This window comes from Corynebacterium mastitidis DSM 44356 (genome assembly GCF_000375365.1).
In the GTDB taxonomy this organism is placed as follows: Bacteria; Actinomycetota; Actinomycetes; order Mycobacteriales; family Mycobacteriaceae; genus Corynebacterium; species Corynebacterium mastitidis.
In genome coordinates this window covers 226,655-269,032 of sequence record NZ_AQXB01000003.1, presented here as the reverse complement: position 1 = coordinate 269,032, position 42,378 = coordinate 226,655, and the positions used below count along the sequence as shown (strand labels likewise).

At 68.7% G+C, this 42,378-nt stretch carries 42 protein-coding genes, 1 tRNA gene and 1 pseudogene (1 of these 44 running past the window's edge); 18 read left to right on the top strand and 26 right to left on the bottom strand.

Features of this window, described 5'->3' with window-relative positions:
- The 3 genes from B140_RS0105320 to topA all read right to left on the bottom strand — a co-directional run.
- A partial coding sequence (locus B140_RS0105320; RefSeq protein WP_244874394.1) for a VaFE repeat-containing surface-anchored protein occupies positions 1 to 2,768 on the bottom strand: 2,768 nt, incomplete at its 3' end.
- 141 nt (positions 2,769 to 2,909) lie between these two features.
- Positions 2,910 to 3,479: a hypothetical protein gene (locus B140_RS0105315; protein ID WP_244874389.1), complete on the bottom strand. Its 570-nt coding sequence runs from the start codon at positions 3,477 to 3,479 to the stop codon at positions 2,910 to 2,912.
- Between the two features lie 224 nt (positions 3,480 to 3,703).
- Positions 3,704 to 6,607, bottom strand: a complete 2,904-nt coding sequence (gene topA / locus B140_RS0105310; protein WP_018118313.1) for a type I DNA topoisomerase — start codon at positions 6,605 to 6,607, stop codon at positions 3,704 to 3,706.
- Between the two features lie 398 nt (positions 6,608 to 7,005).
- On the opposite strand from topA, the gene B140_RS0105305 reads away from it, so the two are divergent.
- Positions 7,006 to 7,632, top strand: a complete 627-nt coding sequence (locus B140_RS0105305) for a DedA family protein (protein ID WP_018118312.1) — start codon at positions 7,006 to 7,008, stop codon at positions 7,630 to 7,632.
- 138 nt (positions 7,633 to 7,770) lie between these two features.
- Here B140_RS0105305 and B140_RS0105300 read toward each other — a convergent pair whose 3' ends face one another.
- The 3 genes from B140_RS0105300 to cspE form a co-directional block, all read right to left on the bottom strand.
- The gene (locus tag B140_RS0105300) at positions 7,771 to 8,376 is read right to left on the bottom strand and encodes a zinc metalloprotease (protein WP_244874388.1); all 606 of its coding nucleotides are present in this window, start codon (positions 8,374 to 8,376) and stop codon (positions 7,771 to 7,773) included.
- A 186-nt stretch (positions 8,377 to 8,562) separates the two neighbouring features.
- On the bottom strand, positions 8,563 to 9,183 hold the full coding sequence (locus tag B140_RS0105295) for a zinc metalloprotease (protein ID WP_244874387.1): 621 nt from the start codon (positions 9,181 to 9,183) through the stop codon (positions 8,563 to 8,565).
- 207 nt (positions 9,184 to 9,390) lie between these two features.
- Positions 9,391 to 9,594 (bottom strand): transcription antiterminator/RNA stability regulator CspE, encoded by a 204-nt coding sequence (gene cspE / locus B140_RS0105290; RefSeq protein WP_018118309.1) that lies wholly within the window; start codon positions 9,592 to 9,594, stop codon positions 9,391 to 9,393.
- 269 nt (positions 9,595 to 9,863) lie between these two features.
- Between cspE and B140_RS0105285 the strand changes: the two genes are divergently transcribed.
- On the top strand, positions 9,864 to 12,251 hold the full coding sequence (locus tag B140_RS0105285; RefSeq protein WP_018118308.1) for a DEAD/DEAH box helicase: 2,388 nt from the start codon (positions 9,864 to 9,866) through the stop codon (positions 12,249 to 12,251).
- A 45-nt stretch (positions 12,252 to 12,296) separates the two neighbouring features.
- On the opposite strand, the gene B140_RS0105280 is transcribed toward B140_RS0105285, so the two are convergent.
- The 3 genes from B140_RS0105280 to B140_RS0105270 are packed head-to-tail and all read right to left on the bottom strand — an operon-like array spanning position 12,297 to position 13,166.
- Positions 12,297 to 12,635 carry an Rv3654c family TadE-like protein gene (locus B140_RS0105280; RefSeq protein WP_051069248.1) on the bottom strand — a complete coding sequence of 113 codons (339 nt, stop codon included), beginning with the start codon at positions 12,633 to 12,635 and terminating at the stop codon, positions 12,297 to 12,299.
- 14 nt (positions 12,636 to 12,649) lie between these two features.
- A complete protein-coding gene (locus B140_RS0105275; protein WP_051069247.1) occupies positions 12,650 to 12,997 on the bottom strand; it encodes a hypothetical protein in 348 nt (115 codons plus the stop codon).
- Complete coding sequence (locus tag B140_RS0105270) at positions 12,972 to 13,166, bottom strand: DUF4244 domain-containing protein (protein WP_026166021.1); 195 nt, start codon at positions 13,164 to 13,166, stop codon at positions 12,972 to 12,974. The genes B140_RS0105275 and B140_RS0105270 overlap by 26 nt, the downstream gene beginning before the upstream one ends.
- Positions 13,167 to 13,284: 118 nt before the next feature.
- Here B140_RS0105270 and B140_RS14320 point away from each other — a divergent pair.
- From B140_RS14320 to B140_RS13300, 4 genes and pseudogenes are all read left to right on the top strand, one after another.
- Positions 13,285 to 13,467 (top strand): annotated as a pseudogene (locus B140_RS14320) (transposase); the annotation flags it as partial.
- A 39-nt stretch (positions 13,468 to 13,506) separates the two neighbouring features.
- Positions 13,507 to 14,205, top strand: coding sequence for an IS1595 family transposase (locus B140_RS13310; RefSeq protein ID WP_244874393.1), 699 nt, complete (start codon positions 13,507 to 13,509; stop codon positions 14,203 to 14,205).
- A 168-nt stretch (positions 14,206 to 14,373) separates the two neighbouring features.
- Positions 14,374 to 15,369 carry a Bpu10I family restriction endonuclease gene (locus B140_RS13305; RefSeq protein ID WP_083912241.1) on the top strand — a complete coding sequence of 332 codons (996 nt, stop codon included), beginning with the start codon at positions 14,374 to 14,376 and terminating at the stop codon, positions 15,367 to 15,369.
- Positions 15,370 to 15,404: 35 nt separating this feature from the next.
- Complete coding sequence (locus tag B140_RS13300) at positions 15,405 to 16,571, top strand: DNA methyltransferase (RefSeq protein WP_169332521.1); 1,167 nt, start codon at positions 15,405 to 15,407, stop codon at positions 16,569 to 16,571.
- 476 nt (positions 16,572 to 17,047) lie between these two features.
- On the opposite strand, the gene B140_RS0105260 is transcribed toward B140_RS13300, so the two are convergent.
- From B140_RS0105260 to B140_RS14535, 5 genes are all read right to left on the bottom strand, one after another.
- Positions 17,048 to 17,683 carry a type II secretion system F family protein gene (locus B140_RS0105260; RefSeq protein ID WP_026166019.1) on the bottom strand — a complete coding sequence of 212 codons (636 nt, stop codon included), beginning with the start codon at positions 17,681 to 17,683 and terminating at the stop codon, positions 17,048 to 17,050.
- Entirely contained in the window at positions 17,680 to 18,456 is a 777-nt protein-coding gene (locus B140_RS0105255) for a hypothetical protein (RefSeq protein ID WP_018118302.1), read from the bottom strand. The genes B140_RS0105260 and B140_RS0105255 overlap by 4 nt, the downstream gene beginning before the upstream one ends.
- Positions 18,450 to 19,598, bottom strand: a complete 1,149-nt coding sequence (locus B140_RS0105250) for a TadA family conjugal transfer-associated ATPase (RefSeq protein WP_018118301.1) — start codon at positions 19,596 to 19,598, stop codon at positions 18,450 to 18,452. Before B140_RS0105250 ends, B140_RS0105255 begins: the two co-directional genes overlap by 7 nt.
- Positions 19,595 to 20,650: a septum site-determining protein Ssd gene (gene ssd, locus B140_RS0105245; protein WP_018118300.1), complete on the bottom strand. Its 1,056-nt coding sequence runs from the start codon at positions 20,648 to 20,650 to the stop codon at positions 19,595 to 19,597. Before ssd ends, B140_RS0105250 begins: the two co-directional genes overlap by 4 nt.
- Positions 20,651 to 20,973: 323 nt before the next feature.
- Entirely contained in the window at positions 20,974 to 21,660 is a 687-nt protein-coding gene (locus B140_RS14535; RefSeq protein WP_018118299.1) for a hypothetical protein, read from the bottom strand.
- Between the two features lie 100 nt (positions 21,661 to 21,760).
- Here B140_RS14535 and B140_RS0105235 point away from each other — a divergent pair, with 100 nt between their 5' ends.
- Positions 21,761 to 22,264 carry a phage holin family protein gene (locus B140_RS0105235; protein ID WP_018118298.1) on the top strand — a complete coding sequence of 168 codons (504 nt, stop codon included), beginning with the start codon at positions 21,761 to 21,763 and terminating at the stop codon, positions 22,262 to 22,264.
- Between the two features lie 108 nt (positions 22,265 to 22,372).
- On the top strand, positions 22,373 to 23,308 hold the full coding sequence (locus tag B140_RS0105230; RefSeq protein ID WP_018118297.1) for an alpha/beta fold hydrolase: 936 nt from the start codon (positions 22,373 to 22,375) through the stop codon (positions 23,306 to 23,308).
- Positions 23,309 to 23,323: 15 nt separating this feature from the next.
- Here B140_RS0105230 and B140_RS0105225 read toward each other — a convergent pair whose 3' ends face one another.
- Genes B140_RS0105225 through nth form a run of 4 tightly spaced genes read right to left on the bottom strand, consistent with a single transcriptional unit; the run spans position 23,324 to position 26,421 of the window.
- Positions 23,324 to 24,502, bottom strand: a complete 1,179-nt coding sequence (locus tag B140_RS0105225; protein WP_018118296.1) for a MarP family serine protease — start codon at positions 24,500 to 24,502, stop codon at positions 23,324 to 23,326.
- A gap of 31 nt (positions 24,503 to 24,533) precedes the next feature.
- Positions 24,534 to 25,199 carry an NUDIX hydrolase gene (locus tag B140_RS0105220; RefSeq protein WP_018118295.1) on the bottom strand — a complete coding sequence of 222 codons (666 nt, stop codon included), beginning with the start codon at positions 25,197 to 25,199 and terminating at the stop codon, positions 24,534 to 24,536.
- A complete protein-coding gene (locus B140_RS0105215; RefSeq protein WP_026166016.1) occupies positions 25,196 to 25,771 on the bottom strand; it encodes a TlpA disulfide reductase family protein in 576 nt (191 codons plus the stop codon). The genes B140_RS0105220 and B140_RS0105215 overlap by 4 nt, the downstream gene beginning before the upstream one ends.
- Positions 25,768 to 26,421, bottom strand: coding sequence for an endonuclease III (gene nth / locus B140_RS12030; protein ID WP_018118293.1), 654 nt, complete (start codon positions 26,419 to 26,421; stop codon positions 25,768 to 25,770). Before nth ends, B140_RS0105215 begins: the two co-directional genes overlap by 4 nt.
- Positions 26,422 to 26,799: 378 nt before the next feature.
- Here nth and glxR point away from each other — a divergent pair, with 378 nt between their 5' ends.
- On the top strand, positions 26,800 to 27,483 hold the full coding sequence (gene glxR, locus B140_RS0105205; RefSeq protein ID WP_026166015.1) for a CRP-like cAMP-activated global transcriptional regulator GlxR: 684 nt from the start codon (positions 26,800 to 26,802) through the stop codon (positions 27,481 to 27,483).
- A gap of 535 nt (positions 27,484 to 28,018) precedes the next feature.
- Here glxR and B140_RS0105200 read toward each other — a convergent pair.
- From B140_RS0105200 to B140_RS12025, 4 genes are read right to left on the bottom strand one after another with little or no spacing between them, the layout of a single operon-like run.
- Positions 28,019 to 28,831, bottom strand: a complete 813-nt coding sequence (locus B140_RS0105200; protein ID WP_026166014.1) for an MBL fold metallo-hydrolase — start codon at positions 28,829 to 28,831, stop codon at positions 28,019 to 28,021.
- 47 nt (positions 28,832 to 28,878) lie between these two features.
- Positions 28,879 to 29,337: a RidA family protein gene (locus tag B140_RS0105195; protein WP_018118290.1), complete on the bottom strand. Its 459-nt coding sequence runs from the start codon at positions 29,335 to 29,337 to the stop codon at positions 28,879 to 28,881.
- Positions 29,338 to 29,493 carry a Sp36 family protein gene (sp36, locus tag B140_RS13720; RefSeq protein ID WP_169332520.1) on the bottom strand — a complete coding sequence of 52 codons (156 nt, stop codon included), beginning with the start codon at positions 29,491 to 29,493 and terminating at the stop codon, positions 29,338 to 29,340.
- A 25-nt stretch (positions 29,494 to 29,518) separates the two neighbouring features.
- Entirely contained in the window at positions 29,519 to 29,842 is a 324-nt protein-coding gene (locus B140_RS12025; RefSeq protein WP_018118288.1) for a WhiB family transcriptional regulator, read from the bottom strand.
- Between the two features lie 117 nt (positions 29,843 to 29,959).
- On the opposite strand from B140_RS12025, the gene B140_RS0105180 reads away from it, so the two are divergent.
- Entirely contained in the window at positions 29,960 to 32,380 is a 2,421-nt protein-coding gene (locus tag B140_RS0105180) for a transglycosylase domain-containing protein (protein ID WP_051069246.1), read from the top strand.
- On the opposite strand, the gene B140_RS0105175 is transcribed toward B140_RS0105180, so the two are convergent.
- Entirely contained in the window at positions 32,343 to 32,813 is a 471-nt protein-coding gene (locus B140_RS0105175) for a GatB/YqeY domain-containing protein (protein ID WP_026166013.1), read from the bottom strand. The genes B140_RS0105180 and B140_RS0105175 overlap by 38 nt on opposite strands.
- An 81-nt stretch (positions 32,814 to 32,894) precedes the next feature.
- Between B140_RS0105175 and B140_RS0105170 the strand changes: the two genes are divergently transcribed.
- Together B140_RS0105170 and B140_RS0105165 are read left to right on the top strand one after the other, a co-directional pair.
- Positions 32,895 to 33,782: a metallophosphoesterase gene (locus B140_RS0105170; protein ID WP_018118285.1), complete on the top strand. Its 888-nt coding sequence runs from the start codon at positions 32,895 to 32,897 to the stop codon at positions 33,780 to 33,782.
- A 100-nt stretch (positions 33,783 to 33,882) separates the two neighbouring features.
- Positions 33,883 to 33,959 (top strand) — tRNA-Pro (locus B140_RS0105165).
- A gap of 161 nt (positions 33,960 to 34,120) precedes the next feature.
- Here B140_RS0105165 and B140_RS12020 read toward each other — a convergent pair.
- Positions 34,121 to 35,533, bottom strand: coding sequence for a hypothetical protein (locus B140_RS12020; protein ID WP_018118284.1), 1,413 nt, complete (start codon positions 35,531 to 35,533; stop codon positions 34,121 to 34,123).
- 109 nt (positions 35,534 to 35,642) lie between these two features.
- On the opposite strand from B140_RS12020, the gene B140_RS0105155 reads away from it, so the two are divergent.
- Genes B140_RS0105155 through B140_RS0105130 form a run of 6 tightly spaced genes read left to right on the top strand, consistent with a single transcriptional unit; the run spans position 35,643 to position 41,532 of the window.
- Positions 35,643 to 38,612 carry a DUF4040 family protein gene (locus tag B140_RS0105155; RefSeq protein WP_083912244.1) on the top strand — a complete coding sequence of 990 codons (2,970 nt, stop codon included), beginning with the start codon at positions 35,643 to 35,645 and terminating at the stop codon, positions 38,610 to 38,612.
- A complete protein-coding gene (locus B140_RS0105150; RefSeq protein ID WP_018118282.1) occupies positions 38,609 to 39,064 on the top strand; it encodes a cation:proton antiporter subunit C in 456 nt (151 codons plus the stop codon). The genes B140_RS0105155 and B140_RS0105150 overlap by 4 nt, the downstream gene beginning before the upstream one ends.
- A complete protein-coding gene (locus B140_RS0105145) occupies positions 39,064 to 40,563 on the top strand; it encodes a monovalent cation/H+ antiporter subunit D family protein (protein ID WP_018118281.1) in 1,500 nt (499 codons plus the stop codon). The genes B140_RS0105150 and B140_RS0105145 overlap by 1 nt, the downstream gene beginning before the upstream one ends.
- Positions 40,560 to 40,931 carry a monovalent cation/H+ antiporter subunit E gene (locus tag B140_RS0105140; protein ID WP_018118280.1) on the top strand — a complete coding sequence of 124 codons (372 nt, stop codon included), beginning with the start codon at positions 40,560 to 40,562 and terminating at the stop codon, positions 40,929 to 40,931. Before B140_RS0105145 ends, B140_RS0105140 begins: the two co-directional genes overlap by 4 nt.
- On the top strand, positions 40,932 to 41,198 hold the full coding sequence (locus tag B140_RS0105135; RefSeq protein WP_018118279.1) for a hypothetical protein: 267 nt from the start codon (positions 40,932 to 40,934) through the stop codon (positions 41,196 to 41,198).
- Positions 41,199 to 41,202: 4 nt separating this feature from the next.
- Positions 41,203 to 41,532, top strand: a complete 330-nt coding sequence (locus B140_RS0105130) for a Na+/H+ antiporter subunit G (protein ID WP_018118278.1) — start codon at positions 41,203 to 41,205, stop codon at positions 41,530 to 41,532.
- A gap of 26 nt (positions 41,533 to 41,558) precedes the next feature.
- Here B140_RS0105130 and B140_RS0105125 read toward each other — a convergent pair whose 3' ends face one another.
- Both B140_RS0105125 and B140_RS0105120 read right to left on the bottom strand, forming a co-directional pair.
- Complete coding sequence (locus B140_RS0105125) at positions 41,559 to 41,984, bottom strand: Ohr family peroxiredoxin (RefSeq protein WP_018118277.1); 426 nt, start codon at positions 41,982 to 41,984, stop codon at positions 41,559 to 41,561.
- Positions 41,985 to 42,151: 167 nt separating this feature from the next.
- Positions 42,152 to 42,378, bottom strand: the end of a protein-coding gene (locus tag B140_RS0105120; RefSeq protein ID WP_018118276.1) for a catalase. It continues 1,330 nt past the right edge of the window; 227 of the gene's 1,557 nt are visible here — the last part of the coding sequence; its start codon lies beyond the right edge, outside the window; it ends in the stop codon at positions 42,152 to 42,154.

Genomic DNA, 42,378 nt, shown 5'->3' with positions numbered 1-42,378 from the left:
AACTCACCGGACTCACCCACCTTCAACCGATCAATCTGCTTCGGCTGGATATTAACAACATCGCCAACACCCGCCACCGTCTCATCAGACAGCGTCACGTTGAACAGATCAACCTCACCGGTGTTCTTGACCACGAACTTCACCGTGGCCTTCTCACCCGGCTTCAACACCTCAGCCTCATCAGCAGTCTGAGCGTCGTTGTCGTTGATGAACTTCTTCAACTCCAACTTCGGCTCACCCGGCTTCGGCGTCTTGGCATGCGCGGGATCCTCGTTGGACTCCACCGGGGTACCCGGTTCGCGCTCCTTGCCGTCGCCGTCAGTGTACGGGGTCTCGTTGCCCTCGTCATCCACCGGAGTACCGTCGGCCTTGGCCTTATCGCCGTGAATCTTCCCGGCGGCGGGCGCCTTCAGCGTGGCGGTGAAGTACTTGGTCTCACCCTTGGCAATATCCTGCTTCTCCGGGGAGATAGCAGACAGCTCGGAGGACTCAAAGCCCTCGCCGGTAATCAGCTGATCGGAGACCTTGACGTTCTTCAGGTTCAGGTCCCCGGTATTGGTCACCGCAAAGGTCACCGTGAGATCCTGATCCTTCTTCGCCTCATAGGCAGAATCCGGATCCTGCGCGTCGATCACGCCAGCGGAACCGGCGCCGCCGGACTGCGGCTTCTCGGAACCGGTGAACTCCTGGTCACCGATGTACTTCTTCAGCTCGATCTTCGCGGACTTCAACTCCTCCGAGGTCACCGTCTGGGCCTCGTCGTTAATGTCCTTGTGCTCGGCGATCAGATCATCGGCGGACCCCTCGGGAAGGCCCTCCGCCTTGTTGTCCTGAGCCTCGGTGTCATCGGAACGCAGGGTCTCGAAGGCCACCGCGGCGGCAACCGAGCCCTCAAGGTCGTCGTTCACCAGAATCGGGACAATCACCTCGCCGGAACCGGACTCGTCGGCCGTAAAGGACTTCGAGCCCGTACCCAGCACGCGGGACGCGTCGGCCTTGTCCACCAACTGGGCGTCCAGGGTGTACTGCTTGCCCGGCACCAGGTCCTTATAAGACACCGTGTCGTTCACCGTGGCACCGGCCTTCACCCGCTGCACGCCCTCGGCAAAGTCCGCCTGCGTGGCGATCTCCGGCTTGCGCGGCTCACGGGTCTTGGCATGCGCGGGGTCCTCGTTGGACTCCACCGAGGTACCCGGCTCGCGCTCGTTGCCGTCGCCGTCGGTGTAGGGGGTCTTGCGCCCCTGCTTATCCACGGGGACGCCGTCGGCCTTGGCTTTATCGCCGTGGATCTTACCCGCGGCGGGTGCCTTCAGCGTCGCGGTGAAGAACTTCGTCTCGCCCTTGGCGATGTTCTGCTTCGCCGGGGAGATAGCCGATAAATCGGACGAGGCAAAGCCCTCGCCCGTTATCAACTGATCGGAAACCTTCACATCCTTCAGGTCCAGGTCCCCGGTGTTGGTCACCGCAAAGGTCACCGTGAGATCCTGGCCCTGCTTCGCCTCGTAGGCGGCGTCAACGTCCTGCGCGTCGATCACACCGGGGGAGCCAAAACCGCTGGTCTGCTGCTTCTCGGAACCGGAGAACTCCTGGTCACCGATGTACTTCTTCAGCTCGATCTTCGCGGACTTCAACTCCTCCGAGGTCACCGTCTGGGCCTTATCGTTGATGTCCTTGTGATCCGCGATCACGTCACCGGAGGGCTTCGAACCGTCCGTCAGCCTCTCCGCGCGATTGTCCTGAGCCTCCCTATCCGAGGACTTCAGGGTCTCAAACGCCACCGCGGACGCGACCGGGCTGCGCACGTCGTCGTTCACCCGAATGGGCACCACGACCTTGCCGGAGCCGGAGGCGTCGGCGGTAAAGGACTTCGAGCCGGAGCCCAGCACCCGGGACGCGTTGGTCTTGTCCACCAACTGCGCCTCAAGGGTGTACTGCTTGCCCGGCACCAGATCCGTGTACGTCACCGTATCGTTGACGGTAGCCCCGGCCTTCACAAACGCGGCCTCGTCCGCCAGCTCCGCCTTGGTCTCGATGACCGGCTTGCGCGGGGTCGGGCGTTCCTCGGTCACCGAGGGCCTCGGCTCCGGGGGCGGCGTAGGCTTCGAGGAGCTCGGCTTGGGCGGATCCTCCAGGCCGGGCTGATCGATCGGCACAACGCGCTGGGCCGGGTTCTTCGCACCCTTGGTGATGTCGTACTTATCCGGCACCACCACAGTAATGTACTCCGAGGCCCCGGCCTTGGGGATCTGCGCGTCCTTGATCTCGCGGAGGATTCGCCGCCCGGCGAGATCGGCGGTCAGCTCGTAACCGCCGTAGTCGCGGAGCGCCTTCCTAATCCCCTCCAGGCGATGGTTGCCCAGATCGTAAAGGCCAAGATCGGCCCGCGCCATGGAGCTGGTCAGCACCAACTGCAGCGCTCCATTAAGCTCGTAAACGCGGTTGGTATCGCCCGCGTCATAGGCCTTCTTAAGTTGCTTAAGAATGTTAATAGCGGCGTCCCGCTGGCGCCCCGCGAAGGGGACCTCCTGGGCCGCGCCGTAGGTTTCTTGTATCTTTGCGACGTGCGTGAGCTTGTACGCCGTCGTGATGTTCTTGTACAGGGCGGGGCGCTTCCACGGGTCGGGGAAACCCAGGTCAATACACCATCCGTATCCCAGAGTGTCATTGATCTTGAGGACGCCGCGTTCTCCAGAACTCTGGACCGGCTTGATCCTCACGGCCTGCCCGGTTCCCGGGGAGGCCACCGCAGGGCTGCTGACGCCAAGCATCAATGCCACTGCGGCAAGAAAAGCGATCAAGACACCCAAGGGCCCCCTACTCGCTCTACTTAAAGCTTTCATATTTATCCCAACGTAAAGAAAATAAATTACGCTAAAGGCAACCAAAAGAGGTCACGCACGCCGCGGGCGCTAGAAGCGACCCTGGCGTACCGCAGCGACATCCACCGCCGTCGGCGTCAACGAGGAGTAACCCGCGCTACCGGAAGCCCGCATGAGCGTGCCGGAGCACCCGTGCGCCAGCCCCATCGCGTGCCCCAGCTCGTGGGCCATGATGAACGTTTGGTTCTGCAGGCTCATGCGCTGGAACTTGCCCGGATCCACGATCAGGTGGGGCCGGGGAGACCAGATCATCTCCCCGAAGTGCCCCGAGCTCTGCTCCCGAATCTCTACCGCGCGCGCCGTGGGGGCTTTTACCTTGACGATCTTGATCGCCCCACCGGATGCCTCGGACCACGCGCGGATGGCCTCGTCTACCGCAGCGGAAAATCGCTTGGTGTTCACATAGACCTTTAGGGTGTCGCCCACCATCGCGTTATTGCGGATGCGCAACACCCCGGGATCGGGAATGGCCCGACCCGCTTGAGCAGCGGCAAACGCCGCCTTGCACTGTGCCGGACGGATCTTCGTCCAACGATCCGCGTGCGCCACGCCGGGCACCGCCATCGTCACCGCCAACACAGCCGCCAACGTCTTTACCAAGAACCCCTTCATCCAGTACCTTTCTCGTGATTGAAGCTCAAGGCATAGCGCCCCAATAGGGACACGTCTACCACTGCTTTGGTACATCATAGTGGACATCGGACGTATGACAAAGGAACGAAGGTTCCCCCTACGTCAAAAGTGGTGCACACAATAATGACTCAGAGAAGGGACATAGATAAAAAGGTCCCGTGACCATAGGACTTGGTCACGGGACATAAGGGTTAGCGCGTGGCGGCTTTTTTCCTCGTCCGCTTGGCGGTCTTCTTGGTCGCGCGGGCGCCGCCGTTGGCGGCCTCCTTGGCGCGGCGCTCGGAGAGCAGCTCGTTCGCGCGGGCGTCGGTCATGGCCTCGGGGGTGTCGCCCCGGCGCAGGGAGGCGTTCGTCTGTCCGTCGGTCACATACGGACCAAAGCGCCCGTCCTTGACGGTCATGGGCCGCCCAGAGACGTCGTTATCGCCCAACTGCTTCAGCGGCGGCTTCGCGGCGGCGCGGCCCCGCCGCTTCGGCTCCGCGTAGATGCGGCGCGCCTCGTCGAGGGTGATGGAGAAGATCTGCTCCTCGCTGGCCAGGGAGCGCGAGTCCGATCCCTTCTTCAGGTACGGGCCGTAGCGGCCGTTCTGGGCGGTGATGACCTCCCCGTCGGCGGGGTCCACGCCCACCTCGCGCGGCAGGGAGAGCAGGGAGAGGGCCTCCTCCAGGGTGACCGTGGCCGGTTCCATGGAGGAAAACAGCGACGCCGTGGCCGGCTTCAGCGTCTCCTCCACGAGCGCCGCGATGCGCTTCTCCTTCTGCTTCTCGGCGGTCTTGGTGCCCCAGTTCTTGGCCCGCTTGCCCTCCTCGGCGCGCTGGCGGTCCTCCTCGGCGCGCTCCGCGGCCACCACCTTCTCCGCCTCGGCCTCGGCGCGCTCCTGCTCGTCGTCTCCGAGCAGCTCCGTGACGTAGGGGCCAAAGCGCCCCTCCTTGGCCACGATCGTGCGTCCGTTGGCGGGGTTCACGCCCAGCTCGCGCCCCCCCTGCGGGGTGGCAAAGAGCTTCTCCGCGACCTCGAGGGTCAGCTCCTCCGGGGTGGTATCCACGGAGAGGTTGGCCCGCTGGTACTCAGGCTCCCCCTCGCCGCTCACGCCCACCTGGCGCTCGATGTAGGGGCCGTAGCGCCCCACCCGCACGTAGATCGGGCGCCCCTCGGCGTCGTCGCACAGGCGCAGGGAGTTGACCTCGCGGGCGTCGATGTGCTCCAGGTTGTCTCCCACCAGCGTCTTGAGGCCGCCCCGGCGCGCGATGGCGTCCGCGATGTCCTCGTCGGCCTCCAGGTCACCGAAGTAAAAGCCCGTGAGCCAGTCCACCCCGTGGGCGCTGCCCGCCGCGATGTCGTCGAGCTTGTCCTCCATGGAGGAGGTGAAGTCGTAGTCCACCAGGGCGGAGAAGTTGTTCTCCAGCAGCCCCACCACGGCGAAGGCCACCCAGTTGGGCACCAGCGCGTTGCCGCGCACCATCACGTATCCGCGATCCTGGATCGTCTTGATGATGGAGGCGTAGGTGGAGGGGCGGCCGATGCCCAGGTCCTCCATCTTCTTGACCAGGCTGGCCTCCGTGTAGCGGGCCGGGGGATTCGTGGAATGCCCGTCCGCGCTGAGCTCCCGGGCCGTGAGGTCATCGCCCTTGGCCATGCGCGGGAGGCGTCGCTCCGCGTTGTCCGCCACGTCGCGGCCGTCGTCGAGGCGGCTGGTCTCCACGTAGGCGCGCAGGAAGCCGGGGAAGGTGATGGTGCGGCCGGTGGCGGTGAACTCCGCCCCCTCCCCCGCGGGCGTGGCGGTGGCCAGGGTGACCTTGAGGGACACCCCCTTGGCGTCCGCCATCTGCGAGGCCACGGTGCGCTGCCAGATCAGCTCGTAGAGCTTGTACTCCTCGGCGTCCAGCCTGCTGCGGAGCTGGCCGGGGGTGACAAAGCTCTCCCCGGCGGGGCGGATCGCCTCGTGCGCCTCCTGGGAGTTTTTCACCTTGCGCTCGTAGCGGCGCGGCGTGGCGGAGACGAAGCTCTCCCCGTACAGCTCCCGGGCCTGCGCGCGGGCGGCCTTGATGCCCTGGGAGGACAGCGAGGTGGAGTCCGTACGCATGTAGGTGATAAAGCCGTTCTCGTACAGGCGCTGCGCGATGCGCATGGTGCGCTCCGAGGTGTAGTGAAGCTTGCGCCCGGCCTCCTGCTGCAGGGTGGAGGTCATAAAGGGGGCGTACGGGCGGCGAGTGTAGGGCTTTTCCTCCACGTCGCTCACGCGCACGGCGGCGCCCTCGAGGTCCTTGGCCAGGGCCTCCGCCCGCCCCCGATCCACCACCACGAGGTCGGCCTTGCCGGAGGCCTTAAGCTCCCCGGCGTCGTTAAAGTCCCGCCCCTGGGCCACCTTCTTGCCGCCGAGCTGCGTGAGGCGGGCGCTGAACTCGCGCGGGTTATCCGGGTCCTCCTGGGCCACGCCGGTGTCCATGCGGGCCGTGACGTCCCAGTACTCGGCGGAGACAAAGGCCATGCGCTCGCGCTCGCGCTCCACGATGACGCGGGTGGCCACGGACTGCACGCGCCCGGCGGAGAGCCGGGGCATGACCTTCTTCCACAGCACCGGGGAGACCTCGTAGCCGTACAGGCGATCCAGGATTCGGCGCGTCTCCTGGGCGTCCACCAGGTTGTCGTTGAGGTCACGGGTGTTCTCCGCGGCCTCCAGGATCGCGGGCTTGGTGATCTCGTTGAACACCATGCGCTTGACCGGCACCTTGGGCTTGAGCACCTCCAGGAGGTGCCAGGCGATGGCCTCGCCCTCGCGGTCGGGGTCCGTGGCCAGCAGCAGCTCGTCCACGAGCTTCAGCTTGGCCTTCAGGTCCGCGACCTTCTTCTTCTTATCGGTGCTCACCACGTACAGGGGGGTAAAGCCGTGCTCCGTGTCCACGCCCAGGCGCGCCCACGGCTCCTTCTTGTACTTGGCAGGCACATCGGCGGCCCCGCGCGGCAGGTCACGAATGTGCCCCACGGACGCCTCCACGATGTAATCATCGCCCAGGTAAGGCTGGATCTTCTTCGCCTTAGTTGCCGACTCCACGATGACCAGGCGCTTGACGCCCGGCTTCTTAGTACCTGCCACGGGAGTACGTCCCTTCCCTCACGCAACGAATAACTGCTACCTGTACACCGTACACAGTATTTAATGGCTCCCTCACGCACCCCTCGCGGTTTCCGGTCGTTGCCCGCGCGGCCCACCCCCGGGCGGCCCCACCCGCCGCGCGTTCGACGCCGCCGGCGTGCGGGCCTCGCCCGGCGCTGTGGTACTGCGGTGCTGTGGTGCTGTGGCGGCGCGGCGTTGCGTCGGCATGCCCTCGCCCACGCCCCCTGGGTGGGCCCGGCGGCGTCGCCAACCCCGGCGACCCCAGCGCCCCGACGCCCCCGGTTCCCCCGACCATTAGAATGTCCGTGTACTTTCACGTTCCTCACGTTCCCTCCGCCCCGTCGAGGGAAAACCGACACACGCAAGGGTGGTGCGCGATGACACATCAGATCGAGGCCTGGATAGAACTCTTCATGTCCTCCGGCTGGTTTTATCCCCTCACCGCCGCCTTCGTGTTCCTCGACTGCCTCATCCCCTTCTTCCCCAGCGAGTCCATCCTCACCATGGCCGGGGCGTGGTCGGGCAGCACCGGGAGCCCCAACCTCTGGGGCATCATCGCCGTGGGCATCGCCTTCGCCGTGCTGGGCGATAACGTGTGCTACCTCCTGGGCACGCGATTCGTGCAGTTCATCCGGTCCGCTCCCCCCAAGAGCAAGCTCGCCACGTCCATGCGCTGGGTATCGGCCAACATGCGCCGCCGCGCGGGCTTCACCATCATCATCGCCCGCTTCATCCCCTGGGGCCGCCTGGTGCTCACCCTCTCCCTGGGCTCCATCCGCTACCCCTGGCGCAAGTTCTTCTTCTACGACACCCTCGGCGTGATCATCTGGGCCGTGCAGGCCGGGCTGGTGGGCTACGCGGGCGGCTACCTGGTGCAGGACTACCCGCTGCTGGGCCTGGCGCTGGGGCTGGCCCTCGGCGCGCTGGTGGGCGTGGGGATCGACAAGCTCCAGGCCCGCTTCAGCGACTACTCCGAGGTGCGATCCGGCACCTCGCGGGCCTAGCCGCTGCGGTCCCACGGGGTGCGCGCAAAGGCCCGGGCGGGGTCTCGCCGCAGCCTCGTGTGACTGCTTCTCGACGCCCCCTCCCGGGCCCTGTGGTGTGGGTGCCGCGCCGCTGGTCCAGCGGGCGGTGTGAGGCCGCTAGCCCCGCTGCGCGCGCTGGAGCACCAGCGCGGCGTCGTACTTGTTCGGCAGCTTGTCCCCGTAACCGGACATCCCATCGCCCTTGCAGGTGTGCCCGATACCCATGGCGTGGCCCATCTCGTGCGCGATGGTCATGACGCGGGTGAACGCGTACTCGTCCATGCGCGGGCCGGTGTTGCCACTGGAGGGCAGATTCAGCAGGATGCGGGGCGGGTCCCACCGATTGACGCCCAGATCGGTCCCCACGACCAGGAGGTGCTTGGTCGCGGGGGTGACGTCGTCGATCGGCACGGCCCCTGGAGTGCCCTCCGGGACGATCTCGATCTTGATCTTGCCGTCGCTGACCTCGGCCCACTTCTGGATCGCCTGCCGCAACTCCTTCTGGTACTTGGTATTCGCCACCACGCGCAGGGTGGTGCCATCAAGGTTGGTGCGGCGCTTGGCAAAGACGTTGAAGTTGGGCACAGACTCGCCGCGATCGACGGCCCTGTGCATGACCGAGCACTGCTGCGCGGTGGGGCGCTCAGCAGCGGTGGCCGCCGGGGCCAGGGCCGCGGGCACCATCGCCGCGGCGGAAAGGCACGCAAGAATCTTTTTCTTCATGTAAAACAACGTAACAGCAGGCTCTCTACGTTCCAAGGATTGCCGCGCGGAGAATAAGGATCGTCACAGGATGTTTCGAAAGTTAATTATCCCGGCGGGGTATCCCTTCACGCAAAAAGAAGCGCACAAAACGCAAAACGGGGCCCACGGACTGACCCGTGGGCCCCGGCGGCGCGTTACGCGTTATTAACCCCGCTGCGCGCGCTGCAGCACCAACGCGGCGTCGTACTTGTTCGGCATCTTGTACCCGCCGGAGGCCGCACCATCCGACATCGCATCCCCCTTGCAGGTGTGGTTAATGCCCATGGCGTGCCCCATCTCGTGCGCGATGGTCATGATCCGGGTGCCCTCAAACTCATCCTTGCCCGGACCGTGGGCCTCGCCCGTCTTCAGGTTCAGGATGATGCGGGACGGGTTCCACAGGTTAACCCCCATGATGTTGGGGCCGCTCATAAAGTGGTGCTTGGTCGCGGGGCTGATGTCCTCGATCGGCACGGCTCCAGGAGTTCCCTCCGGGACGATCTCGATCTTGATCTTGCCGTCGCTGGCCTTATCCCATGCCTGGATGGCGTCGCGGAGCTCGTCCTTGTACTTGGTCTTTGCCACCACGCGCAGGGTGGTGCCGTTCAGGTTCGTCCTCGGCAGGGCAAACGCATCCATGTTGGGCACGCTCTCGCCGCGATCAACGGCCTTGTGCATGATCGAGCACTGCTGCACGCTGGGGCGCGGAGCGGCGGTGGCCGCGGGGGCCAGGGCCGCGGGCACCATCGCAGCGGCGGAAAGGCACGCAATAATCTTTTTGTTCATACAAAGCAATGTAACAGCCCGCTCCCTTTTCCCCAAGGGTCACGGCCCTAAAATTAAGGCTCGTCACAGGATATCTCTGGAGTTAGGTATCGCGACAGAAACCCAGCCCAGGATAATGGGCGTCGCCTCCGCACAACACACAAGGACCGCGGGGCCGGGCTATGAAACCCTACCCCGCGGCCCTTTCACCGCGCTGGCGTTCCCTCTTTAGAGAGCGCGCACCTGCTGAGCCTGGGGGCCCTTGGCGCCCTCGCCCACCTCGAACTCCACGCGCTGGTTCTCCTCCAGGGTGCGGAAGCCGTTGCCCTGGATCTCGGAGTAGTGAACAAAGACGTCGGCGGAGCCGTCCTCGGGGGCGATGAAGCCAAAGCCCTTCTCCGCGTTAAACCACTTAACAGTTCCCTGTGCCATGTTGTGCAACCTTCTCTTAAAAATTGATGCGATGCCGGAACGCTACCGAACCGGCAGGAAAGGGTCTCATCAAACCACCCAGCACCAGAGGCGTTCCTGGGCGCCCGCATGTTCATCTCCTGCGAGCGCCTACACACTGCGCACAGAAACTGCGACCACCTACGAGTGTGTCATGTTTTACGCTCCCGCGATAGTATCGGAGGGCTAGAACGGGAAAGTCCCAGGCCACGCCGCTACCGATTAACCTCAAAAGGGGGTAACCCATACCCATGGCGCCACCGTCACCCCTGGGGGCGGAACTCCTCGACGCGCTCCGCGCCGCCTTCCCGGATTCCCGCTGCACGCACTCCTCCACCATCCCGGCGCGCCCCGCCCGCTACGGCCCGTGGCCCTCGTGGGTGCTGCCCGAGCTGCGGGAGCACCTCGAGGGGGACGGGGTGCGCGCGCTCTACGCCCACCAGGTGGAGGCCGCCGAGGCCGCGCGGGCGGGCCACCACGTGGTCATGTCCACCGGCACCTCCTCCGGGAAGTCCCTGGGGTATCTGCTGCCCGTGCTCACCACCCTGGGCGAGGACCCCGCCGCCTGCGCCCTCTACCTCACCCCCACCAAGGCGCTCGGCTCCGATCAGCTCCACACCCTGCGCCGCCTCTGCGGCTCCATCGACGCCCTGCGCGGCGTCCACCCCTCCCCCTACGACGGCGACACCCCCGCCGAGGCGCGCTCCGGCATCCGCGACTCCTCCCGCCTGATCGTGAGCAACCCGGACATGCTGCACTCCTCCATGCTCGCCCACCACCCGCGCTGGGCCCGGCTGTGGCGGCGGCTGCGCTACGTGATCGTGGACGAATGCCACACCTACCGGGGCGTCTTTGGCGCCCACGTCGCGCTGGTGCTGCGCCGCCTGCGCCGCATCGCCGCCCACTACGGCTCGCGGCCCACCGTCATCCTGGCCTCCGCCACCTCGGCCGATCCCGCCCAACACGCACGGCGGCTCACCGGCCTGCCCGTGCGCGCCGTCACCCACGACGCCTCCCCCAGCGGGGCGCGCACCGTGGTGCTCTGGGAGCCCAGCTTCCTGCCCCGAGACGAGGCCGCCGGGGAAAACCACGCCCCCGTGCGCCGCGCCGCGACCTCCGAGGCTGCGGGGCTCATGGCCGCCCTCGTGGCCCAGGGCGCGCGCACCCTCACCTTCGTGCGCTCCCGCCGCGCCGCCGAGTCCGTGGCGATGCGCGCCGCCGAGGAGCTGGTGCTCATGGGCAAACCCCTGGCCGCGCGGCGGGTGCGCCCCTACCGCGCGGGCTACCTCGCGGAGGACCGCCGCGCGGTGGAGCGCCAGCTGGACTCCGGGAAGCTGCTGGGGGTGGCCACCACCAACGCCCTGGAGCTGGGCATCGACGTCGGCGGGCTCGACGCCGTGGTCACCGCGGGATTCCCCGGCACCGTGGCCTCCCTGTGGCAGCAGGCCGGGCGCGCCGGGAGGCGCGGCCAGGAGTCCACCGTGGTGCTCGTGGCCCGCGACGATCCGATGGACACCTACCTGGTGCACCACCCCGAGGCCCTGCTGGGCCGCCCCCTGGAGCGGTCCGTGTTCAACCCCCACAACCCGCACGTCCTGCGCGATCACCTCTACTGCGCCGCCGTGGAGCTGCCGCTGACCGACCGCGACGTCGAGGACTTCGAGGCGCAGGAGGTGGCCACGGAGCTGGAGCGCGAGGGCCTGCTGCGCCACCGCCCCCGCGGGTGGTTCGCCGTGGGCGATGACGCCGCCACGGCCCACGGCGCGCTGGGGCTGCGCGGGGAGCCCGGCGGGGACGTGCTCATCGCGGACGCCAGCGACGGCCGCCTCCTGGGCACCATCGACGCCCTGCGCGCCCCCGCCCAGGTGCACCCCGGCGCGATCTACCTGCATCAGGGCGAGACCTACATGGTCGAGGACCTGCTTCTCGACGACGCCGTGGCGCTGGTGCGCCCCACCGACGCCGACTACACCACCTTCGCCCGCACCACGACCACCGTGCGCGTCCTCGGGGACCCCGTGGCCCGCCACGACCTGGGAATGCTCCCGGACCCCTCAGCCGCCCCCGACTCCACCGCGCCCGGGGTGAGCCTGAGCGCGCTGGACGTGGAGGTGACCAGCCAGGTGGTGGGGTATGTGGTGCGCCGCCCCGACGGCACCCTGCTCGATACCGTGCCGCTGAGCATGCCCGCGCACTCCCTGACCACCCGCGCCGTGGCATACACCCTGGACCCGGCCCTGCTGGAGGGCATCGGGATACCTCCCGCCGAGCAGCCCGGCGCGCTGCACGCGGCGGAGCACGCCGCCATCGGCATGCTGCCCCTGCTGGCCACCTGCGACCGCTGGGACATCGGCGGCCTGTCCACCACCGAGCACCCCGATACCGGGCTGCCCACGGTGTTCGTCTACGACGGGCACCCCGGCGGCGCGGGGTTTGCCGACTGCGGCTTTGAGAACTTCGCCTCCTGGATCGCCGCGACCTTCGACGCCGTGCGCTCCTGCCCCTGCGAGGACGGGTGCCCCTCCTGCGTGCAGTCGCCCAAGTGCGGTAACGGCAACCAACCCTTAAGCAAGCGGGGCGCCGTTCGCCTCCTGGGCGCCCTGGTGCGCCTGACCGTGCGGCGGACGGAGGCCGACTAGCCGCCCCGCCCGGCTGCGCCGCGCCCGGGCGCCCGGCCCGGTTGCTCACAGCGGCCCGGCGCGCGCCATGGCCCGCCGCCCCCGCAGGGCGACCGTGACCACCACGTCCGCCGCCTCCCGGCGGCACTCCACCACCTCCGCCTCGTTATCGCGCGCGGCGCCCTCCGCGACGGCGCAGGCGTCCCCGCCCGCCCACGCGCGGTGCGCACCCGCCACGGCGGCCATGTCCGCGGCCACCTGGGCCCGGTGGTGCGCCAGGGTGTTCCCGGCGGCAAACATCGCCGTGGCCGCGATGCCCACCACACCGGCGCTGAGCACCGCCGCGACCACCGTGGCGTACCCCTCCTCTCCCGTTCGCCCCTCCCGGCGAGGGCCTCGCCCCATGCGTTCACCTCCCCCTACTGCGGCGTTCCCCCGGCCTCCACGGGGTAGACCGCCTGCGCGCGGCGCACACCGAAGGGGGCCGGTATCTCGGCCCGGGCGGTCACCTTACCGCCGGACTCGGTCACCTCCACCCGGCCCCGCGACGGGGACGCGGTGGCTCCGCCTATGGCGTGCTCCCGGGCGGCCGCCCCGGCGGTGTCCACCGCCGAGACCTGCGCGGCGACCGTGAGCACGCCCGCGATCACCAGCGCGAACACCCCGACGAGCGCCCCGATCCCCACGGCGGCCTCCACCGTCACCGAACCCCGATCACCGAGGCGCCGGCGCGCGATCTGCCTAGCGCGGCGCGTTGTTGAGGGCATCGGTGATGATCCCCTGGATCGCGTCGGAGACCGCCGAGCTGTTGACCACCGCGTACAGCACGGCAGCCAGCGCGGCGGCGGCCAGGGTGCCCATCGCGTACTCGATGGTGCTCAGTCCCTCCTCGCTGCGACCAATCCGTGCGCCCTCGCGCCCGATCCTTACCGCCATGTTCCGTAGAAAAAGCACGATGAAATGCATTGCGAGTATCCTTTCCTTTTTGCCTTACAGGTTTTATTTGGGACTTATATACTTGACTCACCACTAGCTGTTGAATAACCTTAGCTCCATGAAGCAGTTGAGTCTGATTGACTTGTTTGAGCGGTTCCCTAACCAAGAGGCAGCGCGGGTGTTCTTGGAGGCTCAGCGCTGGGGTGAGGATCGACTCCCGGACGCGTGTCCTGTGTGTGGGGTGGTGAGGACTCCGTATGTGCTTGAGTCTCGCCCTGGGTATTTCCGGTGTAGGGAGTCTGCGTGCCGGGCGGAGTTTACTGTGCGCACAGGGACGGTGATGGAGCGCTCTCATATTGGTTTGCATAAGTGGATTTTCGCGGTCTATCTGTTCGTATCCTCCCGTAAAGGGATAAGTTCGGTGCAGTTGGCTCACCAGATTGGTGTGACTCAGAAGTCTGCATGGTTCATGCTGCAACGCCTGCGCGCTGCGTGCGAAGCAGAAGCCCTTGATCTGTTTACAGGTGTGGTAGAAGCAGATGAAACTTATATTGGCGGCAAGGAACGCAACAAGCATGAGTCCAGGAAGAATCATGATGGTCGCGGGCCCAAGGGGAAAGCTGCTGTCGTGGGTGTACGCACCCGTGAAGGCAAGGTGACGGCCAAGCATCTACCGGATACGACTACTGCCACGATCATGGATTTTCTCACCAGCACCATTGACCGGGAGACAATCCTCTACAGTGATGAGCACCCCGCCTACCGAGGATGGGGCAACCACAGCAGCGTCAATCACTCCGCAAAACAGTTTGTCGATGGCATGATTCACACCAACGGCATTGAGTCGGTGTGGTCTGTGCTCAAACGCGGCATCGTAGGCGTGTACCATGTCGTGAGCATCACTCACCTTCAGCGTTACCTGGCGGAGTTTAGCTTCCGACTCTCCCGTTGCCGCATGAGCCTAGAACAACAGGTAGTCGATGCGCTGGCAGTAATGGTAGGAACAAGAATCACATACAAGCAGGTCATAGAAAAGTGAAGAGCATGAGCGGAAATACAAACGGGACAGACCCAGACCATGCTACGTGACACCAGAGTAACATCAGGAAAATTTTCTGCTGATAAGGTCCGTCAGGAGGGAGAAATACGTAATGAACGGCAGTAACGTGGCCGAATTCTATTTCAGTGCAGCGTCTGGAGGTAAGAAATGAAGCGAGACACATTGATCAAAGGCGATAGCGCTTTCGAAGAAACGATTCCCGTTCAGGAAGCTGCAGAGAAACGGTATCACCGCCCTACGCCGCATGGGGACAAGTTGCGCGAGCTCATCAACAACTCGAAACTTCCGAGTTCGGATTTACCGAGGGTCAAATCCCTCATCCAGCATTACAGCCGGTGGATTGAGGATATGTCCAGTTTGACTTCAGTGGGCGAAGCGAAGGTTCAGGAACTTGTAAAACTACTCAACACCTACAAGGAGAAGATCGAGGTCGATCTTATTTGGGACAGTAGCGAATCGTTCCTGTACCGACAAAAAGGGCAGCTGAAACTCGATAACTCGGTACTCGAAGAATGGTTCCCGTGGCTTGTTGACCCGGCGATCATGCCGGAACTGGACGACATCGACCTGGTGGTTGGGCCAGCTAAAGCGTTTGCGGCAACTCATTTCCGATCCGTTCTGACAGATAACACTGGACGACCAGGCTTGGTCGTCCGAAGCAAGGATCAAGACTTCACAATTGGACGACCGGCGTACATGAAAGCATCATTTAGCGCCACGTTTGACTCATCGGCTACTGATCAGGTAGCAACATACGTTGCCTACATCGCGGCGGAACTCAAAACAAACCTCGACAAGACGATGTTCCAGGAGGCTATGGCTACAAGTCATGATCTCACAGTTGCTGTACCCGGTTCGCACTATTTCTTGATCTGTGAGTACTTGGATATGACTCCTATCAGCTCTGCCGGAACGGATATCAACGAAGTTCTCATCTTGCGTGGTAAGAGAACGACATCTCAAAACCGGAAGAATTACGGCGACGCTCTATATCGACGAGAGAATCGTGCTGACTATGTGGCTCGTCTCCGGGAAGCTCCAGTGAGGTCGGATGTTGTCTTGCGATTCGTTCACAAGGTCCGAACGATCCTCCAGGATCAGACAGCTGACCTTTCAGAAGCAGTCAAACGAGGCTACTTCTGATGATAACAGCTAACGCTGATTTTTACTCTCAGATTATGTTCTCCTACGACAAGATTCCACAGAACCGTCTTGACATCGAGAATGGGCGACGTGTTAATTCACTTCCGTGGCGCGGGCAGTTCAGTCCTGAGTTGGTCGAGGCTCTCCTTGGGGCATATTCTGAAGACGGTTTGGTACTTGATCCTTTTTGCGGGAGCGGAACCACGTTAATCGAGTCGGCACGCCTGGGACTTCCGAGTCACGGAGTCGAGGTAAACCCGGCGGCCCAGATTCTTGCCAGCCTGTATCTTCTGGTCGGATTCGACCCGAGTATAAGAGAAGAGGCACTCAACGATGTAGTCTCGAGATTGGGTGACTGTGTTAATCGAGATGGTGACACTGCTGGCTTTCTAAATGCAGTAATGGAGTGCGAGGATCCATCAGAATCTCTCATCGCAAGGGCCTTGTTTCTCCTTACACTCAAGAATGGCGACGCGGTATCGAAGCGAAATTTTGATCGCGCACTAATAGTCATATCGAACTTAGTCAGAAGTCTGCCAGAGCTGGGACCCAAAATTTCTATTCAGCTGGGCGATTCGAGGTCAGTCTCGCTCCCTGATGGACAAGTGGGAACAATTCTGACCTCTCCTCCGTACGTAAATGTATTCAACTATCATCAAAATTATCGTAAGGCTGTTGAACTGCTTGGTCACCGGGTTTTACCGGCAGCGCGAGCTGAATTTGGGTCAAATAGAAAGCATCGTCAGAATCGTTTCCTCACCGTGATCCAGTATGCACAAGATATTGGTCTAGCCATACGTGAGGGCTTACGTGTTGTGAAAGACGGCGGTGTCTCAATATGGGTTGTTGGCCGCGAGTCCAGTGTTCGGGGGTCTGCTATTCCCAACTCAAGGATCGTGTACGAGATGGCGGTAGGGTCCGGTAATCTTGAACTGATTGGGAAACATGAACGCAAGTTCCGAAGCCGCTACGGCGCTCTTGTCTATGAAGATGTGCTCGTTTTCCGACATTTAGCTCATGAGGTCTCCTCGGCCGACGGGTTCAATCCGACGCTACTAGGGCGCGAAGTGGGCCGATCTGTCTTAGAAGATCTCACTGCAATCAACGAGATAACAGCGGCTGAGATTTCTAAGGCCATCAGTCATGCTGAGAAGGTAAATCCTTCCTCTGCTCCGGATTATAGGTGTCCCGCTAGTCGGTAGTAGGTAATCCATTGAGAAAAGTAACGCCGTTATAGCCGCCGGGGGCTTAACGCCGGAGACTTTTGCTAAATTCGTTGCCGACAGTGCCGATGGACTCCCCAGATACGTGACTGAGGGTCCGTTCGCTCTTTCGAGGCGCAAACAGAACAGTGCTGACAGACAGCTCAATGTCTTCACCACCGCCGAAGCGACCTCCGCCTTATGGTCCTTCCTCCAAGGGGACCTCTCCTCGTTCTTGTACACAGCCACCATTTGTAGTAAAATCCGACGCTCACACTCACGGGTATGTACCTCACCACTACGATCCCCACCTCATAAGCTCGCTGCGCTACCTCTACCACGGCGACCGTATCCCCGAATCGACAGAGTAGGAGAACGGCAAGTAGTTAAGGGGGAGTATCCGCTGAGCAAAGCTGTGTACACGACTATGACTTGCCAGTCATAGGTGACTCAAGTATATAAGTCCCTTTTATTTCCTACATAATTTCCCGGGCCACGCCGATGACCACGGGTGCCAGCCCCAGCAGGAAGAACGCCGGGAGAAAGCACAGCGTCAGGGGTACCGCGATGAGCACGCCCGCGCGCTCGGCGGTGGCCGTGGCCCGGTCCTCCCCCTGCTCGCGCAGGCGCTCGGCGATCTCCGCCGCAGCCTGGGCGAAGCGCGCCCCGCTGTGGTGGGAGTGGCACGCCAGGCGCGCCAGGTCCGCCATGCCGGGCACGGGTGCGGCGTCGCGCCACGCCCGCTCCGGCGGCACGCCCATCGCAAGGAGGCAGGCGACGCTGCGCCACGCCTCCCGGGCGCTAGCCCGCCCGCACCGGGACACCACGGCGGCGGCCTGCGCGCACCGGGACACCACGGCGGCGGCCTGCGCGGGGTTTAATCCCCCGGCGACGCAGGCGGCGTACAGGTCGATGTCCCTGGCCGCCTCCTCCGGGGTGCCCCCGGGCCCCGCCGGGAATCGCCGCCGCAGCCTCCCCGTCACGCGGCGCAGCGCCGCCGCGCCCGGGCCGTCGCGGGGGCGGGTGGCGGCCCGCTGGGCGTGCAGCCGATCCGTGCGAACGCCCAGCGGGGCGATGAGCAGCGCGAGCGCCGCGAGCACCAGGGTCATCATCGCTGCCCTCCCGCGCGCTCGATGAGCCAGTACGACCACAGCGCTCCCAGCGAGATCAGGGCCGTGCCGGAGAGCAGCAGCACCCCGCCGAGCCCGCCCCCGAGCAGCAGGGCCACGGGCCGGGCTCCCATCGCCGTGCCCAGGGCCACCCCCGCCAGGGGCAGGAGGCTGAGCACCACCGCCGCGGACTGCGGCCCCACCAGGCGCGCCCGGGTGGCGCAGCGATGCCGCATGGCCCGCTCCGTGGCGGCGCGCAGGTGCTCCAGCAAGGGGACCGGGGAGACGCCCCGGTCCTGGGCGGCCTCCCACAGCCGATGCAGCACCGCGAGCTCGGGCACCAGGCGCACGGACCCCGGCGTGGGCTCCATCCCCGCCGCCACGGCCCGCAGGCCCGCCCGCACCTCGGCCTCCAGGCGCTCCTCGCGGCGCGCGGCGTCCCGCAGCGCCGGGGCGGGTTGCGCCCCGCTGCGAAGCTGGTGGAGCACGAGGCCCATCACGTCCACAACACAGCGCCGCTGCCGCTGCGCGCGCCTGTCGCGCAGCCGCGCGCGCACGATGACCCACGAGGCCCCCGCCACCATTGCCACGGAGAGCGCCACGCTCGGGGGCACCACGCCGCCGACCACCACGGCCAGCGCCGCCGCCCCGGGGATAACCCACCGCGCGGCCAACCAGCGCGGGCGGGACCGCCCTACCGCCGCCACGCGCCCGTCGGGCGAAGGTGCGCAGACGAGCAGCGCCCCGCCGAGGCCCGCAAGAAAGTGCGCTACCATCCCACGGCCTCCTCCACGGCGGAGCGCTCGGGCACCCGAGCGCCCGCCCGCCACAGCTCGCGCACCCGGATCAGCCCGGAGGGCGCCTGCTCCACCGCTCCGATCTGGGAGAGCACCCGCCCGCCGCCCGCGCCCTTGCGCATGGCGAGCACCATCTTCACCGCCGCGGCGCACTGGCTGTGCGCCGCCTGCCTGCCCAGCCCGCCCAGCGCGGCCAGGGCCTCGACGCGCGCCGGGACCTCCGCCAGGGAGTTCGCGTGCAGCGTCCCCGCCCCGCCCTCGTGCCCGGTGTTGAGCGCGGAAAACAGGTCCGCGATCTCCGCGCCCCGGATCTCCCCCACCACGATCCGGTCCGGACGCATGCGCAGCCCCTGGCGCACCAGGTCCGCCAGCGTGATCCGGCCGCGCCCCTCGACGTTATCCCCGCGCGCCACCAGGCTCAGCACGTGCGGGTGCCGGGGTGCTAGCTCGGCGGTGTCCTCGATGCACAACAGCCTCTCCTCGGCGGGCACCTCCGCGAGCAGGGCGGACAGCAGGGTTGTCTTGCCCGACCCCGTCCCGCCCACCACCAGGTAGGCCCAGCGGCGGCGCACCATCAGCCGCAGGATCTCCGCCGCCTCCGGCGGCAGCGTCTGGGCCTCGATCAGCTGCCCCACGCTCAGCCGCGCCTGGCGCAGCACCCGCAGGCTCAGACACGTTCCCCCGCACGCGGGCGGGCTGAGCACCGCGTGGAAGCGGATGCTGGTGCCGTCGGCGCGGGCCAGGCGGCCGTCGGCAAAGGGCTGCGCGTCATCCAGCCGAGCCCCCGCCCCCACGGCCAGGCGGGCAGCCAGGCGGCGCACGGCGGCGTCGTCCTCAAAGCGCACGGCCGCCCGCTCCATGCCGCGCCCGCGATCAAACCACACGGAGCGCGGGCCGTTGACCACCACGTCCGTGACCCCCGGGATCGCCACCACCTGCTCCAGCACGCCCACGCCCTCGGCGTCGTCCCGCAGCCGCCGCAGCACCTCCAGCACGTCCACGTCGCTGATCACCCCCGCCTCCGCGCGCACCACGGCGGCCAGCTCCGAGGGGCCCACGTCCCCGCCCCGTTCGACGACCCGCCGCTGCACCCGCTCGATGATCTCCTCTCGCGGAGTCATCGCAGGATCTTTCCGGCCACGGCGCGCAGCGCCTTGGGCAACCGCGCGGGCACACCGCGCAGCTCCGTGGCCTTGGCCAGCCCCGCGATGGTGGGCAGCTCCGCCACCACGCCCAGCTCGCTCAGCCGCTGCACGTCCTCCACGCTCAGGCTCGACCACTGCCGGTGCCGCACCACCAGCCCGGCCGGAACGCCCCCGGCGCGCAGGCGCGCGGCAAGGGTGGCGGCCCGCGCCCCTGCGCGTACCTCGGCGGGGCACAGCAGCACCACCTCGTCGCAGGAACGCGCGCCCTCCTCCGCCGCCTCGCCCCCAGCGGGCAGATCCACCACGGCGGACAGCCGCCCGCGCCGCACCGCCTCCAGGGCGCCGCACAGGTCCGCCCCGCCGAGCCGGTAGCCCTCGTCCACGCCTCCCCGCGCGGCGGAGAGCACCGATACCCCCTCACTCTCGGGCAGCGCCGCGACCATATCCTCTACGTCCACGGCCCCCTCCGCCATGCGCACGTCCGGCCAGCGGGCGCCGGGGGCGTCCTCGCACCCCAGGAGCAGGTCCAGGCCGCCGGAGGCGTCCACGGCGTCCACCAGCACCGACCGGCCCTGCCGCGCCATCCGGCGGGCCACCGCGACGGCCAGCGTGGACGCCCCCGCGCCGCCCACGGCCCCCATCACCCCGATGATCCTGCCGGATGCGGCCGGTGCGGGGCTGCCCGCCCGCGCCGCGTGCCCAAGGGCGCGCAGGAGGTCCGCGGCCTGGGCCGGGATCACGAACCCGCGCTCGGCGCGGCACTCCACCACGGCCGCATGGGGGACGGGGCCGGGGTCCTGGCCCACGAGGTACACCGCCGGGCCGCCGTGGGGAGGGGGCGGCGGAAGCAACGGACGCGCCCGGTCGTCCACGATCACGGCCGTGGCACGCGCATAGCAGCGGGCGATCTCGGCGGGATCGGTGCTATCGGCCACGCGCATGCCGCTGGCCACGGCGATGTGAAGCGCCTCCGGATGCAGCCCGGGGTGGGCGACGACGAGCAGGATGAGAAAGTCACGAGGATTCATGCCGCCCAGTGTGCGGGGTGACGCCACCGCTGCCCACCGGCCCTCCGCGAGGCTGTGCATAACTGCCTACCCGGATGACGCGCCCGGGCATATCTGTGGATAAACCGCCACCGCGCCGCTCGCACATGGTAATGGCGCGACCTGGCCACGGCGGGAAAACGGACCCCGGACATAAGGGACGGCCCGCGCCTCGGGGGGGGTGTGCGCGGGCCGTCAAGTAACCCGGTCTCGGGGGGCGGACCGGGGCAGGCCACACAGTATATCGGGGCCTTGCACAAGCGAGTATGCCATACCGAGAAAAAAATAGCAAGAGGCCCGGCGCGTCACGCGGCATCCGCGATGGCGCCGGCCTCCCGCGCGCCGTCGATCCAGGCGCACAGCAGCAGCTCTACCAGCGCCGATACCCCCTCCGGCGCGCCCGATGCGTAACCGTCCAGCGCCGCCCGATACCCCGCCCTATGCCGATACAGATACGGCTCCGGCACCGCCAGCCCCCTCGGGTCCAGCCCGCTGGCCATCGCGGCCACCCGGGCGGCCACCCGCGCCACCGCCCCGCTGCGCGGCCCGAACAGCCCCCGAGCCGCGATCTCCGCGTGCACCACCTGCGGCACCAGGGCGTCGTCCCCGCCCGCCCTCGCCGCCTCCCCGAGCAGCCGCAGGCGCCCCGAGGCCCCCTCTCCCGGCAGCCCGGTTCCCCCCGCCAGCACGTCCAGGCGGGCCAGCACCTGCAACGGCGCCCGCGCCCAGGTGCGCACCGTCGCCTCCACGCTCCCCGGCGCGAGCACCGCATAGGGCCCCACTCCCCCCTCCAGGACCCGCGCCCCGGAGACCGGGCCATCGACGGGGGCGTCGATCAGCGCGCCGCTGCGGGCCCCGCGCAGCGCCGACTCCGAGGCCGTGACCTCGAAGCGACGCAGGCTCGCGGGGTGGTGATGCACCGCCGCGATGTCCCCGGCGGCGCGCCGGGCCAGGGGGTCGATCTCACCGAGGCGGCGAAGCCCATCAAACATAGCGACCAGCCTATAACGGCACGATAGGATGGGCGCGACCCCTACCGTCTACACTGTTGTAGAAGCGAAGAATGACGCACGCTCCTGGGAGGAAGATAAAGTGAGCAACAAAGACGGATTTTTTACTGACGGCACGAGCGACTTCACGCCCAAGGCGAACGCCATCCCGCTCAGCGACGTGGACGCCTCCAACGGGCAGCAGTCCATCGGCACGCTGGTGAGCAACGCCACCGCGCAGATGTCGAGCCTCTTCCGCTCCGAGCTGGAGCTGGCCAAGACCGAGCTGACCTCCGAGGTCAAGAAGGGCGCCGTGGGCGGCGGCCTCTTCGGCGCCGCCGGCACCATCGCCCTCTACAGCACCTTCTTCTTCTTCATGTTCCTGGCGGCGCTGCTGAGCCTCTGGCTGCCCGCCTGGGCCTCCCTGCTCATCGTTTTCCTCGTGATGCTGCTCACCGCGGGCGTGCTCGCCCTCGTGGGCCTGAAGAAGGTCAAGAGCCTGGGCGCCCCGCAAAAGACCATCGACTCTGTCTCCGAGCTGAAGAACCTCGTCCCGGGCTCCGCGCAGAAGAAGATCGAGGCCAAAGACCGAGGGATGTACAGCTAGGCACGCGCTTTTCGCTCCTCCTCCCCGCCTCCCGACGCGCCGCCGCGCGCGCCGGGAGGTTTCCCACGACCATATCCCCCTCGTGCCCCGCGCTATCCAAGGAGGCTCATGGCCACGGAAGATCCCCTCTCCCCCAGCGTCGTAGAGCTTGACGGGCCGTTTCGCCACGATCTCCTCTACACCCGGGGGATACGCCTCCACGTAGCCCAGGCGGGCTCCCCCCACGACCCCCTCGTGCTGCTGCTGCACGGCAGCTTCGGCGGGTGGTTCGACTACAAGGACGTCCTCTCCCCCCTGGCCGAGGCGGGATACCACGTGGCCGCCGCGGACATGCGCGGCTACGGCATGTCCGATAAGCCCCCCACGGGCTTTGGCTACGGCATCCGCTCCGCCGTGGGCGACGTCACCGGGCTCATCCGCGCCCTGGGGCACTCCTCCGCGATACTCGTGGGCACCGACACCGGCGGCGCCGTCGCCTGGTGCACCGCCGCCGCAGCGCCCGAGCGGGTTGACGCCCTGATCGCCGTGGCCGCCGCGCACCCCACGGACCTGCGTCGCGCCATGTCCAGCCGCCCCTGGCTCCACCCCATGACCTTCCTGCGCAAGGGCCTCAGCCGCCTGCCGCTGCGCCTGCTGCTACAGCGCGACTCCTTCTTCCGCTGGCACCTGCGCGCCTCCACGGACGCCGCCTTCCACCGCAGCCCGCGCTTCGAGGAGACCCTGGGGCTGCGACTGACGGCGCTCCGCATCGGCTCCACGCTGGCCGCCCGGCGCCGCAACAACCGGCTGCTCACCTCCCCCGTGCCCACAAAGTGGCTGGGGCTCAAGATCAGCGCCCCCACCCTCATGCTCACCCCGCACCGCCCCCTCTGGATCCACCTGGGCCGCCGCGCCACCCAGCGCCTCACCCCGGAGGCCCAGCGGCGCAGCCGCCGCACCCACGTCCCCGGAGCCAAGAACCTACCGAGCGTGGAGGCCCCCGAGGCCCTGGTGCGCGCCATCTGCGGCTTCCTGCGCGAGGAGTCGGACCCGCCCCGGGGCTAGAAGCCCCGACCCCGCCTAGCGGGCCACGCAGGCCCCCGTGTCCACCGGCTGCGTGAGCGCCGCGAGGTCCCCGACGCGCCCCTGCACCTCCCGGGCGGTGAGCGCGTAGCCCGTGTCCGACTGATCCACCGAGGCGCCAAAGATAACCCCCAAGACCGCGCCCTGCTCGTCAAGCAGCGGGCCGCCGGAGTTGCCCTCCCGCACGGAGCCGCGCAGGGTGTAGGCCTCCCGGTTGAAGCGGCCCGAGGCGTAAATATCGGGCCCCGCGATGGTCAGCGCCTCGCGCACGCGGGCCGGGGCGGCCTCGAAGGGGCCGGACTCGGGGAAGCCCATCACCATCGCGTCCTGGCCGGTCTGCGCCGTGCCCTCCGCCCAGCGCAGCGGCTCGATACCCAGGCCGGGGCTGTGCAGCACCGCGATGTCCAGCTCGGGGTCGTAGAACACCACCTGGGAATCCAGCACGCCCAGGGTGGTGTCCAGGCGCACCTGCTGCGTGCCCGCCACCACGTGCGCGTTGGTGATGACGTAGTCCGGGGCGGCCACGAAGCCGGAGCCCATGAGCCTGCGGCGGCAGCCCGGGGCCTCGCCCATCACGTGCACCACGCTGGGGCGCAGCCGCTCCACCAGCGCCGCGTCCTCCACCTGCGCCTTCGGGGGCTCCACCTCGGGCGCGGCGCCCTGGCCAAAGGGGGAGATCAGCGGCGGCAGGCCGGTATCGGACAGCAGCGCGGAGATGCGCGCGGGCAGCCCCGCGGCGGAGTCCGGCATCACGCGGTCCACCGCCCGCAGCACGCGCGAGCCGTGAATGCCCGCCGCCATCTGGCCGCCCAGGCCTGTGGCCGCCGGGATGGAAACCAGCCACACCACCACCAGCATCACGATCACCTGAAAGAGCGCCCCCAGGGCGGAGTCCGCCTTGACCGAGGAGCGCCTCCTCATGCCGCCACGCAGGGCGGAACCGATCAGGCCGCCCACCAAGTTGCCCAGGGCCACCAGGAGCAGCAGCACCCCCACCGCCAGGAGAAAGCGCAGCCCCACCGAGTCCACCAGCGGCATCACCAGGGGCATCACGCCCGCCCCGGCGATCAGCCCGGAGAGCACCCCCACGGCGGAGAGAAAAGAGGCCACCCCGCCCTGGCGCCAGCCGCTCAAGAGCGCGAGCAGGCAGCCGAAGGCCACCAGCACATCCACCATCACACCGGGATTCACTTGAAAAACGAACCTTTCATCTCTCGTTATTCCGCGACGCGGCCAGGGCCTCCCTCAGGTCCACCACGCGGTCCCGCGCCCAGGGGCGCTCCCACCCGGCGGCCTCGATGAGGCCCGCCAACAGCGCGCCGGTAAAGCCCCACACCAGGTAGCCGTGGCTGCGGAAGGCCGGACCCGACCATCCCCGCCACCCCACGGTGAGGCGCCGCGCGGGGTCGATCAGCTCCGCCAGGGGGGCGTCGAACACGTCGTCCGTCTCCTCCGGGCTCGCGGGATAAGCCTCCCCAGAATAATCCCGATAGGCCAGGACCGGATGCACCGCCGAGCCGCTGACGCGCACGCTGGTGGGCGGCAGCGTGGCCAGGGGCGTGACCGCCGCGCTGTCCAGTCCGGTCTCCTCCCATGCCTCGCGCAGGGCGGCCGCCACGGGCCCGGCGTCGCCCGGGTCGATGTGCCCGCCGGGGAAGGCCACCTGGCCAGCGTGGGAGCGCATGGTGGGGGCACGGTGGGTGAGCAGCACGGCGGCGTCGGGCGGCGGGGCCTCGGCCCCAGGGTCTCCCGAGAGCGCCATGAGCACGGCGGCCTCCCGACGCCCCCGCGCGCCACGCACCGCGCGGCCCGGGGTGGGCACCGCGCCCTCCCGGGCCCGGCGGGTCAGTGGAACCAGCCAGGGAGGGATCATGCGGCGGCCTCCCGGACGTCGCGCTCCAGCTCCTCCATGTCCGCGTAGGGCTTGGGCAGCACCGACCGCACCTCCCCGTCCACCACCACGAGGGTCACCGGCACCACGCCGGGCAGGCTCAGGGCGGCGGCAAACGCGTTATCCGAATCCTGGAAGCTGGGCAGGTCCAGCCCCAGGTCCTCTAGCAGGGCGGCCCCGCGCGCGGCCTGCGGGTCCGCATGGACGCCCACCACCCGATACTCCGGGTGCTCGGCGGCGAGGCGCTGCATCAGCGGCAGCTCCTCGCGGCAGGGGGCGCACCACCACGCCCACACGTTGACCACCGTCACGGCGCCGTCGCTGAGCTCCCGGGGGGCGTCGGCCGCCGCCTCGGCGCCCAGGCAGTCCAGCTCCACCCCGGCCACCCCCAGGGCGGCGCAGCCGGGGCGCTCCGGCACCGGTTCCTGCCGCGCTTGCTCCTCCGGGCGCTCACCGCCGGGGTTCTCCCCGCCCAGCATTCCCGGCACCACCGCGATCAGCAGGGCCGCCACGGCCACCACGGCCAGGAGGTAGCCCATCGTGTGCTTGTTCATCTACGGCCCCCCTCGACGGGCACAGACGGGCACAGACGGGCCACCGGGCACTGCGCGCACAGCGGCGTGCGCGCCTTGCACACCTGGCGGCCGTGGAAGATCATGCGGTGGGAGAACATCGTCCACTCCGGGCGCTCGATCAGGGCGGCGAGGTCGCGCTCCACCTTTACCGGGTCCTTGTGCTCACTGAGGCCCAGGCGGCGCGCCAGCCGCCCCACGTGCGTGTCCACCGCGATGCCCGGCACGCCGAAGGCGTTGCCCCGCACCACCAGCGCGGTCTTTCTGCCCACGCCCGGCAGGCTCACCAGGTCGTCCATGCCCCGGGGCACCTCCCCGCCGAAGCGCGCCACCAGGGCCTGCCCCATGCCCACCAGGTTGCGCGCCTTGGAGCGGTAGAGGCCGGTGGTGCGAATGTACTCCGCGACCTCCGACTCGTCCGCCCGGGCGTAATCCTCCGCGCTGCGCCAGCGGCGAAACAGCGCCGGGGTGACCTTGTTGACCCGCTCGTCCGTGCACTGCGCCGAGAGCACCGTGGCCACCGTGAGTTCCAGGGGGTTGGAGTACACCAGCTCGCAGCGGGCGTCGGGATAGGCCCGCGCCAGCTCCCGATTAATGCGGCGCGCGCGGCGCACGAGGGCGAGATCGGACATGCTTTCCAGTGTGCCATTTTCCTCCCCCTAAACGTATTTGCGCTCGCTCACCCACACTGCCCTGCCGGTTCCAAGCCACCACCCCCGGTTAGTTATAGACCATTTACGAACTCCTATAGACTCCAGTTAGCGGGTCACAGCCCGGCACCATCGGGAGCCCGTCGAGTCGCGCACGCCGTGCGAGGAACGCCAAGTCCCTTGTACAGTGGGTGCTGGTTCACAATTTCACGTTAATGCGCAGATCCAATCCGGGATAAACACTATCAGCGCGAGTACACCAGGCGGGCGTACTCCGCCTGCTAGCCGCCCAGGGCCACCGTCCTGGGCGTGGAGGAACAAGGTCCGGAGTTCTGCGTCCGCACCTTGAATGGAGAAACTGTGGAAGTTGTACAAGACATTCTTTCCCGAGCCGGAATCTTTCAGGGGGTAGACCCCACGGCCGTCAACAACCTCATCCAGGAGATGGAGACGGCCCGCTTCACCCGAGGCTCCACCATCTTCAACGAGGGCGAGCCCGGCGACCGCCTCTACATCATCACCTCCGGCAAGGTGAAGCTCTCCCGGCACTCCCCGGACGGCCGCGAGAACCTCCTCACCATCATGGGCCCCTCCGACATGTTCGGCGAGCTGTCCATCTTCGACCCCGGTCCCCGCACCTCCTCCGCCGTGTGCGTCACCGAGGTCCACACCGCCACCATGGACGCCGCCATGCTGCGCCAGTGGGTGGACGAGCACCCCGAGATCGCTCAGCAGCTCCTCCGCGTCCTCGCGCGCCGCCTGCGCCGCACCAACGCCTCGCTGGCCGACCTCATCTTCACCGACGTGCCCGGCCGCGTGGCCAAGACCCTCCTCCAGCTCGCCAACCGCTTTGGCACCCAGGAGGGCGGCGCGCTGCGCGTCAACCATGACCTCACCCAGGAGGAGATCGCCCAGCTCGTGGGCGCCTCCCGCGAGACCGTGAACAAGGCCCTGGCCACCTTCGCTCACCGCGGCTGGATTCGACTGGAGGGCAAGTCCGTGCTCATCGTGGACACCGAGCACCTGGCCCGCCGCGCTCGCTAAACCCACTCCCGTTTCTCCTTGAGCCTCCCCGGCGCCCCGCGCGCCCAGGGGAGGCTTTTTCGCGTCGGGTTTTGCCGTCTCTCCGCGCCGCGACCTCGGCCACGGCGCGCTCCGGCGGCGCGCCAAGGGGTGCCATCGGCGGGTCTCGACGCCCGCCCCGGGCCCCAGTGGCACCCCTAAGGCCGCGCGAGGGACGAACGGCACGAGGAGAAGGCGTTCGAGTTGAACACGAGGCGCGCCGGAAACCGACCCGGCCCCGACCCGGGGCGCGGCGCCAAGGGGTGCCACCTCGCGCCCCACGAGCTTCCCCACCCCCGCAGTGGCACCCCTTAGCGCGGCGGGCCCGCCCGGGGCGGCGTCGATACGCAGGCAGCGTCGGCCGCAGGAGAAACGGACCGAAGGGGTGCCGCCTGAAGGCCCGCAGGCCCCACATGCCAGCCACCGGCACCCCTCAGCGCGCGGCGCCGGGAACGGCGGGCACAGAACGGGCAAAGAAAAAGAGGCCCCGAGGGGCCTCCGTGCAGCGCGCCGACAGTTAGGCGTTCTCCTCCAGGTACCGCAGCGCCACGCGCGTGGACTGCTCGGCGGCGCCGCGCAGCACGGGATCGACGTCGTCGTACATGAGGTCGATGAGGGTGCGCAGCTCGATGTCCTTGCCGCGCTCCCGCCAGATCTCGCGGATCTGGTTCAGGCGGTACTGGCGGCGGTCGATGTACTTGCGGGCGAAGGCGGAGGTGTCCTCCCCGTCGGGGCCGTGCCCCGGCAGCAGCGGCACGCCCTTGCCCCGCCGCTCCAGAAGCTCCAGGGAGGAGAGGTAATCGCGCAGGTTGCCGTCCGTCTCGGAGATCATGGTGGTGTGGCGGCCCGCGATGGTATCGCCGGTGATGATGCCCTCCAGCGTGGACTCCCCGGGGACGCCGGGCCACACGAAAAAGCAGGCGGAGTCCCCCGTGTGGCCGGGGGTGTGCACCACCTCGACGTGGGGGGTGACCCCCTCAATAGCGAGCACCTCGCCGTCGCGCAGCGCCTCGGCGCCGTGGCAGTGGGCGGGGTCCATGGCCCGGATGGGAGCACCCGTGAGCTGGCGGAAGCGCTGGGCGCCGTCGGCGTGATCGTGGTGCCGGTGGGTCAGGGCGATCAGCCCCACCTCCCCCGCCTTGGAGTGCACAACGTTCAGGTGGCCCTCATCCTCGGGGCCGGGATCGATGATGAGGGAGCGCTCATCCTCGGGGCCCTTGATGACCCAGGTATTGGTGCCCTCCAACGCCGCGTAGCTGGGGTTGGGGCACAGAACAACAGAGGCCGATGTGGTGACGGGCCGAAGCTGACTGTAGGCAGGATGCTGCATGCCTTTCAGCTTAGCGCCCGCCCGCGTGTCTGCCCATCCCCGCGCGCCTACGGCGCGGTCAGCTCCGCGATCACCTCGACCTCCACGGGCGCGTCCAGGGGCAGCTCCGCCACGCCCACGGCGGAGCGCGCGTGCACTCCGGCCTCGCCGAAGATCTCCCCGATCGCTTCGGAGGCACCGTTGATGACCTGGGGCTGGCCGTGGAAGTCCGGGGCGGAGGACACAAACCCCACCACCTTGACCACGCGGGCCACGTTATCGATGCCCACGAGGGCGTCGATGGCCGCCAGGGCGTTGAGCGCCGCGGTGCGCGCGTAGCCGGCCGCCTCCTCCGGGCTCACCTCCTTGCCCACCTGCCCGGTGGCGGGCAGGGTGCCCTCCACGAAGGGAAGCTGCCCGGAGGTCCACACCTGGTTACCCACGCGCACGGCAGGCACGTAGGAGGCCACGGGCGCGGCCACGGCGGGGAGGGCGATGCCCAGCTCGGCCAGGCGCTCGGAGATCATCTAGCTCACCTCGCGCTTCATGTAGGCCACCACGTTCTCCGGGTTGGGGCCGGGCACCACGGACACGAGCTCCCAGCCGTCCTCCCCCCAGGTATCCAGGATCTGCTTGGTGGCGTGGGTGAGCAGTGGCACGGTGGCGTATTCCCAAGTTGTCATGCCCCTCACTGTAGCCGGGGCGCGGCTATCCGGGAAGGTCCCCGCCCGCCGCGAAGTGCTCCGCCCAGCTCGTGATCTCCGGGTGATTGCGCAGGAGGGTCCGGCGCTGCCGCTCGGTCAGGCCGCCCCATATCCCGAACTCCACCTTATTATCTAGGGCCTCGGCGCGGCAGTGGGAGAGCACGGGGCAGCCGTGGCAGATGCGCGTGGCCCTGCGCTGCTCGGCCCCCGTGACAAAGAGGGCGTCGGGATCGACGTCGCGGCACTGGGCGAGCGCGATCCATTGGTCGCGCTCGTGCGCGGTGGCGGGGAGGGGGCCGCCGGGCTCGTGAACAAGGGAGGCAGTCACCGCTTTTCTCCTTTGGTACTCCTGCACTTCTTCGCCCGTAAGTGTATTCACAGGACATACCATATGTCGAATGGATCACATTAACGGGGGCGGGGAGGGTTCCCGTTTGGGGACAAAATGCGTAGGGTTGAGCACGTGTCTATCGCCAAATCGCTGACCACCATCGTCGGTGCCACCGCAAGCATCGGGGTGGTCTCCGCCATAGCCCTCTCCCCCGCCGCCGGCATCGCGGGGGTAGCGGTGCAGCGCACCAACACGACGATGGAGTCCAACCTCGCGGACCTCACCGACGGCCACGCCCCCGGCGTCACCACCATCACGGACGTCACCGGCGAGCCCATAGCTTGGATCTACGATCAGCGCCGCTACGAGGTGGCCTCGGAGCAGATCGCGCAGCCCATGAAGGACGCCATCGTGGCCATCGAGGACCGCCGCTTCTACGAGCACGAGGGGGTGGACATGCAGGGCACCATGCGCGCGCTGGTCACCAACTTCACCTCCGGCGGCGTGGCCCAGGGCGCGTCCACCCTAAACCAGCAGTACGTCAAGAACTACCTGCTCTTCGTGGACGCCAAGGACGACGCCGAGCGCAGCGCCGCCATCGAGACCTCCGTGCCCCGCAAGCTGCGCGAGATGCGGATGGCCTCGGACCTCGACAAGCTCCTCAGCAAGGACGAGGTGCTCACCCGCTACCTCAACCTCGTGCCCTTTGGCAATAACAGCTTTGGCGTGGAGGCCGCCGCGCGCACGTACTTCGGCGTGCCCGCCGCGCACCTCACGGTGCCGCAGTCCGCGATGCTCGCCGGGATCGTGCAGTCCTCCTCCGTCCTGGACCCCTACACCAACCCGGAGGGCGTGACCGACCGCCGCAACACGGTGCTCGACGCGATGGTCTCCTACGGCGCCCTGGACGCCGCCCGCGCCGAGGAGTACAAGCGGCAGCCCCTCGGCGTGCAGGAAAACCCCGAGTCCCTGCCCAACGGGTGCATCACCGCCGGGGATCGCGGCTTCATGTGCGACTACGCGCTCACCTACCTGGAGTCCAAGGGGCTGCCCAGGGACGTGCTCACCAAGGGCGGCTACACCATCCGCACCACGCTCGACCCGCAGGTGCAGGACGCCGCGCGCGCCACCGTGACCGCCAACGTCTCCCCCGGCACCCCCGGCGTGGCCGAGGTGCTCAACGTGGTGCGCCCCGGCGCGGACTCCCGGGACATCCTCGCCATGACCACCTCGCGCAACTACGGCCTGGACCCGGAGAACGGCGAGACCCTCATGCCGCAGCCCACCTCCATGGTGGGCAACGGCGCGGGCTCCGTGTTCAAGGTGTTCACCGCCGCCGCGGCCATCCACAACGGCATGGGGCTGGAAACCATGCTGGACGTGCCCACGCGCTACGAGGCCGTGGGCATGGGCGAGGGCGGCGCGCCCAACTGCCCGGAGTCCACCTACTGCGTGGAAAACGCGGGCACCTACGCCCCCCAGATGACGCTCAAGGACGCCCTGGCACACTCCCCCAACACCACGTTCGTGCAGCTCATTCAGCAGGTGGGCGTGGCCCCCGTGGTGGACCTCGCCGTGGACCTGGGGCTGCGCTCCTACGCGGCGCCGGGCAGCTTCGACGGCGAGGCCTCCATCGCGGACTACATGAAGGACCACAACCTCGGCTCCTTCACCCTGGGCCCCACCGCCGTCAACGCGCTGGAGCTGTCCAACGTGGGCGCCAGCATCGCCTCCGGGGGCCGCTGGTGCGAGCCCAACCCCATCGCCTCCATCACGGATAGGGACGGCAACGAGGTGCCCCTGGAGCGCCCCGAGTGCGAGGACGTCCTGGATCCCCAGACCGCCAACGCCCTCATGCAGGCGCTCTCCGAGGACGCCGTCTCCGGCACCGCCTCGCGCGCGGCGCAGGCCGTGGGCTGGGGCTCCCCCGTGGCCGCCAAGACGGGCACCACGGAGTCCCACATGTCCTCCGCCTTCCTGGGCTTTAACTCCAACATCTCCGCCGCCCCGTACATCTACAACGACGGCACCCAGAACCTGCCGCTGTGCACCGGCCCCGTGCAGCAGTGCGGCGAGGGCAGCCTCTTCGGCGGCAACGAGCCCGCCGATACCTGGTTCCAGTGGGCCACCGCCGTCCCCCAGGCCGTGGGCGGCAACCTCCCGGACTACAACCGGGACCTCGATCGCGGCCGCCTGCAGACCGCCGTGGACGAGGCCACGGGCAAGGACGACGACGAGGCGCGCGCCCTGCTCGAGGACGCCGGCCTGACCGTGAACACCCAGCAGGTGCCCGGCGAGGGGACGCCGCGCGGCACTGTCATGGGCGTGCGCGTGGACAGCCCCGACGGCCTGCGGCCCGGCAGCCTGGTCACCCTGGACGTCTCCGACGGCGCCCGCCCCACCCGGCAACCCACCCCCACCTCCGAGGCGCCGCGCCCCAGCGCGACGAGCGAGCCGCCCGCCCTGCCGACCATCGACACCTCGGAGCTCGAGGAGCTTACCTCTCGCCTGCGGGAGCGCTTAGGGCAGACTTAACCGCCCCGGAGAGCCGCTTGCCGTCGGCCCGCCCGGCGGCCCTGGCGGTGGCCTGCTTCATCACCTGGCCCATCTGCTTCATCGTGGGGGCGAGGTCCATCTCCGCGATCACCTCGGCCACCAGCGCGGCCAGGGCGGCGTCGTCGAGCTGCTCGGGCTGGTAACCCCGCAGGACCTCGACCTCCGCCAGCTCGGCGTCGGCAAGCTCCTGGCGGCCGTTGGCGGCGTAGACCTCGGCGGACTCGCGGCGCTTCTTGATCTCGCGCGCGATGACCTTGAGCACCTCCTCGTCGCCCAGCTCGCGCTTGGTGCCCTTGGTCTCCTCCTCCTGGATGGCGGCCAGCAGCATGCGGATGGTGCCGGTTCGGTTCTTGTCCTTCGCCTTCATGGCTTCCTTGAGGTCCCCGCGCAGGGTGCTTTTCATATCGCTCATACCCTCCGAACCTACCCGCGACCTACCCGCGCGCGTCACGCCCGGCCGGGGCGGGCGGGTAGGCTGAGGCGGGTGCACACGATGAGCAAACTCGCAACCGCCCTCGGCGGCGCCGGACTGGCCACCGCGGCCTGGGGTTTTACCGAACTCACCCGCTTTCAACTGCACCAGCACGAGCTGCCGCTGCTGCCCCCCGGAACGCTGCGCGGCAGGCCGGAGTTCCGGCTGCTCCACGTCTCCGACCTGCACATGATCCCGGGGCAGCGGGCCAAGATCGCCTGGGTCAGCGCCCTCGACGCGCTGCGGCCCGACCTCGTGGTCAACACCGGGGACAACCTCTCCGACCAGCGCGCCGTGCCCGCCGTCCTGGCCGCGCTCGGCCCGCTGCTGCAGCGCCCGGGGCTCTTCGTGTTCGGCACCAACGACTACTGGGCGCCCCGCCCGGTGAACCCGCTGCGCTACCTCGTGGGCGGCAAGCGCACCCCCTCCTACGTGGACCTGCCCTGGCGGGGCATGCGCGCGGCCTTCCTGGAGCACGGCTGGCTGGACGCCAACCAGGCCCGCCACGAGTTCCAGGCGGGCGGCGTGCGCATCGCCGCCGCCGGGGTGGACGACCCCCACCACGACCTCGACTCCTACGAGGAGATCGCCGGCGCGCCCCACCCCGAGGCCGACCTCGCCCTGGCGCTCGCGCACTCCCCCGAGCCCCGCGTGCTGCGCCGCTTTGCCCGCGACGGCTACCAGCTCGCCCTCTCCGGGCACACCCACGGCGGGCAGGTGTGCCTGCCCGGCGGCCGGGCGATCATCACCAACTGCGGGATCGACCGGGAGCGCGCCTCCGGGCTGCACGAGTTCGAGGGCATGGCCATGCACGTCTCCAATGGGCTGGGCACCTCCAAGTACGCGCCCGTGCGGCTGTTCTGCCGCCCCTCGGCCACGCTGCTGCGCATCACGGAGCGGCGCGGCTAGGAAGGGGCTGGGACGGCTCCGGGGCGGAGCGGCGAGCCGCCGGTTTTACCAGGTGTTTTGCCGAACCTCGCCGGGCTGCACTAGAGTGTTGTGAGCACCACGGGATATGGCGCAGCTTGGTAGCGCGCCTCGTTCGGGACGAGGAGGTCGCAGGTTCAAATCCTGTTATCCCGACCATTTTTTACACCCCGGTTGCCCCCACGGGCAGCCGGGTTTTGTCATTCCTGGGCCCCGGGCGCGGCGCGAAGGGGTGCCGCCTCCGCCTGACTCTCGACGAGCGCGCGGCCGATGGCACCCCTTAGCGGTGCGCGATCCCCGCGATCCCGACCCCTTGCGCGCTACCGCGCCGCCACGACGCCCCGCTCCCGCCCTCGGCCCCCCGCCCAGGAGGCCGCCGCGCTCAGCAGCGCCACGGCGGCCAGCACCGCCACCCCCGCCCCGAGGAGCGCCGCGCTGCCCCCGTTGCTCAGGGCGCTCAGCGCGGCGGTGGAGTAATGCACCGGGGTCAGCGCCGCGAGCGCCGTCCAGGAGGCGGAGAGGTCGCTGGTCATGGCGCTCTTCCACACCCAGCCCGCGATGCCCGCCTGGGCCAGGAAGAACACGAGCCCCGCGATCAGGGCGCCCCGCGTTCCCGCCGCGCGGCGCACCCCGGCGCTCAAGCCCGCGCTGGCCAGCGCGAGCAGCGCGAGCACCCCGGTGCCCGCCAGGGCGGTGCCCCACGGCAGGGAGGTTCCCAGCAACCAGAGCGTCACCCCGGCCGAGGCCGCCACGCCCACGGCCGCCAGCGCGCGGTCCGCCGCCCGGCGCAGCAGCCCCGCCCCCAGGCCGCCGAGCGCCGCGAACAGGGAGATGAGCAGCGCGTAGGTGGGCAGCAGCTCCGACCGCGAGGCCTCGGCGGTCCCCTCGGCACCCGCCGCACCGGCGGCGCTCGGCGCGGGCAGGGCCCGCTGGATGGTCTGCAGCCGCGTGCGGTTCTCCTGGGCCATGTCGTTGAGCTTCCGGGCGCCCTCGCTCAGCGAGCCCGCGCCCTCGAGCGCCCCGTCCACGCGCCCGCTCATCTCGTCCATCCCGGCGGAGAGCCGCTTGGCGCCGTCGGTGGCGCTGTAGATGCCGTCGTGAAAGCCGTAGCCGGGCACGGCTAGCTGGTTGGAGAGGTCGCGGGAGCCGTCGCGCAGGCGGGTGAGCTGCGCGGTCATCTCCTCGCCCAGGCCGCCGTTGGCGAGCTGCGCCTTGAAGTCCGCGAGCTGCCCGCGCAGATCCTGGGCGCGGGGGTCGGTGGACTTCTCCAGCTCCTTGTCCAGCGTGGTGGCGGCCTCGCCAAGCTGGCCCTGGATGGCCCCCAGGGCGAGGACGCGGTCGATGGCCCCGCCCACGCCGTCGGCAAGCTCCGTGGCCCCCTGGCCGAGCTGCCCGGTGGCGGCCTGAAGCTGGATCATGCCCTCGCGCAACTGCGCGGCGCCCTCGCGGAGCTGGGCCACGCCGCCGGTCACGTCCTGGCCCTCGAACTTCTCCACCCCGGCGAGGAGCTGCGCCGTGCCGTTGGCCAGGAAGCTCGCGTTGGCGCCGGCGTCGATGGTGGCGCGGCGGGCGTCGTTGAGCTGGGCGGTGGCCGCCACCGGGGCGGCCTGGGGCTCCTCGCCCGCCGACCACGACTCCTCGGGGCCGTGCCCAGCGATGGTGAGATAGGCCGCGCCCGCAAGCAGGGGCGTCAGGGCCAGGGAGAACAGCAGGGTGGAACGCACGGGGCTCATACCCTGCCAATTTATCCCCTCGGTCTCCCGATCCCGCGCAGGCTCACCGCGTCACACCCTGCTGGTAGCCTTGATTCGGACTTATGAGCTACGAGAGAGTGTGCTGCACGTGACGTTAGCTATTGTTATTGCCTTGGCGGTGGGGGCCGTGATCGCCGCTCCGCCGCTGGTACGCGCGATGGACCGGGCCGCCGGCTGGCCGCTGGCCGGGGTCTTTCTCACCGCCGCGTTCCTCCTGGGGCGGCACCTTCCGCGCATCCTCGACGGCCACCCCGTGGAGTGGGCGGTGCCCTGGGTGCCGGACGCCCTGGCCCTCGGGGTGGACGTCTCCCTGGCGCTGCGCGCGGACGCCCTCGGCGCGTTCTTTGCCCTCCTCGCCCTGTGCATCGGCGCCGTGGTGTTCCTCTACTCCGCAGCGTACCTGCCCAGGCGGCAGGGCAACACCAGTTTTTACACCATCATGACGGCCTTTACGCTTGCCGTGCTGCTGCTGGTGCTGGCGAACGACGCCGTGGTGCTGTTCATCGGCTGGGAGCTGGTGTCCATCGCCTCCTTCCTGCTCATCGCCCGCTCCGGGTCCAGCGGCGAGGCGGGCGCGCAGCGCACCCTCGTGCTCACCTTCATCGGCGGCCTCACCCTGCTGGCCGCCCTCGCCGTGGCTGCCACGCGCACCGGCACCACCAGCCTGCAGGGGATCCTGGCCTCCCCGGTGTGGGCGCAGAACCCGGGGCTCACCGCCACGGTGGCGGTGCTCGTGGCGCTCTCCGCGTTCACCAAGGCCGCGCAGCTTCCCTTCCACTTCTGGCTCCCGGAGGCCATGGCGGCGGCCACGCCCGTGTCCGCCTTCCTCCACGCCGCGGCCGTGGTCAAGGCCGGCGTGTACCTCCTCATGCGCTTCTCCGCGATCTTCCACGACGTCCCCGCGTGGAACTGGCTGCTCATCGGCACCGGGCTGATCACCGCCGTGGCCTCGGCGCTCTTCGCGGTGCAAAAGACGGACCTGAAAAAGCTCACCGCCTACTCCACCGTGAGCCACCTGGGGTGGATCGTGGCCACCATCGGCGTGGGCACCCCCCTGGCGCTCTCGGCGGCGCTGGTGCACACGCTGGCCCACGCGCTGTTCAAGTCCTCCATCTTCATGCTCATCGGCGTGGTGGACCACGAGGCCGGCAGCCGCGATACCCGCCGCCTGGGCGTGCTGTGGCGCGCCATGCCCTTTACCTTCACCGGCATGGTGCTGGGCGCGCTGTCCATGGCGGCCATCCCGCCCACCTTCGGCTTTATCTCCAAGGAGGGCATGCTCGGCGCGCTGTACAGCGTGGAGGGCTCCGGCGCCGCGCTGCTCATCGTGGCCGGGATCGGCGCGCTGCTGACCTTCACGTACTCCGCCAAGCTCGTGTTCGGGGCCTTCCTGGACCCCGCCACGGATCACCCCTCCCGGAAGATGGAGGGCGTGCACGAGGCCCCGGTGGCGCTCTGGCTCCCGGCGGCCCTGCCCGGCGCGCTCTCCCTGCCCCTGGGCCTGGCCCCCATGTTCCTCAACGGCCCGATCGACGCCGTGGTGGCGGCCACCGGCGTGGGCGCCGGGGCTGGCATTGGGGCGGGATCGGAGGCCCACACGCACCTCGCGCTGTGGCACGGCCTCAACGCGCCGCTGATCGTCTCCGTCCTGGTGATCGCGCTGGGCGCGGCGGGCGTGGCGTGGCGCCACCGCCTGTGGCCCGCCCTGGAGTCCCGCTTCCTGCTGCCCTTCAACGGCAACGGCCTGCTGGCCGCCCTGGTCAAGGGGTCCGCGGCGCTGGGACGCGGCCTCGCCCAGGTGGCCAACTCCCAGAGCCCCTCGCGCCACCTGGTGTGGCCGGTGTGCAGCGTGATCGCGCTGATGCTCGTGACCCTGCTGGGCGGGCCCGGGGTGGACGGCGTCCCGCTCGCACCGCGCGCAGAGGGCCTGGACAACTGGCTCGACCTCGGGCCGTTCCTCATCATCGCGCTCTCCGTGATCGGCCTCATGCGCACCACCAACCGCCTCACCAGCGCCGTGCTGGTGGGCACGGTGGGCGTGGGCATCACCCTCCAGATGCTGCTGCTGGGCGCGCCCGACGTCGCCCTCACGCAGTTCCTGGTGGAGGCCCTGGTGGTGGTCATCATCATGATGGTGCTGCGCTACCAGCCCGCCGAGTTCCCCTCCGGCAGCGCCCGCCGCACGGCGCACTCCCTGATCATCGCCCTGCTCGCCGGGCTCGCCGCCTTCCTCGGGGTGTTCGCCCTGATGGGGCGGCGCGGCCGCTCGGACCTCGCGGAGTGGTACATCGCCAACGCGCCGGAGATCACCGGCGGCGATAACATCGTGGCCACCATCATCGTGGAGTTCCGCGCGCTGGACACCCTGGGCGAGCTCTCCGTGCTCGGCATGGCGGCCGTGGTGATCGGCTCCGTGGCGGCCTCCTTCCCCCGGCTGCCCTTCGCCAAGGGTGCGCGCCCCGCGCCCTTCGGGCAGTCGCAGCTCAACTCGCTGCCCCTGCGCGCGGCGCTGCGCCTGGTGGCCCCGCTGCTGGCCGTGCTCTCCACGCTCGTGTTCCTGCGCGGCCACATGGACCCCGGCGGCGGCTTCGTGGCCGCCCTCATCGCCGGAACCGGCATCATGCTCTTCTACCTCTCCCGGGGCCGCGACTCCATCCTGGGGCGGCCCTCCACCCCGTACTGGCTCACGGGCGTGGGCATCGTCGTGGCCTTGAGCGCGGGGTTCGTGGGCCTGGCCGAGGGGTCCTTCCTCGCGCCCCTGCACGGGGAGATCCTGGGCCAGCACATGACCACCTCGCTGATCTTCGACGGCGGTATCTACCTGGCGGTGCTCGGCATGCTCATGGCGGCGGTGAACTACCTGGGCGGCTACGAGAAGCCCGGCACCGCCACCAGGGAGGAGCTGCCCTTCGCCCGCACCCGGCGCGGCCCCCTGGGGGCCACCCCGGAGGTCCCGGCGCACCTGCCCGAGCAGGAGCACCACGAGGAATCCGCCCGCGCCGCGGTGTCCGCGCGCAACACCCACCGCACCCGCACCGCAAAGGAGCACGAGCAATGATCATGGCCCTGACTATCGCGGTGCTGGTCACCGGCGGCGTGTACCTGACGCAGCAGCGCGGGATGGTGCGCATCGTCTTTGGCATGCAGCTGATCGGCCACGCCGCCAACCTGATGCTGCTGGCCACCGGGGTGGGCGCCTGGCGCGGCGAGGTATTCCTCGACCGCGTGGACGCCGCCGAGGTGGCCGATCCCCTGCCCCAGGCCTTCGTGCTCACGGCCATCGTGATCTCGATGGCCACCACCACCATCCTGCTCACGCTGGCGGCCCTGGGCCGCTCGGACGACACCGTGAGCGTGGACCCCGTCAGCTCCGGGGAGGAGCCGCACCCCTCCCCCGTGTCCACCCTGGGCCGGGCCACCCAGAGCCCGGAGGAGTTCCGCTCCGGGGAGCGCGCCCGACGCCGCGCCCACGCCACGCTGCTCGCCGATAAGAAGGAGGGGCGCCGCTAATGGATATTGTGCTTCCGCTTTTTGTTGTGATCCCGCTCCTCTCCTCCGCCTTCGCGGTGATGGCCCCCTGGAAGTGGGCGCGCGACCTGCTGCACCTGGCGGTCCCGGCGCTCAGCCTCGCGGCGGGCGCGTGGCTGTTCTCCTACACCTCCGCCCACGGCACCCTGGGCCACAACGTGGGCCTGTTTGCCGGGGGCGTGGCCATCCCCTTCGTGGCGGACGCCTTCTGCGCCGTCATGATCGTCACCACCGCGCTGGTCACGCTGTGCGCCAACTGGTTTGCCACGGCCGCCGGCGAGACGCGCGCCCGGTACTACCCCGCCCTGACCCTGGTGCTGCTCACCGGCGTCAACGGGGCGCTGCTCACGGCGGACCTCTTCAACTTCTTCGTGTTCATTGAGGTCATGCTGCTGCCCTCCTACGGGCTGATCGCCATGACGGGCACCTGGTCCCGCCTGGCGGCAGGCCGCACCTTCGTGCTGGTCAACCTCACCGCCTCCACGCTGCTGGTGGTGGGCGTGGGCTTCGTCTACGCCACCACCGGCACCGTGAACATGGCGGCCCTGCGCGGCGCGGCGGAGGGCAACGGCCCCGCCGTGGTGGCCATGGCGCTGGTGCTCATCGCCGTCTCCGCCAAGGCGGGCATCGTCCCGCTGCACACCTGGCTGCCGCGCACCTACCCCGGCACCTCGGCGGCGGTGATGGGCCTCTTCTCCGGCCTGCACACCAAGGTGGCGGTGTACATGCTCTACCGCATCTACGTCATCATCTTCGACCTCTCCGACCGCTGGAACGGCCTCATCGTGGCGCTCATGGTGGTCTCCATGCTGGTGGGCGGCTTCGCCGGGCTGGCGGAGAACTCCATCCGCCGCGTGCTGGCCTACCAGATGGTCAACGGCATGCCCTTCATCCTGGTCATGCTTGCCTTTACCACGGGCGACGCCCAGCGCGCCCTGGCGGCCGGCCTGCTCTACGCCCTGCACCACATGGTCACCGTGGGCTCCCTGGTGCTCACCTCAGGCGCCATCGAGGAGACCTACGGCACGGGGCTGCTGTCCAAGCTCTCCGGGCTGGCCCGGCGGGAGCCGTGGGTGGCGGCGGTCTTTGCCGCCGGGGCCTTCTCCGTGGTGGGTTTTCCCCCGTTCTCCGGGCTCTGGGGCAAGGTCGCGGTGGTGCTCAGCGTGGCGCGCGGCGGCGACTGGTCCTCCTGGCTGGTCATCGGAGCCATCGTCCTGGCCAGCTTTGCCGCCCTGCTCGCCATGTTCCGCGTGTGGCGCGCCGTGTTCTGGGGCCGCCCCATGCAGCACGTGCCCAAGGACCTGCGCATCCGCGGGGCGCTCATCGCCCCCGCCGCCACGCTGCTGGCCTGCTCCGTGGTCATGTTCTTCGCCGCCGGGCCGCTCGTTGCGGCCCTGCACACCGCCACCGGGGCGCTGCTGGACGTGGATAGCTACCAGGAGTCCGTGCTCGGCGCCACCGCGATAGGAGTCCCCCGATGAACGCTCTACTCTACGTCCCCTGGCTCATCAAGGAGATCGTGGTGAGCGCGGTGAGCCTGGCCGCCTCCGCGCTCAAGCCCCGCACCGGCTTCGACCCCGTGGTGGTGAGCTACCCGCTGCGGGTGCGCGACCAGTGGCAGATCTTCTGGTTCTCCACCTCCATCACGGTCACCCCCGGGACCCTCTCCCTGGGGCTGCGGGAGCCTAAGCGCCCCGGGGACCCCACGATCCTGCTGGTTCAGGCCGTGCACGGCTCCGACCCCCGCCAGGTGATCGAGGACCTGGCGGACATGGAGGGGCGCCTGGCGCCGTCCGTGCGCGACCAGGAGCTGCTGCTAGCCAACGACTACTTCAGGAGGGTGAGCTAAATGTTTCAGGCGATACTGTGGGGCGCCGGGATCGTGATCCTGGCCTGCCTGCTCGGCGGGATCGCGTTGATCCTGCGCACCCGCGACGTGCTCACCCGCGTGGTGCTCTCGGACCTCGCCTTCTATTCCATGATCGCCCTGTACCTGGTGTGGTCGCTGGATAACCAGACGTCCATCGCCTACGAGATCGCCCTGCTGGCCGCCCTGGTGGGCGGGGTGCTGCCCACGCTGTCCATGTCCCGCATGGTCTCGAGAGGACGGAGGTAAAACCATGTCCCCCGCCGAATACGTCGTCTCCGCCCTCGTCATCGCCGCCGCGCTGCTGGTGCTCGCCACCACCGTGGCGCTGTGGCGCGCCCCGGGCGCGCTCACCCGGGCCAACCTCATGGGCCCCACCGTGTGCCTCGCCATCCCCCTGCTGATCCTGGCCAACCTCATACGGGACTGGTCCACCGCGGGCTTCGACGCCCACAACGCGGTGCGCGCCGTGCTGGCCATCGCCGGGGTGTGGGTCATCGGCTCGGTGGGCAGCTTCTACCTCGGCCGTGCCCTCCACGGCGTGACCGTGGAGCGGGAGGACGCCCGCTCGGAGGAGGCCTAGCCCCCGCCCCCTGATCGAGAGGCGGGTTAGCCCAGCACCGCCTCGGCGTCGAACTCCCCGGCCAGGGCCTTGGAGAAGGGGCAGAACTGGTGGGCCTTGGCCACCAGCTCGGCGGCGCCCTCCAGGGAATCCTGATCCTTAAAGCGGGCGGTGATGCGCCCGGAGAGGCGGAAGCCGCCGTCGGAGGGGTCGCGGTTGAGGGAAACCTCGGCGTCCACCTCGGGGGCGTGCGCGGCGGTATCCACGCCCGCCTCGCCCATCATCTTCTGCAGCGCGCCGTTGAAGCAGGCGGACCAGGCGGCGGCCAGGAGGGACTCCGGGTTCACCCCGGCGGAGGCGCCGTTGAGCTTGGGCGGGCGGACGTCGAAGTCGATGCCGCCGTCGCCCTGAACGCGGCCGTCGCGGCCCGCGCCGGTGGCGGTGACCTTCTGGGTGTAAATCGTGTCGGCCATGGAACTGTCCTTTCGAGAAAACCTTCAGTGACACTGAGAGCCAGCACTGGCTCTGTCACCACGGTAGTCATATTTTCCGGCTGCGGGCATAAAAAAGCTCCTGAGCTGGCTTTCTTTAGCTCAGGAGCCGGGAGTTCTGCGAGGAACTCGATCGGTGGGAAACCGAATTAGGCGTTCTTCTTCTGCGTGAACAGTTCCTTCACGCGGGCGCCCAGGTTCTCGTCCACGTTGGACCAGTACCAGTAGCAGCGCTCCTCCGTCTCGGGGGAGACGCCCATCATCGCGTCGGTGATGTTCTGCGCCAGACGCTCCTTCTCCTCGTCGTTGTACACGTCGCGGTAGAGGGTGCCGGCCTGGCCGAAGTCATCGTCCTCGGGGTGCTTCACGTAGGCGG

Coding starts and splice junctions, on each gene's coding strand:
- B140_RS0105175 (WP_026166013.1), bottom strand. CDS start 32,813: ATGAGCGATATGAAAAGCACCCTGCGCGGGGACCTCAAGGAAGCCATG.
- B140_RS0105275 (WP_051069247.1), bottom strand. CDS start 12,997: ATGCCCTCAACAACGCGCCGCGCTAGGCAGATCGCGCGCCGGCGCCTC.
- nth (WP_018118293.1), bottom strand. CDS start 26,421: ATGTCCGATCTCGCCCTCGTGCGCCGCGCGCGCCGCATTAATCGGGAG.
- B140_RS0105250 (WP_018118301.1), bottom strand. CDS start 19,598: ATGACTCCGCGAGAGGAGATCATCGAGCGGGTGCAGCGGCGGGTCGTC.
- B140_RS0105300 (WP_244874388.1), bottom strand. CDS start 8,376: ATGAAGAAAAAGATTCTTGCGTGCCTTTCCGCCGCGGCGATGGTGCCC.
- cspE (WP_018118309.1), bottom strand. CDS start 9,594: ATGGCACAGGGAACTGTTAAGTGGTTTAACGCGGAGAAGGGCTTTGGC.
- B140_RS0105130 (WP_018118278.1), top strand. CDS start 41,203: ATGTCCCCCGCCGAATACGTCGTCTCCGCCCTCGTCATCGCCGCCGCG.
- B140_RS0105180 (WP_051069246.1), top strand. CDS start 29,960: ATGCGTAGGGTTGAGCACGTGTCTATCGCCAAATCGCTGACCACCATC.
- ssd (WP_018118300.1), bottom strand. CDS start 20,650: ATGAATCCTCGTGACTTTCTCATCCTGCTCGTCGTCGCCCACCCCGGG.
- B140_RS0105140 (WP_018118280.1), top strand. CDS start 40,560: ATGAACGCTCTACTCTACGTCCCCTGGCTCATCAAGGAGATCGTGGTG.
- B140_RS0105215 (WP_026166016.1), bottom strand. CDS start 25,771: ATGAACAAGCACACGATGGGCTACCTCCTGGCCGTGGTGGCCGTGGCG.
- B140_RS0105295 (WP_244874387.1), bottom strand. CDS start 9,183: ATGAACAAAAAGATTATTGCGTGCCTTTCCGCCGCTGCGATGGTGCCC.
- B140_RS12020 (WP_018118284.1), bottom strand. CDS start 35,533: ATGAGCCCCGTGCGTTCCACCCTGCTGTTCTCCCTGGCCCTGACGCCC.
- B140_RS0105200 (WP_026166014.1), bottom strand. CDS start 28,831: ATGCAGCATCCTGCCTACAGTCAGCTTCGGCCCGTCACCACATCGGCC.
- B140_RS13300 (WP_169332521.1), top strand. CDS start 15,405: ATGTTCTCCTACGACAAGATTCCACAGAACCGTCTTGACATCGAGAAT.
- B140_RS0105285 (WP_018118308.1), top strand. CDS start 9,864: ATGGCGCCACCGTCACCCCTGGGGGCGGAACTCCTCGACGCGCTCCGC.
- sp36 (WP_169332520.1), bottom strand. CDS start 29,493: ATGACAACTTGGGAATACGCCACCGTGCCACTGCTCACCCACGCCACC.
- B140_RS13305 (WP_083912241.1), top strand. CDS start 14,374: ATGAAGCGAGACACATTGATCAAAGGCGATAGCGCTTTCGAAGAAACG.
- B140_RS0105125 (WP_018118277.1), bottom strand. CDS start 41,984: ATGGCCGACACGATTTACACCCAGAAGGTCACCGCCACCGGCGCGGGC.
- B140_RS0105270 (WP_026166021.1), bottom strand. CDS start 13,166: ATGGCGGTAAGGATCGGGCGCGAGGGCGCACGGATTGGTCGCAGCGAG.
- B140_RS0105255 (WP_018118302.1), bottom strand. CDS start 18,456: ATGGTAGCGCACTTTCTTGCGGGCCTCGGCGGGGCGCTGCTCGTCTGC.
- B140_RS0105135 (WP_018118279.1), top strand. CDS start 40,932: ATGTTTCAGGCGATACTGTGGGGCGCCGGGATCGTGATCCTGGCCTGC.
- B140_RS0105145 (WP_018118281.1), top strand. CDS start 39,064: ATGGATATTGTGCTTCCGCTTTTTGTTGTGATCCCGCTCCTCTCCTCC.
- B140_RS0105230 (WP_018118297.1), top strand. CDS start 22,373: ATGGCCACGGAAGATCCCCTCTCCCCCAGCGTCGTAGAGCTTGACGGG.
- B140_RS0105260 (WP_026166019.1), bottom strand. CDS start 17,683: ATGATGACCCTGGTGCTCGCGGCGCTCGCGCTGCTCATCGCCCCGCTG.
- B140_RS0105225 (WP_018118296.1), bottom strand. CDS start 24,502: ATGGTGGATGTGCTGGTGGCCTTCGGCTGCCTGCTCGCGCTCTTGAGC.
- B140_RS0105195 (WP_018118290.1), bottom strand. CDS start 29,337: ATGATCTCCGAGCGCCTGGCCGAGCTGGGCATCGCCCTCCCCGCCGTG.
- B140_RS0105305 (WP_018118312.1), top strand. CDS start 7,006: ATGACACATCAGATCGAGGCCTGGATAGAACTCTTCATGTCCTCCGGC.
- B140_RS0105170 (WP_018118285.1), top strand. CDS start 32,895: ATGAGCAAACTCGCAACCGCCCTCGGCGGCGCCGGACTGGCCACCGCG.
- B140_RS14535 (WP_018118299.1), bottom strand. CDS start 21,660: ATGTTTGATGGGCTTCGCCGCCTCGGTGAGATCGACCCCCTGGCCCGG.
- B140_RS0105280 (WP_051069248.1), bottom strand. CDS start 12,635: ATGGGGCGAGGCCCTCGCCGGGAGGGGCGAACGGGAGAGGAGGGGTAC.
- B140_RS0105220 (WP_018118295.1), bottom strand. CDS start 25,199: ATGATCCCTCCCTGGCTGGTTCCACTGACCCGCCGGGCCCGGGAGGGC.
- B140_RS0105150 (WP_018118282.1), top strand. CDS start 38,609: ATGATCATGGCCCTGACTATCGCGGTGCTGGTCACCGGCGGCGTGTAC.
- B140_RS13310 (WP_244874393.1), top strand. CDS start 13,507: ATGGAGCGCTCTCATATTGGTTTGCATAAGTGGATTTTCGCGGTCTAT.